Origin of the sequence: Paenibacillus polymyxa (assembly GCF_018614975.1) — a bacterium.
Lineage (GTDB): Bacteria > Bacillota > Bacilli > Paenibacillales > Paenibacillaceae > Paenibacillus > Paenibacillus polymyxa_E.
The window spans coordinates 1-52929 of sequence record NZ_JAGGNR010000048.1; the positions used below are offsets into that span (position 1 = coordinate 1).

56 protein-coding genes and 2 tRNA genes are annotated in these 52929 nt (G+C 45.5%); 47 read left to right on the forward strand and 11 right to left on the reverse strand.

Features of this window, described 5'->3' with window-relative positions:
- The first annotated feature begins 224 nt into the window (after nucleotides 1-224).
- From J7E78_RS26465 to J7E78_RS26490, 6 genes are all read left to right on the forward strand, one after another.
- Nucleotides 225-647 (forward strand): hypothetical protein, encoded by a 423-nt coding sequence (locus J7E78_RS26465; protein ID WP_215079478.1) that lies wholly within the window; start codon nucleotides 225-227, stop codon nucleotides 645-647.
- Nucleotides 648-943: 296 nt separating this feature from the next.
- A complete protein-coding gene (locus J7E78_RS26470; RefSeq protein ID WP_215079480.1) occupies nucleotides 944-2500 on the forward strand; it encodes a tetratricopeptide repeat protein in 1557 nt (518 codons plus the stop codon).
- A gap of 140 nt (nucleotides 2501-2640) precedes the next feature.
- Nucleotides 2641-2808: a hypothetical protein gene (locus tag J7E78_RS26475; RefSeq protein ID WP_155985131.1), complete on the forward strand. Its 168-nt coding sequence runs from the start codon at nucleotides 2641-2643 to the stop codon at nucleotides 2806-2808.
- 171 nt (nucleotides 2809-2979) lie between these two features.
- Nucleotides 2980-3654 carry a hypothetical protein gene (locus J7E78_RS26480; protein ID WP_215079482.1) on the forward strand — a complete coding sequence of 225 codons (675 nt, stop codon included), beginning with the start codon at nucleotides 2980-2982 and terminating at the stop codon, nucleotides 3652-3654.
- Between the two features lie 116 nt (nucleotides 3655-3770).
- Complete coding sequence (locus tag J7E78_RS26485) at nucleotides 3771-3884, forward strand: YjcZ family sporulation protein (protein WP_082219140.1); 114 nt, start codon at nucleotides 3771-3773, stop codon at nucleotides 3882-3884.
- 159 nt (nucleotides 3885-4043) lie between these two features.
- Entirely contained in the window at nucleotides 4044-4373 is a 330-nt protein-coding gene (locus tag J7E78_RS26490) for a DUF1904 family protein (RefSeq protein ID WP_215079484.1), read from the forward strand.
- Nucleotides 4374-4414: 41 nt separating this feature from the next.
- Here the strand turns inward: J7E78_RS26490 and J7E78_RS26495 are convergent, their stop codons facing one another.
- On the reverse strand, nucleotides 4415-5638 hold the full coding sequence (locus J7E78_RS26495; RefSeq protein WP_215079486.1) for an MFS transporter: 1224 nt from the start codon (nucleotides 5636-5638) through the stop codon (nucleotides 4415-4417).
- A 140-nt stretch (nucleotides 5639-5778) separates the two neighbouring features.
- Entirely contained in the window at nucleotides 5779-5967 is a 189-nt protein-coding gene (locus J7E78_RS26500) for a DUF6199 family natural product biosynthesis protein (protein WP_215079489.1), read from the reverse strand.
- Between the two features lie 313 nt (nucleotides 5968-6280).
- Here J7E78_RS26500 and J7E78_RS26505 point away from each other — a divergent pair, with 313 nt between their 5' ends.
- A complete protein-coding gene (locus J7E78_RS26505; RefSeq protein WP_215079491.1) occupies nucleotides 6281-7429 on the forward strand; it encodes a sensor histidine kinase in 1149 nt (382 codons plus the stop codon).
- A gap of 109 nt (nucleotides 7430-7538) precedes the next feature.
- A complete protein-coding gene (locus J7E78_RS26510; protein WP_215079494.1) occupies nucleotides 7539-8021 on the forward strand; it encodes a NucA/NucB deoxyribonuclease domain-containing protein in 483 nt (160 codons plus the stop codon).
- Nucleotides 8022-8209: 188 nt separating this feature from the next.
- Here the strand turns inward: J7E78_RS26510 and J7E78_RS26515 are convergent, their stop codons facing one another.
- Nucleotides 8210-8434 carry a hypothetical protein gene (locus tag J7E78_RS26515; RefSeq protein ID WP_215079496.1) on the reverse strand — a complete coding sequence of 75 codons (225 nt, stop codon included), beginning with the start codon at nucleotides 8432-8434 and terminating at the stop codon, nucleotides 8210-8212.
- Nucleotides 8435-8641: 207 nt separating this feature from the next.
- Between J7E78_RS26515 and J7E78_RS26520 the strand changes: the two genes are divergently transcribed.
- The 3 genes from J7E78_RS26520 to J7E78_RS26530 all read left to right on the forward strand — a co-directional run bounded on the left by J7E78_RS26520 (nucleotide 8642) and on the right by J7E78_RS26530 (nucleotide 12897).
- Nucleotides 8642-9091: a general stress protein gene (locus tag J7E78_RS26520; RefSeq protein WP_215079498.1), complete on the forward strand. Its 450-nt coding sequence runs from the start codon at nucleotides 8642-8644 to the stop codon at nucleotides 9089-9091.
- 427 nt (nucleotides 9092-9518) lie between these two features.
- A tRNA-Leu gene (locus tag J7E78_RS26525) sits at nucleotides 9519-9604 on the forward strand.
- A gap of 371 nt (nucleotides 9605-9975) precedes the next feature.
- Nucleotides 9976-12897, forward strand: a complete 2922-nt coding sequence (locus J7E78_RS26530; protein WP_215079500.1) for an insulinase family protein — start codon at nucleotides 9976-9978, stop codon at nucleotides 12895-12897.
- Between the two features lie 146 nt (nucleotides 12898-13043).
- On the opposite strand, the gene J7E78_RS26535 is transcribed toward J7E78_RS26530, so the two are convergent.
- Nucleotides 13044-13751 carry a helix-turn-helix domain-containing protein gene (locus tag J7E78_RS26535; protein ID WP_145322969.1) on the reverse strand — a complete coding sequence of 236 codons (708 nt, stop codon included), beginning with the start codon at nucleotides 13749-13751 and terminating at the stop codon, nucleotides 13044-13046.
- A gap of 251 nt (nucleotides 13752-14002) precedes the next feature.
- Between J7E78_RS26535 and J7E78_RS26540 the strand changes: the two genes are divergently transcribed.
- The 5 genes from J7E78_RS26540 (at nucleotide 14003) to J7E78_RS29765 (ending at nucleotide 17830) form a co-directional block, all read left to right on the forward strand.
- Entirely contained in the window at nucleotides 14003-15217 is a 1215-nt protein-coding gene (locus tag J7E78_RS26540) for a MalY/PatB family protein (RefSeq protein WP_215079502.1), read from the forward strand.
- Nucleotides 15218-15463: 246 nt separating this feature from the next.
- A complete protein-coding gene (gene ung / locus J7E78_RS26545; RefSeq protein ID WP_215079504.1) occupies nucleotides 15464-16132 on the forward strand; it encodes a uracil-DNA glycosylase in 669 nt (222 codons plus the stop codon).
- A 19-nt stretch (nucleotides 16133-16151) separates the two neighbouring features.
- Nucleotides 16152-16571 carry a hypothetical protein gene (locus tag J7E78_RS26550; protein WP_017687369.1) on the forward strand — a complete coding sequence of 140 codons (420 nt, stop codon included), beginning with the start codon at nucleotides 16152-16154 and terminating at the stop codon, nucleotides 16569-16571.
- Nucleotides 16572-17033: 462 nt separating this feature from the next.
- The gene (locus J7E78_RS26555; protein ID WP_017687370.1) at nucleotides 17034-17618 is read left to right on the forward strand and encodes an LOG family protein; all 585 of its coding nucleotides are present in this window, start codon (nucleotides 17034-17036) and stop codon (nucleotides 17616-17618) included.
- 83 nt (nucleotides 17619-17701) lie between these two features.
- Nucleotides 17702-17830, forward strand: coding sequence for a hypothetical protein (locus tag J7E78_RS29765; RefSeq protein WP_255319930.1), 129 nt, complete (start codon nucleotides 17702-17704; stop codon nucleotides 17828-17830).
- A 219-nt stretch (nucleotides 17831-18049) separates the two neighbouring features.
- Here J7E78_RS29765 and J7E78_RS26560 read toward each other — a convergent pair whose 3' ends face one another.
- The gene (locus J7E78_RS26560) at nucleotides 18050-18316 is read right to left on the reverse strand and encodes a hypothetical protein (RefSeq protein ID WP_215079506.1); all 267 of its coding nucleotides are present in this window, start codon (nucleotides 18314-18316) and stop codon (nucleotides 18050-18052) included.
- Between the two features lie 230 nt (nucleotides 18317-18546).
- Here J7E78_RS26560 and J7E78_RS26565 point away from each other — a divergent pair, with 230 nt between their 5' ends.
- The 9 genes from J7E78_RS26565 (at nucleotide 18547) to J7E78_RS26605 (ending at nucleotide 26786) form a co-directional block, all read left to right on the forward strand.
- Nucleotides 18547-19284 carry a glycerophosphodiester phosphodiesterase gene (locus J7E78_RS26565; RefSeq protein WP_215079508.1) on the forward strand — a complete coding sequence of 246 codons (738 nt, stop codon included), beginning with the start codon at nucleotides 18547-18549 and terminating at the stop codon, nucleotides 19282-19284.
- 278 nt (nucleotides 19285-19562) lie between these two features.
- Nucleotides 19563-20618 (forward strand): FecCD family ABC transporter permease, encoded by a 1056-nt coding sequence (locus J7E78_RS26570; RefSeq protein WP_036614761.1) that lies wholly within the window; start codon nucleotides 19563-19565, stop codon nucleotides 20616-20618.
- A gap of 2 nt (nucleotides 20619-20620) precedes the next feature.
- Nucleotides 20621-21652, forward strand: a complete 1032-nt coding sequence (locus J7E78_RS26575; protein WP_215079510.1) for a FecCD family ABC transporter permease — start codon at nucleotides 20621-20623, stop codon at nucleotides 21650-21652.
- Nucleotides 21653-21696: 44 nt separating this feature from the next.
- Nucleotides 21697-23412: an ABC transporter ATP-binding protein gene (locus J7E78_RS26580; protein ID WP_215079512.1), complete on the forward strand. Its 1716-nt coding sequence runs from the start codon at nucleotides 21697-21699 to the stop codon at nucleotides 23410-23412.
- 234 nt (nucleotides 23413-23646) lie between these two features.
- Complete coding sequence (locus J7E78_RS26585) at nucleotides 23647-23976, forward strand: hypothetical protein (RefSeq protein WP_215079514.1); 330 nt, start codon at nucleotides 23647-23649, stop codon at nucleotides 23974-23976.
- Nucleotides 23977-24100: 124 nt separating this feature from the next.
- The gene (locus J7E78_RS26590; RefSeq protein WP_215079516.1) at nucleotides 24101-24670 is read left to right on the forward strand and encodes a DUF3221 domain-containing protein; all 570 of its coding nucleotides are present in this window, start codon (nucleotides 24101-24103) and stop codon (nucleotides 24668-24670) included.
- A 181-nt stretch (nucleotides 24671-24851) separates the two neighbouring features.
- Entirely contained in the window at nucleotides 24852-25964 is a 1113-nt protein-coding gene (locus tag J7E78_RS26595) for a DUF3626 domain-containing protein (protein WP_215079517.1), read from the forward strand.
- A gap of 270 nt (nucleotides 25965-26234) precedes the next feature.
- Nucleotides 26235-26414 carry a ribbon-helix-helix protein, CopG family gene (locus J7E78_RS26600; RefSeq protein ID WP_076328061.1) on the forward strand — a complete coding sequence of 60 codons (180 nt, stop codon included), beginning with the start codon at nucleotides 26235-26237 and terminating at the stop codon, nucleotides 26412-26414.
- A 141-nt stretch (nucleotides 26415-26555) separates the two neighbouring features.
- Nucleotides 26556-26786: a DUF6809 family protein gene (locus tag J7E78_RS26605; RefSeq protein ID WP_215079519.1), complete on the forward strand. Its 231-nt coding sequence runs from the start codon at nucleotides 26556-26558 to the stop codon at nucleotides 26784-26786.
- A 214-nt stretch (nucleotides 26787-27000) separates the two neighbouring features.
- Here J7E78_RS26605 and J7E78_RS26610 read toward each other — a convergent pair whose 3' ends face one another.
- Entirely contained in the window at nucleotides 27001-27903 is a 903-nt protein-coding gene (locus J7E78_RS26610; protein WP_036614750.1) for a manganese catalase family protein, read from the reverse strand.
- Nucleotides 27904-28147: 244 nt separating this feature from the next.
- On the opposite strand from J7E78_RS26610, the gene J7E78_RS26615 reads away from it, so the two are divergent.
- The 4 genes from J7E78_RS26615 (at nucleotide 28148) to J7E78_RS26630 (ending at nucleotide 29516) form a co-directional block, all read left to right on the forward strand.
- Nucleotides 28148-28456: a hypothetical protein gene (locus J7E78_RS26615; RefSeq protein ID WP_215079521.1), complete on the forward strand. Its 309-nt coding sequence runs from the start codon at nucleotides 28148-28150 to the stop codon at nucleotides 28454-28456.
- 56 nt (nucleotides 28457-28512) lie between these two features.
- On the forward strand, nucleotides 28513-28833 hold the full coding sequence (locus tag J7E78_RS26620) for a DUF3889 domain-containing protein (RefSeq protein WP_036614744.1): 321 nt from the start codon (nucleotides 28513-28515) through the stop codon (nucleotides 28831-28833).
- Nucleotides 28834-29029: 196 nt separating this feature from the next.
- A complete protein-coding gene (locus J7E78_RS26625) occupies nucleotides 29030-29251 on the forward strand; it encodes a hypothetical protein (RefSeq protein WP_017687387.1) in 222 nt (73 codons plus the stop codon).
- Nucleotides 29235-29516 carry a hypothetical protein gene (locus J7E78_RS26630; protein WP_215079523.1) on the forward strand — a complete coding sequence of 94 codons (282 nt, stop codon included), beginning with the start codon at nucleotides 29235-29237 and terminating at the stop codon, nucleotides 29514-29516. Before J7E78_RS26625 ends, J7E78_RS26630 begins: the two co-directional genes overlap by 17 nt.
- A gap of 257 nt (nucleotides 29517-29773) precedes the next feature.
- Here J7E78_RS26630 and J7E78_RS26635 read toward each other — a convergent pair whose 3' ends face one another.
- Both J7E78_RS26635 and J7E78_RS26640 read right to left on the reverse strand, forming a co-directional pair.
- Nucleotides 29774-30010 carry a DUF3892 domain-containing protein gene (locus tag J7E78_RS26635; protein ID WP_215079525.1) on the reverse strand — a complete coding sequence of 79 codons (237 nt, stop codon included), beginning with the start codon at nucleotides 30008-30010 and terminating at the stop codon, nucleotides 29774-29776.
- A 112-nt stretch (nucleotides 30011-30122) separates the two neighbouring features.
- On the reverse strand, nucleotides 30123-30566 hold the full coding sequence (locus tag J7E78_RS26640) for a GNAT family N-acetyltransferase (RefSeq protein ID WP_215079554.1): 444 nt from the start codon (nucleotides 30564-30566) through the stop codon (nucleotides 30123-30125).
- Between the two features lie 699 nt (nucleotides 30567-31265).
- On the opposite strand from J7E78_RS26640, the gene J7E78_RS26645 reads away from it, so the two are divergent.
- From J7E78_RS26645 to J7E78_RS26665, 5 genes are all read left to right on the forward strand, one after another.
- A tRNA-Val gene (locus tag J7E78_RS26645) sits at nucleotides 31266-31337 on the forward strand.
- A 238-nt stretch (nucleotides 31338-31575) separates the two neighbouring features.
- Complete coding sequence (locus J7E78_RS26650) at nucleotides 31576-33792, forward strand: M1 family metallopeptidase (RefSeq protein ID WP_215079527.1); 2217 nt, start codon at nucleotides 31576-31578, stop codon at nucleotides 33790-33792.
- Nucleotides 33793-33970: 178 nt separating this feature from the next.
- Nucleotides 33971-34243, forward strand: coding sequence for a hypothetical protein (locus J7E78_RS26655; RefSeq protein WP_215079529.1), 273 nt, complete (start codon nucleotides 33971-33973; stop codon nucleotides 34241-34243).
- Entirely contained in the window at nucleotides 34230-35228 is a 999-nt protein-coding gene (locus tag J7E78_RS26660) for a glycoside hydrolase family protein (RefSeq protein ID WP_215079531.1), read from the forward strand. Before J7E78_RS26655 ends, J7E78_RS26660 begins: the two co-directional genes overlap by 14 nt.
- 2 nt (nucleotides 35229-35230) lie before the next feature.
- Nucleotides 35231-35917: a hypothetical protein gene (locus J7E78_RS26665; RefSeq protein ID WP_215079533.1), complete on the forward strand. Its 687-nt coding sequence runs from the start codon at nucleotides 35231-35233 to the stop codon at nucleotides 35915-35917.
- A 171-nt stretch (nucleotides 35918-36088) separates the two neighbouring features.
- Here the strand turns inward: J7E78_RS26665 and J7E78_RS26670 are convergent, their stop codons facing one another.
- Complete coding sequence (locus tag J7E78_RS26670) at nucleotides 36089-37300, reverse strand: chromate transporter (protein WP_251035281.1); 1212 nt, start codon at nucleotides 37298-37300, stop codon at nucleotides 36089-36091.
- 204 nt (nucleotides 37301-37504) lie between these two features.
- Here J7E78_RS26670 and J7E78_RS26675 point away from each other — a divergent pair, with 204 nt between their 5' ends.
- From J7E78_RS26675 to J7E78_RS26695, 5 genes are all read left to right on the forward strand, one after another.
- Nucleotides 37505-37924 carry an organic hydroperoxide resistance protein gene (locus tag J7E78_RS26675; RefSeq protein ID WP_215079538.1) on the forward strand — a complete coding sequence of 140 codons (420 nt, stop codon included), beginning with the start codon at nucleotides 37505-37507 and terminating at the stop codon, nucleotides 37922-37924.
- A 171-nt stretch (nucleotides 37925-38095) separates the two neighbouring features.
- Nucleotides 38096-38659, forward strand: a complete 564-nt coding sequence (locus tag J7E78_RS26680; protein WP_215079540.1) for a YdhK family protein — start codon at nucleotides 38096-38098, stop codon at nucleotides 38657-38659.
- A gap of 367 nt (nucleotides 38660-39026) precedes the next feature.
- On the forward strand, nucleotides 39027-39227 hold the full coding sequence (locus tag J7E78_RS26685; RefSeq protein WP_133385501.1) for a hypothetical protein: 201 nt from the start codon (nucleotides 39027-39029) through the stop codon (nucleotides 39225-39227).
- Between the two features lie 199 nt (nucleotides 39228-39426).
- Nucleotides 39427-39981: a copper amine oxidase gene (locus tag J7E78_RS26690; protein ID WP_036614723.1), complete on the forward strand. Its 555-nt coding sequence runs from the start codon at nucleotides 39427-39429 to the stop codon at nucleotides 39979-39981.
- 97 nt (nucleotides 39982-40078) lie between these two features.
- A complete protein-coding gene (locus J7E78_RS26695; RefSeq protein WP_215079542.1) occupies nucleotides 40079-40396 on the forward strand; it encodes a DUF1292 domain-containing protein in 318 nt (105 codons plus the stop codon).
- Between the two features lie 206 nt (nucleotides 40397-40602).
- On the opposite strand, the gene J7E78_RS26700 is transcribed toward J7E78_RS26695, so the two are convergent.
- Nucleotides 40603-42078: an aminotransferase class I/II-fold pyridoxal phosphate-dependent enzyme gene (locus J7E78_RS26700; protein ID WP_215079557.1), complete on the reverse strand. Its 1476-nt coding sequence runs from the start codon at nucleotides 42076-42078 to the stop codon at nucleotides 40603-40605.
- Between the two features lie 176 nt (nucleotides 42079-42254).
- Between J7E78_RS26700 and J7E78_RS26705 the strand changes: the two genes are divergently transcribed.
- From J7E78_RS26705 to J7E78_RS26720, 4 genes are all read left to right on the forward strand, one after another.
- Complete coding sequence (locus J7E78_RS26705; RefSeq protein WP_076328051.1) at nucleotides 42255-43547, forward strand: MFS transporter; 1293 nt, start codon at nucleotides 42255-42257, stop codon at nucleotides 43545-43547.
- A 213-nt stretch (nucleotides 43548-43760) separates the two neighbouring features.
- Nucleotides 43761-44360, forward strand: coding sequence for a hypothetical protein (locus J7E78_RS26710; protein WP_076211433.1), 600 nt, complete (start codon nucleotides 43761-43763; stop codon nucleotides 44358-44360).
- A 172-nt stretch (nucleotides 44361-44532) separates the two neighbouring features.
- Nucleotides 44533-45942 (forward strand): NADP-dependent phosphogluconate dehydrogenase, encoded by a 1410-nt coding sequence (gndA, locus tag J7E78_RS26715; protein WP_215079544.1) that lies wholly within the window; start codon nucleotides 44533-44535, stop codon nucleotides 45940-45942.
- A 201-nt stretch (nucleotides 45943-46143) separates the two neighbouring features.
- Complete coding sequence (locus J7E78_RS26720; RefSeq protein ID WP_251035282.1) at nucleotides 46144-46653, forward strand: shikimate kinase; 510 nt, start codon at nucleotides 46144-46146, stop codon at nucleotides 46651-46653.
- Between the two features lie 123 nt (nucleotides 46654-46776).
- Here J7E78_RS26720 and J7E78_RS26725 read toward each other — a convergent pair whose 3' ends face one another.
- Entirely contained in the window at nucleotides 46777-47082 is a 306-nt protein-coding gene (locus J7E78_RS26725) for a rhodanese-like domain-containing protein (RefSeq protein WP_215079546.1), read from the reverse strand.
- Between the two features lie 105 nt (nucleotides 47083-47187).
- Here J7E78_RS26725 and aroA point away from each other — a divergent pair, with 105 nt between their 5' ends.
- From aroA to ptsP, 4 genes are all read left to right on the forward strand, one after another.
- On the forward strand, nucleotides 47188-48483 hold the full coding sequence (gene aroA / locus J7E78_RS26730; protein WP_215079548.1) for a 3-phosphoshikimate 1-carboxyvinyltransferase: 1296 nt from the start codon (nucleotides 47188-47190) through the stop codon (nucleotides 48481-48483).
- Nucleotides 48484-48542: 59 nt separating this feature from the next.
- Entirely contained in the window at nucleotides 48543-48977 is a 435-nt protein-coding gene (locus tag J7E78_RS26735; RefSeq protein WP_091014241.1) for a CoA-binding protein, read from the forward strand.
- 196 nt (nucleotides 48978-49173) lie between these two features.
- Nucleotides 49174-51054, forward strand: coding sequence for a glucose PTS transporter subunit IIA (locus J7E78_RS26740; RefSeq protein WP_215079550.1), 1881 nt, complete (start codon nucleotides 49174-49176; stop codon nucleotides 51052-51054).
- Nucleotides 51051-52811 (forward strand): phosphoenolpyruvate--protein phosphotransferase, encoded by a 1761-nt coding sequence (ptsP, locus tag J7E78_RS26745; RefSeq protein WP_215079552.1) that lies wholly within the window; start codon nucleotides 51051-51053, stop codon nucleotides 52809-52811. The genes J7E78_RS26740 and ptsP overlap by 4 nt, the downstream gene beginning before the upstream one ends.
- Nucleotides 52812-52929: the final 118 nt, after the last annotated feature.

Below are 52929 nucleotides of genomic sequence, written 5' to 3' on the forward strand. Positions count from 1 at the left end.
CCAGCCTCTTACTCTACTTTTTGAAATCATGCAATTCTGAAAAATGAATATGAAAGTGACCAGTGTATCTTCTTCAAGTGTTATGTCGATCATAAGGAGCAATCTATCAGCTTTCTGCAGATCGTAGTTTAGAAGCCTTTTTCTTAACGATTAGTGTGTATGTCCATGCCATATTTTATATCTCGCATATAGTATCTTATTCCAAATCATAGGAGGTAGATTTCATGAGTCAATTTCTTGATGCAAGAACCTCGCAGAATGCGAGTTATGCCAACTCTATCGCTGTACCGATCCTTGTTATTAATACGCCACAATTATTTGGTCAGATTGGTCTGCTAACAGAAGGAGCAGGGGCAAACCCACGGGTACAACTCAAAGGAACGGTGTCTGTACAACTTCCTTTAGCACTCGTAGGTATAACCATTACGATTGTCAGAGGAACCTTGCCAACAGACCCTCTTATCTATTCGGCAACTTCTACGTTCGACTTGAGTGTTCTGGCCCCTCAAGTTATTACGTTCTCCGCGAATGACTTCAATCCACCGATCACGCCCCAATTGACGTATACTGCATTTGTTAGCTCTAACTTGCTCGGTACGATCCGTGTAGGCCCTGAGAACTTTGATGGAGCCGTATACTCCGACTAATGTACAGATTCATGCCTAGAGCAGAGGGAAATACACAATGACTGCTGGGCGAAAGACATTAACGCTAAAGTCTGCTTTCAAAAGCGGGCTTTTTTTCTTGTAGAAGTGGAAGGTGAGAATTCGGACAGCCATCAGGTGGGCATGCTTTATGGTATAATACGTTACATACATAACAAGGTGTTTGAGATCATATATCCGTGCTTTGCATATTTTCTGGGTCAGAAAGGGTGCACATTCGTACGTGAATGACAACAATCAGATGATGAAATTAGTGATAGAAAGCAGGTTTCCGTTTAATGACGCTAAATGAAAGTCAACGTTTTCGGTACAGTGAAGCTCCGGTCTGGGATTGGCAACGAGCTTATTATGAACAGAAAGGGCTAGAGGCATGGACTGAGAATCAGGTGCCTCAATATATTACCAGTAATCCCATGATTGCAACGGCGTATGCAGAGATGATTTTTGGTTTTCTCCAGGACCTCGCGAACAAGGGGCAGTTCACTGAGACCGTCACCATTCTGGAACTTGGGGCGGGAGTGGGGCGTTTGGCACATCAAATCCTCGTTAAACTGATCGAGTTAAAGGATTTTGCCGGTATAGCGTTACCTCCATTCAGATATGTAATGACTGATCTGGTAGCGGAGAATGTGCTCGGTTGGAAAGAGCATCCATCGATGCAATCCTTTATTCAACAAGGCATATTGGATTTTGCGCGTTTTGACGCTGTAGAAGATACGGAGTTAAAACTGGTTGTCGCAGGCACGGTTATTGGGCCCGGTGATCTGAAACAACCGTTGTTGTTGATTGCCAATTACTTTTTTGACAGCATTCCGCAGGAATTAATCTACATTGGGGATGGCGGGATATACGAGTGTGATCTGCTTGTTCAGTCTCCGGATCGTCGTCTTGATCTTGAGCCCGCTGAGATGCTGAAGAACATGACGCTGAGTTATGAGTATCGCCGAGCGCCAGAATACAGTGCGGATAACTATCCGTATCAGGATCTTATCACATTGTACAAAGAGGAACTGGAGGATTCTCACATTCTGTTTCCGGCAATTGGCTTGTCCTGTCTCGAACGGTTGAACAAATTGTCACAGTCAGGTTATGTGTTGATTACCGCTGATAAAGGGGATCATCGCCTGGATAACTGGAAGTTCGCAGAGCCACCTGAATTCGTTCTGCACGGAAGTTTTTCTTTAACAGCCAACTACCATGCCATTCAGTATGTCTTGGAACAACAGGGTGCCCACACACGATTCACAACACATCATTATAAAGATCTGAATGTTGGGTGTATGCTGATGGTGGACGAACCCATCAGTTATGTGAATACACGTCTGGCCTACCATCGATTTGTTGAACGTTTTGGACCGGATGACTTTTTCAGTATGAAACAATGGGTAGACTCTCGAATAGAGAGTATGGAGTTAAAGCATATTTTACCGTTTTGGCGTCTGGGTGGATATGATGCGGAGTTCTTGATTCACAGTGCGACGCACATCTCCAGTCTTCTTCCTGATGCAAGTGATGAGGAAATGCTCGATATTCAGTCTGGGATTCATACGATGTGGTCGTCCTACTATGTGATGGAGCAGCAAGGGGGGCTTGCATTTCTGGCAGGGCAGCTGTTATATGAGATGTATATGTATGAGGATGCCAAACGGTTTCTGGAGATATCGTTGGTTGCAGATCCGAGTAACCATAATCCAGCCGTCTTATACGATTTGGCTGTGTGCTGTTATGAACTTGAACTGGAAGAAGAAACCCTGGCTTATACCCGTAAGGTACTAGCTCTGGAACCTGATCATGAAGAGGCAGCAGCGTTGCTCCAGAGTTTTGAGTTGATCTAACGGAACAATTTTAGTTTGTCTCCTGTATATAGGATGTAATTGGTAATGTTTATATAGAAATTGAAACCTTTAATTGAACTTCATCGTATTACTGGGATATTCAACCAATCATTTCTATAGTACATAAAGGAGACAGAGCTATGAAGAAAATGTTATCCGTTGCATTATATCCACTTGCTTGGGTGCTGGGGGCACTGAGTATCTTATCTGGAAATGAAAACAGTGTCCTTTTGGTGAAAGATATCGCTACAGATCGAAGCTATGATGGGCAGGCCATCTATGATAGTATTGAACGTAGAAATGCCTAACTACATATTATTCAACTGTAAAGGTAATTGTTTCACCAAGCAGTAACATGAGAACCAATTACTCTTGAAGCGAAGTACGGTGAGCAGGAGTTCTGTTCGTACAACCTTTAAGCCGGTTTCGTACCTTATTCAGGTATGAACCGGCTTTTATTTATGAATGGGGGATGCCAGATGCAGATTATCATTGGACAACCGAGGCTCGAACAGGATTTGTTGCAGCTTGAAGCCGAACTCAAGCAACATCCTGATGCGGATATATTGTTTTTTCCTGAAGGTTATCAGAACCAGAATGTCGAAGACGCTTGCCGCCTGGCGGCTGAATATGGAACCATGATTGTATCAGGTCATCGCAGGTTGGACGAACGTCCGAAGGACCGATCGATCATCATTAGTAAGGCTGGAGAGATTGTATTGGAGAAAGCTAAATATACACCTGCTGAGACGGTTGAGGAACAGGGTTGGGTAATCAGTACGTTGTTGTGTGATGAACTGGTCCTGCAAGGATTTCGCAATGAGAATATAGGGAATGTGGACATTGTGATGCATTCCATTGGTGTGGGTATGTTCAGTGAAGAGCAGTACAGTGAGTGGGTCGAAGAGGCTCGGCAGATCGCCTTGAAGCATCAATGTATTGTCATGGGGATTAGCCATGCGGATGGTTCGTATCGTGATAGCGAGATCTCCATTCCAATCGCCTATTGTATAACACCTGATGGAGAAGTTGTTCTGGCATCCCGAAGTGATACACGTACTCGTACAATCCTTCTGGACAGAGGAAATACAGACCCTTCATCTCAAGAGTCACAAGAAAAACAACTGAAAATCTCCATCGACCCATCTGGTTAAGTTACCTGGCATGAATCCCGGATGAATGGGCTGTTGAACTTGCCGATTCGCCCGGTCACTTGCACGGAATACGCATATGTTATGGCATACCTTGAAATTCAAAGGAGGCCAATCAAATGAGTCAAGTTGGATACGGTTGTTGTAATGCTGGTGGCGGATGGACTTCCACAAGTGCAATTCTCGTGCTTTTTATCCTGCTCGTGATCATCACAAAATCTTTCTGGCTGTAAGTCACGTATAGAAACGTGCAAACAGTGGCTCCGCTGAGACTTCAGCGGGGTTTTTCCTGTTTATAAGAAGCAACATATACCATCCATGACATTTGACAACTGAAAACAATGTGCTTAAAATCACATAAGAGACTATTAACAGAGATTGAAGGGATAGCAATGCCGTTTATTCGCTTTAAAGGATTCACAGGTCCTCAGCTAGAGGAAGTTGTACCCCAAATTACAGAGCAGATGGCCCTAATTACTCATATTCCAAGGGAGAGAATGAAGGCAGAGCGTCATGAGGTACAAGCGCTAACGCCTTCTCCGGCTTCTATAGAGATTCTGATGTTTCAACGTGACCAGGAGATTCATAATCGGATTGCATCGTCGGTGCAAGCTATTTTGGAAGAAGCATACATGCCGGATGTGCATATTTTCTTCAATATATTGTCACCTACTTTGTATTATAAACAAGGCAAGCCGCTGACAGATTATCGATTGGATTGAGATTGTGAGGGACGAGCAGGAGGTTGCTCGTCTCTTTTGATTTACATATTTTTCGTATGTTTAGCAATGGGATGGTTCCTGTGAACCCTGCTCAACGATAATGAGCATATCGCAGATACAATAAACAAGGCTCCACCGATAAGATATACCCACTTAACGCCCAGTTGATCTGCGACTAGACCAAAGATGACTATGGATACACTCATAACCGTGGATGTCAGGACACCATGTGCGGCGTATACCTTGGTTAGGAATTCGACAGGTACACTGCTCTGGAGCGCTGTCTGCTGAGCCACATCACGAATCTGATGAACTGGACCCATGATTATGCATAACACCAGAGCGAGCCATGACAGGTTGTTTAAACCATAAACGACGGTCAGCAGGCTGAAGAGAAGAGAACCCATGGTCATACTAGCGATTAGATGCTTCTGAATACGTTTGGCCAGTGCAAGAGCCAGAATACCTCCAAGCATGGTTCCAGCAGCGTAACTCGAGTTCATGAGTCCCCACCAACCTTCTCCTCGTCCCAGAGCTTCTTTTGCAAAGGCCAGCGTAACAGCTCCGATCCAGATGGAACCCGCAAGAGTCTGGGCAATGTCCATAAGCGTGAGCAGTCGTAATGATGGATTGTTCCAAAGCATACTCCAGCCTTCCCTCAAGATATTCCACGATACAGCAGATTTCTGAGGTTGTTCTACATTCCGTGTGAGCGAGCCCATGGCAATCATGAAGATCAGAACGGCCCAGGACAGGCTTGTGGCTGCCCAGAATGTCTGTGACGCCCCCCAGTTCATCACGGCGAATCCCGTCATGGCATAACCGACAATGGTTACAGTCTGATTGGAGAAAGATAGTAGGCTATTGGCTTTCACAAGGTCTTCTCCCTGAACCAATCGTGGCGTTAAAGTTTTCAGTAACGGAGATTCCCATCCGTCCAAAAAGGATAGTATGATCACTCCGAGCAATAGAAGCGGCAGTTGTGAAATCAAGTGATTCAACGAAATGGCTATACAGGTCATGATGAATGTTTTGGCTATAGAAATGCTGATCAATAGTCTGGAGAATGGGAAACGGTTCACAAGTAATGGCAAAGTGAAACCTGCTACTATGCGTGCAACGATCTGAATAAGTGGAAACATTGCAGCAGAGAGTACCGATCCAGTGTGACCGTATATAAACGTAGTAATGACCATGATATATATGACATTAATAAGCGAGAGCAGCGTTTTGGCGGCCCAGTACGGATAAAATGCGATGTTCATGCCAATGATGTCCTTTCCGAAACGATATATCTATATTACGGGCATTGTCATCATTGCACCACAAATAAAGTTATCATTTTCCCGTCATTTCACCACAAAAAAACTGCCCAACAGGGCAGTCATCTTCTAATGCCTATAGTTCATGCCATAGCAAGTGTGAAGGCGATCAGCAACATCAGCAGGCTGGTCGTTCTGATCAGAGTCATATAAGGCCTGCTGGGTTCGGCTTCACCCCGGGAAATCCAGCCATAGCGCAGATACCAGCCGAATTTTGGGAAACAGAGATTGATGATACAGAGTACCATGAATATAAAAAAGAGGGTTCTCATACCCATCTTCCTTTCTCACTCACATAACAAATCTTATCTTAACGTTTGCGTCTGGTAAAAAAGACTACAATCAAAATGATAATGATGATAATTAACAGAAATTTCATGTATGTTCCTCCTGATGAGTAGTAAGGTTATTGTGGAATGTTCGTAATCAACTATTACCCAAGAACCACATGACTTGAATAACTATGTTACAATTAAAATATATTGATTTAATATCAACACATTCCGTCTGGTTAGTTTTCTCTCCTTATAATGTACGATTGCAGAATATATAAACATTAGCGTGTGTGTGATGAAGGAGGAAGGCATGAGCCAACATAATCAACTCCCAATACAATGGGAATTTATCATCTCGAAAGTGAAATCCTCCGTGACGGTGGTCGATGCTACCTTACCTGAGCTTCCGCTCATGTATGTAAACGAACACTTTACCCAACTGACAGGATACACGTATGAAGAGTCTATCGGACACAATTGCCGATTTTTGCAAGGGCAGGATACAGACCCCGAAACGGTAATGCAGATTCGTGATGCAATAAAGAAACAACAGTCCATTAAGATTGATATCTTAAATTATACAAAAAGTGGTCAGAAGTTCTGGAACGAACTGAATATTGATCCGATCTTTAATGAATCTGGAGAGTGTTTATATTTTGTAGGCATTCAATACGATATTTCAGAAAGGAAGTATGCCGAACAGCAGTTGAAGTTCGCAAATTCCATGGCTGAGATGAACAGCAGAGGGCAATTGGAATTCATCGGCAAGCTGAATCACGAGCTTCGTACCCCGCTTAACGGCATTATGGGCATGATCGAACTTGCCAGTATGGGTGAAACTACGGATGAGCAGAAGGAATATCTGGAGCTTGCACGTCAATCAGGTGAGGCGCTGCTTAACATCATTAACAATAGCCTGGATATGGCGAAGCTGGGCCGAGGTAAAATGGATGTCGAAAACATTGAGTTTCAGCCGTTGAAGCTGATCCAACAGATTGTAAAGACACATGAGCCTGCGGCGCAGAATAAACAAATACGTCTGCTCTGTCATGCTGATCTGAAAGTTCCTGATGTGCTTATCGGTGATCCGCTAAGACTTCGACAGGTACTGGATAATTTGCTGAGTAATGCGATCAAGTTCACAGAACAAGGTGAAGTGCAGTTACAGGTGGATGTGAGGCAACAACTGATGGATACCGTTGTATTGGTATTCTCTGTGCGTGATACGGGAATTGGCATTCCTCAGCATCAGATCGAACAATTGTTTGATGCCTTTACCCAGACCGACATCTCCCATGCGCGCCGATATGGTGGAAGTGGTCTTGGTCTGACCATCTGCAAAGAACTGCTGGAACTGATGAATGGTCAGATTTCTGTGGAGAGTACCGAGGGGAAAGGTACTCAGTTTGAGGTGACACTGCCCTTGCTGCGCCAACAGGCCATTCCCAATGTAGGATAATTATACAAGCAGGACAGTCGGGTGGTCTCGGCTGTTTTTTTATTGGATTGGATTGTTTTGCGAACGGGCGTTCTGTTATAATGCAAGTGTTGAATGGGGGAGACACAGCATGAGTAAGAGACGCACAAGACGAAAACGCAAAGGTAAGCAAGGTTTCAAAAAGCAGGTGCTGACGCTGGTAGCGATGCTGCTGGTAGCCCTCTACGCCTGGGCTGGGGGAGAATGGCCCGAGGAGATACCTAATCCATTCGGTGGGACTAATAAGAGTGTAGACCATACCATTACGTTCCCTTCAGAGCGTTATCCCGAAACGGCCAACCATATTAAAGCTGCTATCAAGGCAGGGCATTCGGATGTATGCACCATTGATCGTAGTGGAGCGGAAGGCAATCGGGATTTATCACTTAAGGGTGTTCCCGTCAAAAAAGGTAAGGATCGTGACGAGTGGCCCATGGCAATGTGCGCTGAGGGAGGAACAGGTGCAGATATCCAGTACATTACCCCGAAGGATAATCGCGGTGCAGGTTCATGGGTAGGGAATCAGTTAAGTACATATCCGGATGGAACACGAGTGAAGTTTGTAGTGAAGTAACACAGGATATGGTTGGGCAGCAAAAAGAATAGTAAGATCTGTTGTGAGGCCAGTGGCAGTGTGGTACAAAATAAGTAGAATAGACAAACCAGACGTGCAAGCGTCTGGTTTGTCTGGTATGATGTGCTGGCATAAATAGATGTTGTTGTATCTATACGGGAACTGAGTTTCTAAGATTACAGATCCGACTAAACGAGTTGCATTCCGCTTAAATGATGAGAACGGATGCTTAACAGACGCGTAACATGCTCAACCTCATCAAACGGTATCCACAGACTGCCGTGAACAGTTCGTAAGGAGAGAATGGATGTATCAGCAGTGCGCTCGGGAAAACCGGTTACCGTCTGACCGCTTGTATTACGAACTATGATCTGTTGTTTGCGCCGGATGGCAATTTCTACCTCTTTTTTCATAAGTCATTGCTCCTGATTATGAGATGTTAAATCCATATGTCAATGTTTTCAATGGTTAATTTGTCTTCTTTATCTAGTCTATCAGAACTAGGTATAGATTTCCAGAAGAGAAATCAACAATCGTCTAGGTGATTTGACTTAGCTGGCGATTATCCGTTTTTGAATGGGCAATACGGGGTTATATCAGGGTAAAAGGAGGGGAACGGAATGACACAATTGATTATTGGGCTGGCCCGTACCGAGAACGAGGCTATATTGATGCTGAATCAGGTGAAAGAGGAAGGAATTAAGGATAAATATTTGGGAGCGGTGGCGAAGGAACAGCTTAATCTGGAGCTGGTGAGCGAGAAGACAGGGCTGCCCAAACCTTTGAAGGGTGCCGGAACAGATGGTGCCTTTGGCGCGCTAAAAGGTATACTGGCTGGTCTGGGGAAACGGATGGATCAGACGATGTCGATCGGAAAAGCAGTGCGCAGACTCGCTGGCAATGAGATTGGGAGTGAGACCGATGATTTGGTGCTTACACTGACTGAAGCGGGGATCTCGGAGGAGGATGCGCGGTATTACGAAGATTGGCTGTTAAAGAACCATATCTTGGTTATCGTGGAGTGCAGTGAGGAAGAAGCGGCTCGTGTTCGACCTATTTTACTTTTTTAGTTTAATTTAAGGCTGATTTTAGGTTTCTTTAATGTTGGGGAGGTATTCTTATCTCACACCTCCCTTAATATAGATTGGTTTACCGGAAGTCCGGGACCGCAACTCGGACTTTCTAGGCACTGTGAGCTGACGCTTGCAGTGCCTGTTTCATTTATATAAGTTGTACTAAAGATTATTCACACTGACACTCCGATGACAGAATAACCTTCTAATCGCTGTTATCCCCAGATTTTTTCGATTCCCTTTTCTCAAGGGGGAAATCCGGTGATAAAGGCGAACGCTTCGCTTTTTCAGTTTTTTCTGTCCTCTCTGTTGTCGTGTAAATCAATAGTTAAACTTATATAGTTGGATTTTTTATATAAAAGGTGTTGCAAAGTTAATTAGTTCATGGTAAGATATTTCTTGTCGCCAAGAAATACATAATCCTGCCGGGGTGGCGGAATTGGCAGACGCACAGGACTTAAAATCCTGCGGTAGGTGACTACCGTACCGGTTCGATCCCGGTCCTCGGCATCTTAAAGAAAAGATCGTATGACGCTTGTTAACCAAGCTGCATGCGATCTTTTTTTATGTTCTTTACTATGAATAACATCATGTAGCTGATCACTTCACCATGCAGTTCATAAACATAAACACTGCATAATACATATCAGAAGGTACATTTATCTGACTTTTATGAAGAGACGGAACAATGGTGTATACTATCCGTAGGCATATATTACCTTTACCTTGCTGAACGATATAAGTTCAACTACACATTTACACGATAACGTACAGGACGGATGTTATTCTGTCATCGGAGTGCTCGTGTAAATAACCATATTTGAACTTATGTAGAGTCACAAAACCAATAAAACAATCTTATGGACGGAGGACTCAAGTTTATGTTGAAACAGCTTAAGCCATACAAGGTGTTACAGAAGCGCAGAATCGAAGAACTGAAATCGGATGCGTATCTGCTGGAACACCAGAAATCCGGAGCCAAAATTGTACTTTTGTCCAATCAGGACGACAACAAAGTATTCAGTATTGGTTTCCGCACACCTCCGGAAGATGATACAGGGGTAGCCCACATCCTCGAACACTCTGTGCTCTGTGGGTCCAAGAAATTTCCGGCCAAGGATTCTTTTGTTGAGTTGCTGAAAGGTTCATTGAATACATTCCTTAACGCCATGACGTATCCCGATAAGACGATCTATCCGATCGCGAGTCGTAATGATCACGACTTCCATAACCTGATGGATATATATCTGGATGCGGTATTAAATACAAATATTTATGAGAATGAAAAGATATTTCTACAAGAGGGATGGAACTACAACCTGACCTTTGCCGACGATGAGTTAACCTACAACGGAGTTGTATATAACGAGATGAAAGGTGCCTTTTCCTCACCGGAACGAATGGTGCGCAGAGAAGTGCTGAACTCCCTTTTCCCGGATACCACATACTCCTCCGAGTCTGGCGGGTTCCCGGAAGCTATACTGGATCTGACTTATCAGGGGCTGCTGGATTTCCACACGAGATACTACCATCCTTCCAACAGTTACATCTATCTCTACGGGGATATGGATATGGAAGAGAAGCTGCAATGGCTGGATGAAAACTACCTGAGTGCATATGATCGCATCGAGATTGATTCGGCCATTCAACTTCAACCTGCCTTTGCAGAACGGGTAGACACAGTTAAGACTTACTCTGCGGGAAGTACGGAATCGGAAGTAGATAACAGCTTCTTGACCTATAACGCGGTGATCGGCACAAGTCTGGATAAGGAACTGAACATATCGTTCCAAATTTTGTTATACGCACTGCTGAACGCTCCGGGAGCGGTATTGAAACAGGCTTTGCTGGATAAAGGAATTGCGAAGGACGTCTACGGTTCGTATGATGACAGCCTGTATCAGCCTGTGTTCACGGTGGGACTGAAGAAGAGCAACCTGGCGAGCAAAGAGGATTTCCTGGGAACGGTAAAAGAAGTGCTGGAGCGTGTAGTGAAAGAAGGCTTCGATCCAAAAGCGTTGCTTGCTGGAATTAACTCGTATGAGTTCAATCACAGAGAAGCGGACTATGGCAGAATGCCGAAGGGCCTGATCTACGGATTCTCCTCCCTGCAAAGCTGGCTGTACGATGAGGAGGCACCTTTCACCCATCTGGAGGCCAATGACGTATTTGCTGAGCTGCGTACAAAAATGAACGAAGGTTACTTTGAGCAGCTGATTGAGAAATATATTTTGCAGAACACCCATACTTCTTTTGTGGCGCTTACCCCGGATAAGGGGCTGAACTCACGCAAGGAGGAAGCATTGAAAGCACGTCTGAAAACCATCCAAGCCGGACTTAGTGAGGAAGAAGTTCAGACGCTGATTCAGAAAACGGAAGCACTCGCCGAGTATCAGAATACACCTTCAACCAAAGAGCAACAGCAGGTCATTCCGACGTTATCAATTGAAGATATTGAACCAAAAGCCTCTATGTTGCATCAAACGGTGAACCAGGTCGATGGCACAACCATTCTGCATCATAATCTTTATACTAACGGAATTGGTTATCTGAGACTGCTGTTTGATATCAACGAAGTGCCACGTCATCTCCTGCCGTATGCAGGGTTGCTGAAGAATGTACTGGGTTACGTGGATACTCAAAATTACTCCTTCAATGAACTGTCCAATGAAATCCATATCCATTCGGGTGGTATTCATAGCGGGATTGGATCTTATGCCAATTCGCATAAGCACAATGAATTCAAGGCTACCTATGAGTTCAATGCAAAAGTGTTATATGACAAGCTTGGATTTGCCTTTGATATGATCCAAGAAATTGTGTTCACATCCCGATTCGATAATTCGAAGCGGTTGTATGAGATCATCTCTCAGATGAAAGGTAATCTGCAACGTAATCTGATCAACAGCGGACACTCTGCGGGAATTGGCCGGTCTTCGTCCAAACATTCAGCGGTTGCCGATTTCAGGGAAGCTGTAAGTGGTATCGCCTTTTACCAGTGGTTGGAGGATCTTCAGGCGAATTTTGAGGCTAGAAAAGAAGAGTTATCTTCCAGTCTGCAAGAGTTGACGGGGTATATTTTCAGACCGGAGAATTTGCTTGTTAGTTACACTGCCGATGAGCAGGGATATGAAGGACTGGAGCAACAGGTGTCCGATCTGAAAGCAAAGCTGTTCACACATGAGGTTGCCAAGGAAGCATTCTCCTTCTCACCTGCAACTCATAAGGAAGGATTCCGTTCCCCGTCAGAGGTGCAGTACGTGGTGCAAACGGGCAATTATATCGACAAAGGATATCAATACACCGGTTCACTACGGGTCTTGCAGGGAATCCTGTCTCTGGATTACTTGTGGACCAATATCCGCGCCAAAGGTGGAGCTTATGGCTGCATGTCAGGCTTCAGACGGAACGGAGACAGCTACGTTGCATCGTATCGTGATCCGAACCTCGATAAAACGTACAAAGTATATGAAGAGATACCGCAATATTTGACCGATTTCCGTGCAGACGAGCGGGAGATGACGCGTTATATCATTGGTGCAATCCAGGATCTCGATACGCCGAGAACGCCTTATGGAGAAGGAGCTTTCTCCCTGGAGTGTTATCTGTCGAATGTGACTGAAGCGGATCTGCAACAGGAACGTGACGAAGTGTTAAGCACAAAGGAAAGCGATATTATCGGTTTTGCTGAGCTCTTATCGGCCATACTTGAACAGCAACAGCGCTGCGTGATCGGTAATGAGAACAAGATTGAGGAACAGAAGCAAATGTTTGACGAGACGCTGGATTTAATTAAAAACTAAGCGTTAGTCTCGCGTATTCCCCGATCCATTAGGCGTCAAAGCGAAAGGCACTTTTATGAGCTGGTTCAACAGCTTATAGAAGTGCCTTTTCTAGTGGGGAGGAGCTGTCTCCATCCCATATGAGAATGTGTGACACGCCGCGTTGTTCAAGTGACAGCAAGCATATTGTATATTTTCAGGGTCCGCAGATCTTCCTTTGAGATTTTCAATTCATGATATAACTCCTGATTCTCGGGCAGCGGTGTTCTGGAGAATAACATTTTGAGCGCGATCGGCATGAAAGGTCTGAATGAGACACCAGCCATCAGTCCCCACTTTTTCTCCGATTCCTGAAAAGACGCCAGAATATTAATATACAGGTTCTCCAGCGGCGTAGCCTGATTTTTCAAAATCAGCGTGGTGAGTGTATCATAGTGCTCGGTGTGGCCCCAATACATATTCTCGCACTCCTGGTAGTTCTCAAAATCCTTCACATTCATATACATCACGGTGCGATAACGGTTGGCATCCGACTGAGCCATCATGTCGATGACACAACGAATGAGACTGTTGTTACGCCCATCATAGAAGTAGGAATAGAAACGTGTGGAGTTCTTGAAAAAGCTGGACGGGACCGCATTCATCAGGGGAGATGCATGTCTTGGCTCTTGGTACAGGAGTTGCTCCACCTGAATGTTGAGCGCATCTGCAATATGATGTAACGTGACCAGATCAAGTGTAATATCTCCACTCTCATATTTGGATAGGGTGCCTTTGCTCTTGAAAATCTGATCCGCCAGCTGTTGAATGGTCAGCCCTCGCCACTTCCGAAAGTTTCGTATTTTCTTGCCAACTTCCTGATTGATATTGTTCATAACGAGTTCTCCTTATGCAATGTTTCTTGAGAGTACGTGAAAATGATGAAAGTCATTCATAAAAATGATGTTATATGAGAAATATATCACTTTTTCACCGAAATACCTATTCTGGAGAAACAATGATCTTCATTTGTTTCGTCAGGATAGATTTTATTGCATTTGATGCAATTTCTACGTCATGAAATAATAGATGTAATACGACATGAACCGACAATGGACAAAGTAGAGCAGACAGAGGAGCAGAAGCTATGAAATATAACTTTGATGAGATTATAGACCGCACAGGTACAAATGCCATGAATACCGATGGTTTCCGTCAATATATTTTTAACGCAACAGAAGATATGACATTTCCATTTAAGGACGAAGAATTTATTCGCATGTGGATTGCAGATATGGAGTTCGCCACACCTCCCGAGATTCTGGATGCAGTTAAGGAGCGTCTGGACCGTAGAATCATGGGTTACTCTCAGGTATTTGATCCGGCATACTATGAAGCTGTCTCGAATTGGATGAAAAGGTACTATAATTGGTCCTTCCCGAAGGAGCATTTGGAGACCTCAAACGGGATCATCCCCGCTTTGTATGAACTGGTGGAATATATCTGTCAATCCGATGAGAAAGTACTGATCGTGACCCCATCCTATGGTTTCTTCAAGTCAGCTGCGGAGCATAATGATCTTGAACTGGTGTGTTCGGATATGATCAACGAGCAGGGGCGTTATTCGATTGATTTTGAGGATTTTGAAGCCAAGGCCAAAGATGAGCAAGTTCGGGTATGTATTTTCTGCAACCCCCATAATCCATCTGGACGCGTCTGGACAACGGAAGAGTTACAACGTGTGGGTGAGATCTGTCTGAGGAACAATGTATGGATTATTTCGGATGAAATTCACTGTGATCTGCTGCGGACTGGCAAAAGACATACGCCACTTGCAAAGCTGTTCCCGGATACGGATCGAATCATTACATGCATGTCTCCGAGCAAAACATTCAACATGGCTGGTCTGATGTTCTCCAATGTCATCATTCCGAACAAGGCACTTCGAGACATCTGGCAGGCACGCCATTATGGTTTCAAAAACCCACTGAGCATCGCTGCCACTCAGGCGGCTTACGAAACGGGTGAAGAGTGGCTGAAACAATTAAAAGGATATCTCGACGCCAATTTCGCCTGCGTAGAACAATATGTGAAGCAGCATCTGCCACTGGCCGTCTTTCACATTCCGGAAGCAACGTATCTGGCCTGGATTGATATCTCGGCATATGCTCCCCAAAATGTTAGTTTACCGTTATTCTTCGCTGAGCAAGCGGGTGTGTTGCTCGAAGATGGACATATGTTTGTAGCCAATGGTGAGGGTTGTATTCGGTTGAATCTGGCTTGTCCCCGCTCTGTCCTTCAGGAAGGATTACGGAGAATCAGCAGTGTGCTTGTGAAAGAAGTCGAAGAGGTGCCCGTTTAAGTATAAAGTCATCAAGTCATCACGCAACAGCGTGGTGACTTTTTGGGATGAGATACGGATTGCAGAAAGAACAAGGTTTATTTTGAGGTGAACTTATACTCTGATGCGCAATTCTGGTCTGCTGTCCCCGGTTATGTTAAAATGGTGGATAGTCTATGAGTTGCATGACATGCGGCTCTCAGAAGGAAGAGCCCAGTAGTTGGGCTGCACGAAACTGCATTCATCAGGGGAAAGGAGCCTATACATATGTTTGGGAACGATTGGGACAAGGTGCTTCAGGAAGAGACGGAAGCCGAATATTTTAACAAGATTCGTTACACCCTCGCCGCCGAGTACAAAACGCAGACGGTCTTTCCACCCAAAGAAGACCTGTTCTCCGCACTGAAGCTGACTCCGTATCATCAGGTTAAGGTCGTTATTATTGGTCAGGACCCTTATCATGGAGCTGGTCAAGCTCACGGATTAAGTTTTTCCGTTAGACCGGGGGTACGTGTACCGCCTTCTCTGAAAAATATATATAAGGAACTTCAGGCCGATCTGGGCCTGCCGATTCCGAATCATGGATCTCTGGTCCACTGGGCGCAGCAGGGAGTCCTGCTATTAAATGCCGTTCTGACGGTCCGTGAAGGTCAGCCGAACTCTCATCAGGCATTGGGCTGGCAGACGTTTACGGATGCTGTCATTCGCGCACTGAATGAACGTTCAGAGCCGATGGTATATATGCTGTGGGGCAGTCATGCGCAGAAGAAAGGTGCATTTATTAACAGGGACAAGCACCTGGTACTGGAGTCTACACATCCGAGTCCGCTGGCTGCGCATCGTGGATTCCTCGGCAGTCGTCCCTTTTCCAAAGCGAATGACTTCTTGACCTCCAAAGGTATTGAACCGATCGATTGGAAGATACCTGAAAACTAGACAGATGGAGGTGAGAACATTGCGACATTGGATAGGACGAAAAGTAGCGGTATATCGTGCAACAGGCATACGGGAGCCATTGAAGGGAACGCTGGTTGAGTGGGATGAAGAAGCGGAATGTGTACGGATCGGACCGAAACGGATCAAGGTATCGTTTGACAATATCGCAATGATCAGACCTCTTCCCGAAGAGAGTCTTCCCTTAAAGAAAGCACGTTCTGAGGTGCACAAGGTTGGATATGTGATGAAAAAGGCGATTCAGTTCGAAAATGCGATCTATTTCAAGTCACAGGTTATGATCTGGCGCCGGGCCAAAATTGTAGCGTTATCCACGACGATTCTGCGTCATGACGAGGATCAGGTTGAACTTGCAGATGGTCGGGTTCTTCGTAAAGACAAGCATATGTTTGTCGTACGTTCACGCCGTGGGATACGTTAGTACCACGAAGATTTAATATTCATTTCATGCAAAGATCATATGGATTTAATGTTTGGTCTGTATATTAGGTAGTAACAACCCCTTCTAAATTGATGTGTATTAAAACGGGAGCCCGGCCGGCTGCAAACGGTCGGGTATTTTTTTGCCCAGTGGTTCTGTTAACTGGTTGTACAGAGCCATAACATTCATGTTATATATTATTAAAATAGATATATTGAACTAAACATTTTACACGAGAACGTAGAGGGCAGAAATAACCTGAAGAAGCGGAGCGTTCGCCTAAAAGCTTTCTGAAAGAAAGCTACATCGGAAGCATACGCTATCAACAGATTTTCACCTTTGTAAAATTGAATTAAAAAATCTGGGGATAACAGCGATCGGAAGGTTGTTCTGTCATCGAAGTGGTAAGTGTAAATATTCTTTAGTTCAATCTAAAAAGATCATGAGAAGGAGTGAAACCCAATGAAACGTATAGCTGTTTTTGCAGGCTCCAATCCGGGAAATCACCCCGATTATACAGAGAAGGCTGTTCAACTGGGCAAACAGATTGCCGATAGTGGTTATGCACTGGTCTATGGTGGTTCTTGCATGGGCTTGATGGGTGCAGTAGCTGATGCTGCTCTTGAGCAAGGGGGAGAGGTAATCGGGGTAATGCCTACCGGATTGTTCCGGGGCGAGGTTGTTCATGGAGGGCTCACACAACTGATTGAAGTGGGAACCATGCATGAACGGAAGGCTACGATGGCTGAATTATCCGATGGGTTCATTGCACTTCCAGGAGGTATGGGTACATTTGAAGAACTATTCGAGGTACTGTGCTGGGCACAGATCGGTATTCATCGTAAGCCTGTTGGCTTATTAAATGTCAACGGATATTATGGACCGCTGATGAAGATGGTAGAACATAGCGTACAGGAAGGATTCTCCAACACCTCGCATCTCAGCCTGTGGAGTCTGGAAGCTGATCCGGCTGAACTGATCAAACAAATGTCATCCTATATTCCTGCAGAGCTGACTCAGAAGTGGTCACAACTCAACGGGAAATGAGGGAGAATTTTCGATCTGCCCAAGCAAGTTGCGCTATCGGACATAGTCTATAGTGTACTTCGATGAAGAGGGGAGTGTCACTGATGAGCGAACTCAAAGGTACAGGTTACGGATATTGCGGAGGTTTCGGTGGTGGAGCATGGACATCAACAGGTGCAATTCTGGTATTGTTCATTCTGTTGGTTATCATCTCTCGCACATTCATTCTGTAATTCGGTCAGTATCCCGGGACGGGGATGACGTTGCAGAGGCAGCGCCCGAATAAAAAAAATGACCTTTCCAAAGAGACGCCGGTATAAGCCGGCGTTTCAGGGGAACGGTTTTTTGACGTTTCCAGCATACGTAAATAATTGAAAAAGCAAAAACCTGCCCCTGAATAAGGTCAGAAGCAGGAGAGAGCCTCCTGAGCCATTAGCTGCGCAACAAGCAGTCTACACCACAACAGCAGTTTGATCCGGATTACTTAACGATTTCCAGGCGATATATAGCCCGATGGCGGCTGCAATTAAGGAGAGTATTGCTGCAACAATAGCCAGCTGATCCAGTGTGTTGGGTGAACTGGAGTTAAAAGAACGCTGATTAGCCGTCTTGCCGGATTTGTTTTTGATATGAACAGATGATCTGGAAAGCCTGGAAGCCGACTGTAACTGGGATGTGTGAGGACGCGTAGGTGTCGATTTTTTCTTTGAGGGATTCAATAGTCAACCTCCTTATAACGGAGTTCAGTGCTTCCATCGTTCATACTATGTTATGTCGATTTTCAGATTGAGTTCGCAAAAATGAGTGAATCCCCAGCCCGTTAGATGTTGGGCCCGGTCGCTAGTATAAACGAAGCAGGCAACCCATTATACGCTCTGTTAATACAGGTCTAACAAACCGTGTTTATAGTAAGGATCATAGAGTGAAGCTTGAACACAGGAGGCGCAGAATGAGGAACATGGAGATTATTGCCCACCGTGGTGCATCTGCCGTATGCCCGGAGAATACGATGAGCGCTTTTGAACGAAGTCTGGAGCTTGGAGCAACAGGCATTGAAACCGACGTGCAGATGACAAGTGATGGCAGACTGGTACTGATTCATGATGAGACGTTAAGCCGAACTGGCGGTGCAGAAGGCTGGGTTAAAGATACGACTTACGATCAATTGCGCACAAGGGATGCCGGGTCTTGGTTCCATGCTGATTTTACCGGGGAACGTATTCCTTCTCTGGAGGAGTTATTCAAGCTGGTACAGGGGAAAGGCACCCTGCTTAATCTGGAATTGAAAAATGGTATTGTGAGTTATAAGGGGATGGAAGAGAAGGTTATACAAGCGATCCGGGACTGGAATCTGGAGCAACAGGTCGTGCTGTCCAGCTTCAATCATGCTTCGCTCGTGAGATGTAAACGTCTTGCCCCGGAGATTCGTACAGCACTTCTATATATGGAAAAGTTGTACCGCCCCTATGATTATGCCGCCAAACTCGAAGCTTCCGGCCTTCATCCCTACAAGCTGGCAGTCACACAAGAAGATGTTACTGCTGCACTGGCACATGGCATTGTTACCTATCCATTTACGGTGAATGATCCTGCCGAGATGCAGGCCATGATTGATAGGGGTGTTCAAGGAATGATTACCGATGTTCCGGATGTCCTGGCATCCTTAATTGCGGTACCTGCCCGTTAAACGAGTCTGTATTTTACTTGTTCTACATATGCAATGACAAGGCTGTGTTCGAGCTTTTTGGCTCCTGCGCAGCCTTTTTGCGTGTAAAATTGTGTGCAAATCTTCATATATGCAATAAACATGTCCTATTTGTCCATTGCCAGAGCCCGTGGATTCACTTACAATGGTCTATGGGAATGAGAATCAATATCATTATCATTAAAGTTTGGTATTTATAGAGAGGTGATTGTTATGTACATAGGTTTGAGCAACTCCACTCATAACGAGGGTGGGCGCTTATGAGTTCACAAGCTTCACCAGAAAAACATAATCCGGATTCACCCACAGCGAAGATACACACTCGTCCGTGGGCAGCCACACTTATTCTTACAGGAGGAGTTTTGCTACTCGCTCTGGGTATGGCGTTGTCCATTTCTTTTGGCGCTGCTGATATTAAGCTTAGTGTAGTCTGGAAGGCCATCTTTGATTTCAATCCGGAGCTGACTCCACATCAGATTATATGGGAGATTCGGTTACCACGTATTCTTGGAGGAGCAATGGTGGGGGCATGTTTCGCTGTAGCTGGTGCAATCATGCAGGGCATGACTCGTAACCCGCTGGCCGATTCAGGTCTGCTTGGGTTAAATGCGGGAGCTGGATTTGCGCTTGCAGTTTGTTTTGCCTTCTTCCCTGGATTGCCATTTATGTATATCATCATGTATTCCTTCCTTGGAGCAGGGCTTGGTGTCCTGTTGGTGTATGGTTTTGGTGCAGCTTCCAAATCGGGTCTGACACCACTACGCCTTGTGCTTGCAGGTGCGGCTGTATCAGCGATGTTGTCGGCACTCAGTGAAGGGATTGCATTGTATTTCAGAATTGGACAAGATCTGGCTTTCTGGACAGCGGGTGGTGTAGCCGGAACGAAGTGGTCTCAACTTGAGGTCATGTTCCCATGGGTACTCGCGGCATTGATCGCAGGTCTTCTCATCTCCCGTTCCATTACTCTGCTCAGTCTCGGAGAAGATATTGCCGTGGGCTTGGGGCAACGTACGGGGCTGATCAAGCTTATAGGCCTGATTGTTGTACTGATTCTTGCGGGTACGGCTGTGTCCGTGGTGGGTGCGGTCGGTTTTGTTGGACTCATTATTCCCCATCTCACGCGGAAGCTGGTTGGGGTCGATTATCGCTGGATTATTCCATGTTCCGCTGTGATGGGCAGTCTGTTGCTTGTATTTGCGGATCTGGCTGCACGTATGATTAACCCGCCGTACGAGACGCCAATTGGCGCATTGGTTGCCCTCATCGGGGTACCATTCTTCCTGTATCTGGCGCGTAAAGAAAGGAGGACTCTGTAACGATGGAATCCTCAACAATAGTTGGAGCAGAGCGCAAGAAGAGAACCAAGAGTACGATTGTCCTCATTGTGCTTGCCCTATTAATTATTACGGCTTTTGTGGTGAGCATGAACACAGGTTTTACCAAGCTTTCGCCGCTTGAGGTGATGCGAACCCTGTTTGGTGGAGGCACGGCGAAACAGGAATTGATCCTGTTTGAATTCCGTCTGCCACGTATTGTGATTTCGGTTCTGGTCGGGGCCGGACTTGCGTTATCTGGTTGTATTTTGCAGGGCGTATCTCGGAATGCGCTGGCAGATCCGGGGATCCTCGGGATTAATGCAGGTGCTGGTCTGGTCGTCATGTTATTTGTCTCCTTTTTCCCGACAACGACAGCAGCGCCGGTATTTCTTTTGCCAATTCTGGCCCTGATCGGTTCCGGTTTTGCTGCATTTCTGATCTACGTTCTCTCTTACAAAAAAGGAGAGGGCATTATGCCTACTCGTATGTTACTTACGGGGATCGGGGTAGCAGCAGGGATCAGCTCGGTCATGATCGTGCTTACCTTGCGACTTAGTCCGGAAAAGTATCAATTCGTAGCGACCTGGATGGCAGGCAGCATCTGGGGTTCGAACTGGAAATTTGTAACGGCATTGCTACCGTTTCTTGTTATTCTTGTCCCACTTGTTCTATATAAGGCACGTGTATTAAACGTACTGAATCTGGGGGACCAGACTGCAAGTGGACTCGGGACTCCGGTTGAGCGTGAGCGACTGATTTTGCTTGCGGCTGCTGTAGGTCTTGCCGGCTCATGTGTATCTGTGAGTGGGGGGATCGGTTTTGTTGGTCTGATCGGACCGCATTTGGCGCGTCGTCTGGTGGGTCCAAAACATCAATTCCTTTTACCTGCATCTGCACTGATCGGTTCATTGCTCGTACTGGTTGCAGATACGCTGGGCCGTGTCATCCTGCAGCCTTCGGAGATTCCTGCGGGGATCCTGGTTGCCATTATTGGTGCGCCATACTTCCTGTATCTCTTAAGCAAGACGAAATAGAACGTAATCATTATTGTGTGATTGCATAAGGAGGACTTCAGTCCATGCTTCGCCGTTTCTTTGCCTATTACAGGCCTTACAAAAAGCTCTTTATTCTTGACTTCAGCTGTGCGATTCTGGTCGCGCTGCTGGAACTGGCTTTTCCACTGGCGGTCAACCGGGTAGTCGATGATCTGCTGCCAGGCGGCCGCTGGGACTGGATTCTATGGGCGTGTCTGGCATTGCTTGGCATCTACTTATTGAATTCATTCCTGAACTTCGTGGTTACCTATTGGGGACACAAGCTGGGGATTAACATCGAGACGGATATGCGTAAAAGTCTGTTTAATCATGTGCAGAAGTTATCGTTCCGTTTCTTCGATAATACAAAAACAGGACACCTGGTGTCCCGCATGACTAACGACCTGATGGATATCGGTGAGATTGCCCATCATGGTCCAGAGGATGTATTTATCGCGGTCATGACGCTAATTGGTGCATTCAGCATCATGATGAGCATTAACGGCAATCTGGCGGTGTTAACCTTTATCATCGTACCACTGATTATTTATCTGTCGCTCTACTTTGGTAGCAAAATGTCCAAGGCGTTCAGCCGAATGTTCGGAGATATTGCGGACTTCAACGCTCGTGTAGAGAACAATATCACAGGTATCCGTGTTGTTCAGGCTTTTGCTAATGAAGAGCATGAAAAAGCACAATTCGCTGTGAACAACGGTCGTTTCCGTCAGACCAAGCTGATCGCATACAAAATCATGGCCTGGAACTCCTCTGTCAGTTATATGCTGATGAAGCTCGTATCCCTCTTTGTCCTGGTATGCGGAACATGGTTTGTTATTCAAGGCAGTATGACCTACGGTCAGTTCATTGCATTTATTATGCTGTCCAATGTGTTCCTGACACCGATCCAGAAGATCAACTCGGTTATTGAGACGTATCCAAAAGGGATTGCAGGCTTCAAACGTTATACGGAGTTGCTTGATATGGAACCGGATGTGGAAGATCGTCCAGGAGCCGTATCGGTATCCCATTTGCGTGGAGATATCCGTTATGAGCAAGTGACCTTTGGTTATTCCGATCAGGAGCCTGTGCTCAAAGGTATCGATCTAAACGTACGTGCAGGTGAAACTGTAGCGCTTGTCGGTCCATCAGGGGCAGGTAAAACAACGCTATGCAGTCTGCTGCCGCGGTTCTATGATGTGTTGGAAGGTCGCATCACGATTGATGGGCAGGAGATACAAGATATGACACTAGACTCGTTGCGTAGTCAGATCGGAATTGTACAACAGGACGTGTTCCTCTTCGATGGATCCATTCGCGAGAATATTGCCTACGGCAAGCTGGATGCATCCGAAGAAGAAATCTGGATGGCTGCCAGACGTGCACAGATGGAACCTTTGATTCAGTACATGCCGGAAGGGCTGGATACGTTAATAGGTGAACGCGGTGTGAAGCTGTCCGGTGGACAGAAACAGCGATTGTCTATTGCCCGTATGTTCCTGAAAAACCCACCGATTCTGATCCTGGATGAAGCCACATCCGCTCTGGATACAGAAACGGAAGCTGCCATTCAGCAATCGCTTGCTGAGCTGTCTGAGGGTCGGACCACGCTGGTCATCGCTCACAGGCTGGCAACGATCAAAAATGCAGACCGTATTATTGTCGTTGCTGAACAAGGGATTACGGAGCAGGGACGTCATGAAGAATTACTTGCAGCAGGTGGGGTGTACAGCCGCCTTCACTATGCGCAGTTTGGTGCGTAACCTGTTCTATGTGGATTTAACAATGTGAATACGAGAAGTAACGCCATCGTTCTTGACTTGGAAGGAGTCAGGACGGTGGCGTCTTTTTCTTTTTCATGATCAGGGTGTGAGTCAGGTGTACTGCGCTCTGATCTGCCTGTGATCATGGATATGGAAACGGGTAATATAGTAAAGAGAACGCTTAACGTGTAAGATATGTTCATCATCTTGCAAGATGTAGAGGAGGTACACGATATGCAGTTGAACGATATGCTGAAGATTCTTATAACCTGTCTATTATTTATTTTGATTTGGTGGTTTTTGATCCAAGGAATTCGCAAACTTTCCAGTACTCGTGCGGGGTCCGGTTTCCGACGCGGGGGTGGATGGTCCATTGGACTTTTCGTTGTTGGCGCCGTGCCACTCAGTTTTTCGCTATACACCGAGATCTTTGATAAGCGCCTGGATGCTAATATCGGGTTGGGGCTTGCGATGTTTTTTGTATGGGCTTATTGTGTGATCTTGTTGTGTGCGGCGTTGGTGGTATGGGGAAGGTACATGTACAAAAGGGATATAAAGAAGTGAATATTTCGTTAATCATGCTGGGCCCGTCAGGAAGTTAAGGGTGAGCTAAAGGCTATTTACGCAACAACAACCTGACATGGAACGTTAAATTTAGAAAGAGGTGTTATTAAAGGGGGATTTATATATGTCCAATCTTCGTCGAGTCCTTATATTGCTCTCAATCCTGATCGTATGCCTTACGGGATGTTCGGGACATATCGAGTGCAACTCCGTGCAGACTCAAGCCAATGCACCAAGTGAAGATGGATTCACTGGTTATGTGGTTGATCGCAAAGACAATTCCATTCTTGTCGTTGATCCTGCCTACCGAGATAACAGTTCCAATGGAGGAGCCGATCGATATTATCCGGCAAAATGGTTCTCCAATGCACCTGATCCGCAGATCGGCTCCTATGTTGAAGTTTGGACGGATGGAGGCCCAGAAAATCAACCCTATCCTGGGCAGGCCAGAGCAGAAAAGATAGCGGAATCTTGTCCAAATACTCCAGATGGTGCTCATCTAAGTGAGGCGGACGCAATTCGGGGTGGACTATATTCACCAGATGGAGAAAAAGTACGTGTTCCTGTGATTGAAGATGTACGATTTTATCAGGATGCAGGAACGTGGACGATTCGCATAAGAGACGCGATGTCAACGACGAAGAATCAAGATGAGATTGAGATCAGAGTAGAGGATGTAGAGCCAGTAGAGTAACAGAGGGAGTATACGATTTTGCATATAGAGATGAGGAAGTTTAAATGGATATCAGGGAGTGTTATTCCCGCGATAAGCATGATTATGAAACATCACATTTAAGTATATGCTACGGACGTAAGTTCCCTTACTGTCCATTATGTATTATGATTTTAGAAAAAGGGAAAGGACTCTTCTGCCCATGGAATTATCAAGGTCTCAGCAATTAGCTCAAGAGCATGTAACCAATTATGCAAGAAGCCGCAAAAATGAGGCGGAGCAAACCATTAGAGAAATTCTTCGTATGTCCAACATCGAGCTTAATACATTTGAAGATGCTATCACTAAACTAAAATCTCATGCAAGTATCGCGCTACACTTTCACCCAGATCGATTAGATCCGAATATGAAAAGCGTTGCTGAAGCACTACTTGAGCAGGGGGGTTATAAAAGTCAGTTTGAGACTTTCTTATCGAATGGAAGTGTCTCCGCATTTTCAGGCGGTGAACGTGACGTGTGGGAGAATAAAATGTTTGGCGGAGCGTACCAAATAAATGGCTCAACCAATAGCGAACGGCCCAAGTATGGGGCACTCAATGTTATGTTACATCCCGATGGACCTGCTCCACGTTTTGGATCATGTTATTTCCTTTTATCGACTGAGGTCTCTCATCGTTGCACGTATACATATTTGGATTCTCACCAAGAACCTGAGGAAAAGGGGACGTATGAGGAATTTGACCTCGTTTTGGCTGCTCTTATGAGGGATGTATTTTATAGTGATTTTGCCATTGGTGAAAGAAATCTAACAGTTCAAAAGTTAATCGATCATATGCTCATCAATCTTGAGAAACCATTCCAAAATCCATCAAACCAAGAGCCAAACCGAAATCTGGACCATTATATCGAAGCTCAGGTTCATGGTGACATTTCCCTTAAAGAAGACGTAAATATGCTTGTTGCCGACCCATCATTTAAAGGCACCCATACAGGAAGAATCTTAGAGCAGATATGTTTAAAGTATTCCATTGATCTGCACTGGCACATGGGCTTTACACTATTGGTTGATGACGTTCCTATGGATTTTCGAGGTCCTTCCATGCCTTCACTGGCCAAAAGAATTGCAAAAAGTGATTTGATTGATGCAAATATCATTGGTTCTGCAGCTATGGACTTGAAACGAAACCCAAGCCATTGGAGCGATAGAGGAACATACACAGAAGTTCTACAAGAGTTAAAATTACTGTGGCATGTCTTAGTGAGATATGGAACCCAATGGAAAAGTGAAAACATTTTTCGAGATAAATATATTTAATACGTAGTGATAAAAATGCTAAAACACCAAATTCTTCTTCGTAATTGTTTGCAAGTTTGAATCTTAAATTGTTACTCAATAATAGTACTCTAACGACCTTGAGGGCCTAGCCGTTCAAGGTTGTTTTTTATCATACAAACGGATTACTGACTATAAATTTATCTATGGATCTGTTGTGACAAAAACGAACGTATGTTTTACAAGTGAATTGACTTTTTGTGCCAACAACAACTATACTATTATTGTTGGCACAAAAAGTGAGGTGAAGCAATGTCCGCCAAGAAGATGGGACGTCCGCTGTCTGACAATCCCAAAAGCGAAACGATTAAAATCCGTGTTGATCAGGAAATTATGAACAAGCTCGATATTTCGGCTGAGAAGCTGAATACGAATCGATCAGACATCGTTCGCAAAGGGATTGAGAAGATTTACGACGAACTCCAAAAATAAAAAAGGAAGCAGCGCTAGTCCCGAGAAGAACACGCTGCTTCCTATCACGCAATCACTTGAATGAGCTGACTGCATAAATATCCTACCATGTGTAGAACGTTCATTCAAGTGAGGTGCGAATTGATATACAGGAGGATGCACATGAATTTGATATTAGAAGCATTATATAATGGACGACTTCGACCGGATGAGACGATGATGCCGACACATCCTGAATACCAAACGTTAGGGCGGCAGATTGCAGCTCTGACAGAGCAATGGAAGAATCGATTGAGCGAGGAAGAATTCCGTGAGCTTGAACAGTTATTTGACTTGTGTGGCAGATGTGAGGGCATGCATACGGAAGCGGCGTTGGAGTTTAACGAAGTTTAACGATGTGAGTAGAGATCCGGCTTACTTTTACAGCTAAATTCTCAGGAAATGACGTGCATACAACATACTCATTTTGCATCATAAAATGGTATCATAAATTGATTATAACAAAGCCCTCAAATCCTCTCTGCATTCAGCAGCAGGGTTCGAGGGCTTCACTTAAACATAGAGTTAACAATATATATAGGGAAAGAATCTGTTAAACAATTGTTCCTTAATCCGCAATATTCCCTGCCATCTTCAGACGACGTGCAATTTCCTTGAAGTCTTCTTGCGATATACCTGGTGCGAATTCTTCCTCGACCGCAGGAGCTTCCGGAATCGGGAATCCTTCAGGAATCCCTTGGATGACTTCAAGAGGTTGTCCATCTTCGGGGTGAGTTCCTTTCCAGATCTGGCCAATCGTGTTGAAATCTTTATCACTATAGGTATACAGCTTGGTGTGTACCCCTTTTTCTTCATATTTACGAGCCTCGTTGAAGGCTTTGTTGTTCAGTGAAGGGATAGGAACCAGCTTGGTCACATTTACGCCAGTTGCAATCTCAAGTGCTTTCGCATATGCGACAACATGTACCCCGCCACGTACCAGCAGGAAACCAACCACTTCCCGGGCTGCCGGGTGATCCGTCATCTCATATACTTTCATTTTATGGGTACGAGCGCCACATTCTAGGAAGAAGTTATGCAGCAGATCCTCGACCAGGTTGCCGCTGTTGAAGACGTTTGCTCCCGTCCATGGATTACCCATGGAGTCGAAAGGCATTGCGCCTTGTGCACCGGCCAGATAGTGATACGACAGACGAGCATCTTTCACGGAACCTAGCGGTGTATCGTCGGGTTCTTTGTACTCGGTTGAACCTCTGAGGCATTTGTTAATGCCATGAGACACGAGCTCAACATGACCCAATTCTTCGGCGGTAATACTCATGACGAGGTCATAGAAGGGCTTCAGCTTTTCTTTGGATCGAAAATTAAACGATTGATAGAGGTAGTTGTTCAACGTTGACATTTCTCCGAATTTGCCGCCGAGCAATTCTTGTATGGCTGCCGCAGCATTCGGATCTGGCTTCTCGACATTGGGAATCTCAATCAGGATTTCATCCAAGCGTTTGAACATTCGGGTGTAACCTCCTCGAATTGGTATTGCAGATCGTGAAATCACTCTGTCATGGCCTATTACACGTCTATTGGGTTTTTTAAACAAAAAATCAACCAAATGGGACTTAAGCATCGCATAACGTATGTCTCAACTCTTCTCCCATTTGTTATTTCCAATACGGTCAAATTTATGTATAATCAAACATTCAAACGAGTCTTCACGTACAAGAGAAGAGAGTCATAAATTCATAAAGGAGTAAGAGATGAACAAGCGTTGGATACAAATAGTTGGGATTGTAATGTTTCTAATGATTGTGATGTACATAAGCAGCGAGCCTGCCACAGCATATGTCGATACGAACGAGGTTCAGGTCGATGAAGCAACGAGGCAGTTACTTGAAAAGAAATACGAGTTGGAACGTCCTGAGGAACCACAGACACAACAATACGTTTTCTCGGGTGATTGGGGAATGAGTTTCCGGACGGAGCCTGCTGATTCGTTTGACCGACTTATTCATGTGGTTCCTTTTTCCCTGCGGCAACTGGCCTGGATCTTTCGTTTATTCGTGTAAAATGAAACCCGGACGGGCAATATAACAGAAACATATTGTCCCAAGGAGTGAGTGAAATGAGAATGCTCATCGTTACCGTCATGTCGGTAGTTCTGAGTTTAGCCGGAATTACATCAGGCACAGGCGCAGCCATCCCTGATTATGCGAAGTGGGGGATTATTGCGGTCAAGGAAACACAGACCAAGTATAATGTGGATATTTTGGACTATAAGCATATCGGTCGTACTTCTCTAACAGCGGATCAATCACGGGAACAGTTCAAGCTATGGGTTCGAGCGAAAGACGGCAAGCAATTCGCAGTCTATGTAAATGTTGATTTTAATCCATCTACACAGCAGTTAAAGAAAGTGCAATTTTCGGAATCGGATCGACACTGATCCGTTACTGAACTTGGTCATGACAAGCCATGTTTTCATATTAGCTATACTATGGGTTGAACCAGACTGCCTTAATCATTAAGGTGAAAGTTTGGTTTTTTTTATTTTACAAAATCCTTTTTTTACTATTGAATAAAGAACTTATGTTCGCATATAATATGAAATACAAACAAACGTTCTTATCGGAGGGATGATTATGCTAGGGAAATATATTGGCCAGATGGTGGAGCTTGTCTACATGGATCGTGCAGGGCAGATTACGCAGCGACAGATTCGAATTAACAGTGTACGTGGCGGGATGATTAGAGCATCAGCGGGAAAAGAAGGCTCACCCCGAACATTTCTGGAGCAAGGTATTCTGGCATGGCGTCCTGTTACCGATCTGAATGGGGAGGTAAAGTATGCTGAACGACTTTGAACGCAAGATTTTGCGTATTATGGTGAACTATGCAGGACAACGGCGCAGGCTGCCGCGTATGGATGAACTGGAGAACAAGACGGGACGAAGCAGAGCTTACATTCATGAGTCTTTGCTGGAGCTTGAACGCACCGGGCACATCGCGTGGGAGAACCGTTCTACTCTTGAAGGGATACAGATTTTGCAGGCATGGGAACAGGCACAACAGCTGGTTCGCAAAAGCCAGCCTTCCGGGGACTCCGTAAAATATTTTACGGACTACTAGAGGTTGTTCAAAAAGTCCACTTTTGATTACGAATCATGCCTGACGGCATCATCAGCATCGAAGTTGAAATTCAGCCGAAATGTCCGTTGCTCACGTAGTTTTCCTACGCTCTGCTACTCCATTTCTAGCTTCATTCCATCTTCTCGGCACTGAAAATCAGACTTTTTGAACACGCAATACAGTCATAATAAGAAAACGCCAACCCGGGTAACCGGATCGGCGCTTATTGTGTCACATGTACGACATGTGTATCTATTTTAGAGATGGGGAAGTTGGTCCAGGTTGTTGGTTGGGTCACCGTCGGCATCTCCGCGAATGTACATTTCGCCATCCTTGCCTTTAAATACATTCACACCGGCAATAGCGCCAGCTTTTACTTCTGCAAGTGCCTGCTGATAATCCAGTACACGTCCTGCTGAAGTCTGAAATGCTGTCAGGTCACCGTCACCATTTTTCTGTACGGCTGTGAAACTCTCGCGTGTCGTTTGATCCATGATGTCACACTCTCCTTATATGACGAGATAGGAATCTGCTTACCTGATTAGCCTATCCGAATTCATCGGAAGTATGCACCATATGCTGATAAGACCTGCCAACGTCGAGGTTTTACAGGCTCTTTCTCATACGAACATGCAGAATATCTGCATCATAAAAAGGTTCTTCCGAAATCACTTCATAACCCAGTTTTTCATAGAATTTCTGTGCCTGACACTGCGCATCCAGTACAGAATAGGATAAGCCGAGTTCACGTGCCAGCTCCTCCATCGCCAGCAGAAGCACACGTCCATAACCGAATGAACGATGAGATTCAAGCACTGCGATCCGCTGCATTTTGGCCGTATCCTTACTGTAATAGATCAGGCGTCCCGTTGCCACAGCCTGTCCATCTGTACTCAACAATACATGATGCACATCCGGACTGATGACATCGTATTGATCAATCTCAATCTCGGCAGGCACCTGTTGCTCGATCACAAAAACGTGATGGCGAATTTCCAGGGCTTGCTCCAGTTGTTCTTCTGTTGATACATAACTAATCTCAGCTGCCAATTCCATTCCTTCTTTCTGCTCTTGCGCGACATATCAGACTGAATTATACAAAAAAATGTTTTTCCTGTATAGTGAAGTCTGGAACATATTGGGAGAGGAGGGGTAGTGATGGGCATGACAGGCATCATGGTAATTACATTGCTAATGTCGGCGGCAATGATTACTCTGTTGTATTACGTTACGAAGAAAGCATACTCACGCAAGTGGGATGAAGATGAGTAATTCACCTGTTAACCTTCACGGCAAGACTTCACTGCTTCCTCGCGGAGAATACACATCTTGAATTACAGATTTGGAGTATACGTCCAGCCAGACGGGCAGAGATTCACCATTTTCATTGGGCTGTTGTAATTGTTGGAATTGAACTGTATGTTCATCCCTCTCTAAGCTGCAACCAGTAACGGTTGTACTGAGAATCACAAGCCCAGCAAAGAGAAAGAAGCATTTGGTAAATGTATATTTATTGGATTTTGACCGTTTTGTTAAGTTTCTCATAGGGAATTCACCTCGTTGTAGAAATGGTAATCTTTCCTTTATTGTGCACCATTTCGGGTGAATTATAACCAAATAAATCATTGACAATGAACACGGTTACTTGATATGATACTGTTACTTGATTGGGAAACAATTATATATTATGATCTGTTAGCTCAGCTAAAGATAGTGGTATGACCGTTATTGTAGCATCTTAATTATTACAGGGCGATAGCTCAGCGGGAGAGCATTATCTTGACAGGGTAAGGGTCGTGGGTTCGATCCCCACTCGTCCTATATGAAAAAATTAAAGGCAACTTCTTTTGAGAATTATATCTCAAGAGGAGTTGTTTTTTTATATAACATTATGGCTACCTCCAATATTATGTGTAGGTGGTTTTTGTTGATAATAAATTCAATGGTACAGTTTCTTTCTCTTTTTAAACAAAACTTAAATAAAACATAAATTCAGCGTAAGGTTCGTCTTCTATACTTGGTTCTGAGGTCAATATAGAACAGGAGAAGGAGAGAACTTATGAATTATTCAAACCCATTTACATCAAAGTTAGCCAGAGTAGGGATCGCGGGTACACTGGCTTTAATATTGGCAACAAGCCCACTTGCCAACATGGGGGTTGTTGCCGCGGAAGCAGACCCAGCGCCTGTATCTACGAAGATATATAATACACAGAAAGACTCTTTAGAGCAGGTGCCTATTCAATACCATATTCAGGCTCGGCTGAATGAGAAGGACATGACTCTCCGGGGTAACGAAAAGATTACGTACCGTAACACAAGCAAGGATACTCTGAAGCAATTAGTCCTCCATACGTATGCTGATGCGAACCTGTCGAAGTCTACACAGGCGACGATGTTTAAACAAGCTAATGAAAATATCAGCAAAAATAATCCGGATAAAAAACCGGAAGATTTTCTTGGCGGATTGGATATTCAGGGAGTGACCACAGCAGGGGGGCAATCTCTCGATTTCAAAAACGAGAACCAAGCGTTGACGGTACAATTGAATGAACCTGTACAACCAGGCAAATCCGTCTCATTTCAAGTGAGTTTTCAACTGAACATTCCATATGGATCGCAGCGTATATCGTATTACCAGGATATTATCAATGGAGCACATTGGTTCCCTGTGATGTCTGTGTATGACGAGGGCAAGCATCAGTGGGATACAGCACCCTATAGTCAAACATTCGAAAGTGACTATTATATCTCAGCGGATTATGAAGTTGATTTAAACGTTCCTGATGATTATCAGGTAGCGATGCCTGGTGTTATCACAACACGAGAGGATATCGAACATGGACGTAAAATTGTATCCGCTCTGGCTGAGAATACAAGGGAGTTTGTTTTCTTTGCCAGCCCGAAATTTCAAGTAGAAAGCGTTACCCGTAACGGTCTCACGGTTGAGTACTATTATTTTGACAACCAGCCTGGAAAAAAAGAGATTGTTGAGCAATATATTGATCAGGCTTTCCAAGCTATTGATTTTTTCAGTGAGAAATATGGGAAGTATCCTTATCCAGAGTTTCGGATTGTTGAGACGTATGTACAAGGTGTAGCCGTGGAGTATGCGAGGCTCATTCAGATGGGACAGATTCAAAGCGGTGCTGTTCCAGAGAAAGATACGACATTTGTGCATGAGATTGCGCATCAGTGGTTCCATGCATTAATTGGGAATAATTCAGAGACAGAGTCCTTCCTGGATGAAGGCTTTGCTGATTTCTCCATGGTGTATTTTGCCGAGAAACAGGGAGACAAGCTAAGTGGGTTCAGATCCATACAGTTTGATGATTCACCAGTAGATGTGGCGATTGCGTCGACGAATGATGAAGTAGGGGACTTGGCTAGTCTGGTCTACTATCAAAAAGGGCGACAAGCGATATACCAGCTTTACCGCTCCGTTGGTGAAGAGAAGTTTGATCACTTTATGAAAGAATATTTCAAACGCTACGTGTACCAGAATGCAACTTTAGAGGGGCTGCTTCGCACCATTGAAGATGTGCTTGGTAAGGAAGTACGTTCAGAAATGCAGATGGCCCTATATCAGCCTAACTTTGTCTTAAAGCCGGAATACCAATTATCACAGGAAGAGACCGCCGCCTATGTACATGACATGTTACAACAACAGTATCAGGCTGTCATGGGCATGATCCCTAATCTGCCTTATGAAGTGATGAATCGATTGATGGACAAAGTCCTTCAAGGCGAGGAATTAACCATTGTGCTCAGCGATCAGGTGAGTAAACTTGCAACTAAACAGCAGGAAGATATGGTTAATCAGTTGACCGGATTCCTTGATATGACCGGTATGAGATACGACATTATAAGGGATCGCAAGGAACTGAAGCAAAAGATGAAAAAAGAGATCGGCAACAGCAACCTTATTGTCATTGGCAATGCCAAGTCAAACGGATTGGTGCAGGCTTTAAAATTCAACATTATTGATCGGACGAAACAGACGGGTTTTCCTTGGAAAAATACCATGAATCAACCTCTCGCCGCGGGTGCATATGTTATCAAACATCCCTATAACCAGAATCGATTGATGCTTCATTATTTCTGGAATGAGGACCATCTGAGTGATGCGGCATTTGAAGCTTTTAAGCTGAAAATACAGGAGTCTATCGGATTCACTAATGATTTTTACCAGTACTATGTGTTGGATAATCAAGGCAAGGAGAAATCCAATAAAAAAGTTACGAATCCCATATCTTCACTTTTTGCAGAAGAATAAGCAATGGGTTTTGCAGTTTCTTCCTTCAAACAGGTTAGCCAATTTTATTGGTTAGCCTGTTTAGTCTTGTTATGAAAACCAGTCTTAGAATAATAGGCTGCAAGATGGGCATAATGCTTTAACACAAAGGCAACTTCATGAATATACTTATCGGGAGAAAACAATAGGAGGGATTAATATGAAGGATCAACATTATCCGGGCGTACCAATGAAAGGGACAGTTGCTGATAACAACTGTAAAGGAAATAAAGGAATAAACAAAATGAAAGCGTATTCATATAATGCTAGAATTTGTTCTATCATTTGTATTACTCAGGAGCCGGCTGCGAATGAGGGTAATGTTGTTGATTTTTCAATCCTATTAAAGGACACTTCGGATGTTTTATATTCGCGACCGGTAAAGAGTAATACCCTGCTCACAAAGGAGTTGAGTTACCATGTCTATGACTGAAAATATTGCTCAGGCAGCACTGGGCGCCGCGATGAAGGCAAACAGGGCCATTGCGCCTTATGATTATTGCGATGCAGAAACCAGACGGATGTACACGCCTCAATTTGATAAAAAAATGGACAATCCTATGTATACCGCTGCAATGGCGGGTCTTCAATCGATCTATTGGTTTCGGGCGATCAAGGTAAAGGGGCTTATCCCTGATGCAAAAGCAGATTATTATGCTACGTATTCTACCAACCATAATCACATCGGAGGAATTGGACTTGCGTATTCCAACAGTCCAACAGGACCATGGACCAAACACGGACAGGTTTATCTGGATACCGTAGTTGGGAATTCGACCGAAACGCCATTCGTGATCTGGAACGATGAGGAACAATTGTTCTTTATGTATTATCAACAAAACGGGTTGGGAATCAATCAATCAACGGCACTTGCGACCTCTGTAGACATGATTAACTGGACAAGAGTGGGGTTGATTTTGGACAAACCTCCCGGGTTCCCAGGTGATGGTCATACCGGATACTTCTCGTGTTTCAGAAATGGAGGCAAATGGATTGGTTTCTCGGTGATGGGCGGCGGTGACTTTGGCCGTAAATGTATCTGGTATTCTCATGACGGACGTAACTGGTTAGCTGATCCAAGACCATTAATGGGTGGTAACGATGCGACTTTATCAGCGGAAGAAAACATTTCGAGACCCAATGCTGGTGTATTTATGTACAAAGGGAGCATGTGGTGGTTGGGCATGTTATCGGCTTATGCTTCCGGTGGGGGCACGACTGTAGCTCGGCCTGCCATTGCCAAGATCAGCGCAGACTTTCGTCAACTGCTGGACAAACCTTCAAATATATATTTTCCGGCATTGAATTGGGAAACGACGAATATGCAATCCTTGATGGTATCCGTTATGGACGGCGTAGTGTACGTGTATTACAATACCGATCATAATATCGGTGTAGCTTATTCGGTGGGGGTGTAGAGATGGTTATACGTGATGCAGCGGGACAGATCGTGCCCTTTGGTAAGGTTCACAAACAGCTTGTAGCCGATTTTCTTTACGGAACGTTACCGGATTGGGTGGAGGTGGTGGGCACCCCTACGTTTGAGCCTTTGCCCGACAGAGGAACCATAACCGTTACAACACCGACAATGGCAGGAGCCACGGCAGAATTGAAAATGAAACATCTGATTGACAGCTCGAAAGTAACCGCAATTGCAATTACTTTGGAAGCGTTACAATTAAACGGGAACATTGGAATCTCAGTTCAGGTTGGCATTAAATCGAAGGATAGTAAGGCCGGAATTACATTTTATCAAAACGTAAATCAGAAGTATGGGATGGTTCGGGCCTACAAAGCAGATGGAACGTACACCGATTTCAAGCAAAACATGGTATTCTTCACCACACATGGCGTAGCAGGAGACGAGGCGCAGAACCGTAAGAATCTCACTGTGCTGCTCTGCACCGGATTACAGTTCTCAGCCGGGTTTGAGAGACCGTCCATATGGCTTGGTGCGGATGATCAATATGGCGGTGTTGCTGCTGACCTCAGTGGTGGGTTGTTCCAACATGGAGAACTGCAATGTCTGTTGAAACTGACTACAAGCAAAGCCGAGGCCAAGTATTTCAAATGTGCACAGATGAAAGTAGATATCTGGAGTAACTGATTAAACCTAGGGAGAAGTCTGAAGATGAACAAGGTGCATGATTCGAATTGGAATGATGATGAGAACAGATAGATACCTGCATGGATAGGTGAAAAGATATACTTGAATTAATTTGGTACCTAAACACAGACGCTTTGAAAAAGAAGTGTAGTGTTTGGGTACCTTTTTTATTTAGAGAAGGTTCATGATTGTACCACCTGCTGCACCAGCAACGACAACGATCCACGGTGGTACTTTCCAAAAAACGAGCATTAGAAACAACATGCATACCAGTGCAAAATCAACAGGAGTTAGGATCGCAGTTGTCCAAAGCGGATCGTACAACGCAGCCAACAAAATACCTACTACGGCTGCATTAATTCCGATTAATGCTCCTTGAATTTTCGAGCTTTTACATAAAGAATTCCAGAAGGGCAATGCGCCTACGATCAGAAGGAACGCTGGCAAAAAGATAGCAATCGTTGCAACCAAAGCACCCGGAACTCCACGCATCATTGCTCCTAAATAACTGGCAAAGGTGAACAAGGGTCCTGGTACAGCTTGTGCTGCTCCATATCCCGCCAAAAAGTCGGACTTGTTGATCAGACCTGCAGGGACGAATTCACGTTCCAGTAACGGAAGTACAACATGCCCTCCACCAAATACAAGTGAGCCTGAACGGTAGAAGCTATCAAAGAATAACAGCCATCCCGAACGATCCAATGGTGTGAGTACCGGGAGAAGAATCAGGATTCCAAAGAACGTAGCCAAACAGACTATTGCCAAGTTACGACTCACCGGGATAAACAAGTCTACTGTCTTAATACCTGTCATTTCTCTGAAATGGATCATGCCTATTATGCCTGCAATAACAATAAAAAGGATTGGAGTGAACGTAGTCTGCCAAACAAGAGTCGCCGCGGCAGTAAAGATAGCGATGGTTGCTCTGTAACGGTCAGGAGTTAGTTTTTGCCCCATGCCTAATATCGCTTGAGCGACAATAGCTACAGCAACAATTTTCAGACCGTGAATCCAGCCAGTACTGCTGATATCAAGTCCTTGCATAAGGAAAGCGAACAAAACTAACGCAATGACTGAAGGAAGTGTGAAACCAAGCCACGCCATCAGTCCCCCCAGCAAACCGCCGCGGATGATGCCAATTCCAATCCCGACTTGACTGCTGGCAGGTCCGGGCAAAAATTGACATAGCGCAACTAAATCTGCATAGCTTCGTTCATCCATCCATTTTCTACGGCGAACATATTCTTCATGGAAATAACCAAGATGAGCGATGGGTCCTCCAAATGAAGTCAGGCCAAGTTTGGTGGATACAGCCAACACCTCAGAAAGTGTTCTGACTTTATGTTTGGGCTTGTCCGGGGTTAGAAATGAATTATTCTCCAAACGTGTTATTCCTCCTTCCTCTACTGATAATACAGTATACTCCTCCTCATCGCTATTCATTTAAACGCAGCATTAAACTATATTATTTTTTAACATTAACTATTTACATACGCAATTTAATTGTGTACAATATAATTGTTAGCTAAGAAAAAGAGATCGAAATTTAGTCAAAATAAATCTAATCAACTAAAGGAGTTTTCACAAATGAAAACATTATATGAAACAACAGTCATCAATACAGGTGGACGTCAAGGAATCGTACAATCGCCAGATAACGTGTTTATGCTCGATGTCGCTGCACCGCCTGAACTGGGAGGCAAGGTAACTACAGCTACAAATCCAGAGCAGTTGTTTGCAGCAGGGTATAGTGCTTGTTTTAACTCCGCACTGGAGTTTCAATTGAAGAAACACAAGGTTGAAATTGAAAGAAGTACCGTAGCTGCAACCGTAATGTTGGTAACGGACTCTGAGGATAACGGCGTGAAACTTCAAGTCGATTTGGAAGTTAAAATCCTTGGTCTGGATGAGGAGACAGCACAGAAGTTTGTGAAACTTGCCCATGACTACTGCCCATATTCTAAAGGAATCAAAGGAAACGTAAATGTTAACGTGGAACTGGCGTAATTAATGATACTATTTGTTGTTGATAAGAAGCCTCCGAGAAATCGGAGGTTTTTTGTATTATTTTGCTCCATTGTAAGATGCGCCTGCCCGGAAAAAAGCAATAATAATGATTGTAACATACCTGTAGGGGGTATAATGAATGATACAAATAGAATTAAAGGAGTGCAAAACATGAAAAAGTACTTACTGACCATATCGACTATATTGATCACAAGTAGTTTGATTTTGAGTGGATGTGGCAAGGAGACTCGGCAGACTATTAAAAGTAACGATGACAGTCATACAGCCGCCGCAGGTGAGATGCACCATTCTGAATCGGGAGAGCTACCGGAAGGACTGCGGGAAAAAAACAATCCCACCTTCCCGATAGGAAGCCAGGCGCTGATGAGTGCCGACCACATGTCGGGCATGAAGGGCGCGAATGCAAAGATCGTTGGAGCATATGAGACTACGGTATATGCAGTTACGTATACGCCAACCACAGGCGGAGATCCCGTGCAAAATCATAAATGGGTTATCCATGAGGAAATACAGGACCATACGGATCAATCGTATGCGGCAGGTTCTGAGGTGCTGTTGAGCGCTAATCACATGAAAGGAATGAAGGGCGCCAAGGCCACAATTGATTCTGCTGAACAGACAACGGTATATATGGTTGATTATACCCCGACAACAGGGGGAGATTTGATTAAGAATCACAAATGGGTCACAGAAGAAGAATTATCTGCTATCTAATAGAACCATTTGTATGAAACAGCCCTTTTTATGCAGAAAAATCAATTTATAACTCAATTATGGGTTATAATGGTATTAAGTTTACACAAAACTGCTGAAAGGGGAATGTACTTATGATGGATTTTAGCAAACCACCCCATGGCTCTGAGACCGATACCCACCGTCAGCGTCATCAGGAGAATGAACAGAAATACTTGTCCGGAGGCAAGAGCATTTGGTATGAAATCAGCAACTGGCTCATTCTCGGAGGGATCCTCCTTGTCATATTTTTATTATTTAAATACGTTTTTTAAATAGACACACAACCGGGCGAATCCCCATATGATGCATTACATCAGTAAGCACTTGGGGAAATGGGGAATCCGGGATGGCAAAAGCAAAGGGAAAGAAAGCTCCCGCATTAAAGAGTGACAAAATTCGTGTATCCATGAAGTTGGTTACTTCAGATGTATGCGAGAGATGCAAGACACCATGTACACGAGGAATGGATTACGCTGCACGGATGCGCATCGAAGGGGCTATAGGCAAGGGCGTTCCCTGTATCCTGACCCGCCATACTTCTTCATAACTCTTCGTATAATGCCGTATATATAACAATTATAGATCAGGGGCATCCTTTAATGAGGATCGCCTCTTTTTGTGCATTCCAAGGGGTGGAAAAAATTCTGGATAAAAAATGAAAAATGATGAAAAACAGCGCAACTTTGTGGATGAATCTACAGTATAAATGTACAACAGCTAGCAGCAGGGGAGGGAATATTGACGGAATGAAATGGAAACGAATATTGCTTTGTGTCACGGTATTCTCCTTGCTCGGCGGGTCTTTATTGTTTGCTGATTCGGTGAACGAGAAGATTCGTGTTCTCATTAACGGCAAGGAAGCAGCTGATGGAGGTTATCTCATTGATGGAACGACCTATGTACCTGTAAGGGAAGCCGGAGGCGTCGTCAAATGGGACAGCAGTAACAAGAGAGTAACGGTGATCAAACCGAATGTACATATTTTTCTCTTCAAGGGAGACACTGTATTTGGCAACGTTAACGTAGGTAAGCTGAAATTCAATGTATTTTCTCAAGTGGACAGTCTGACAGCAGATGTAGCTGCCGTGAAAGTAACAATCACTAACCCGAGCGGTCAGGTGAAGGATATCCAGTCCCAGGAGCTTACGACTCAGAAGGATAACTTCTGGTTCCGCACATATGATTTTACGTACGATTTCAGTCGTGCCGGCAAGTATCAGGTGGGCTTTCATATTAAAGAAAATGCAAACAGCAGCTACGTCCTGGTGGCGGAGAAAATCATTACAGCGCTGAACGATTGAAGCAAAAATTACCCTGTGAGTTAAATTGACCTGGGTCATTGAACATGTTACGATATGCAAGGTTACACAATTTCTATTTATAAAGCGAGGTATATCAATGAGCGATCACACACATGAACACGGCGATGGCTGCGGATGCGGGCAAGACCACGACCACGACCACGAGCATGAAGAAGTCCTTCTCACATTAACAGACGAGAACGGCCAAGACGTGGAGATGGTTTTGGTGGAGACGTTTGACGTGGAGAAGCATGTTTATGCGCTCCTGCTGGAACGTAACAATCCTGAAGCTGACGGCATCATCCTGCGTATGGAAGAAGAAGACGAGGAAATGGTGCTCTACAATATTGAAGACGAAGAAGAGTGGAACCGCGTTGAAGTGGCTTACAACGAACTCGTTGCATCACAAGAATAGTCATTCTTTGGAACATAACATGTAGGCTCCTTGATTTTAGGGGGCCTTTTGTTTGTTTTTTAAGAGATATATAAGCAGTCACACCACCGGTTTTAACGACGAAATAGACGGGAAAATGCAAACTTGCTTGTCCCCTAAAATAAAAAGGACCAAGCGAAGGGCTTGGTCCTTTAAAGACATCCCCTGCACAGCGCAAGGGGGGTGTTTTAGAAAATGGCATCGGCTTCCACGATGACTTTAACGTTGGTTACGCTGCGATCTTCGGGTCCTTTGACAGGTAATCCAACTTCGACATGATCGATGATGTAGTCGATGTTTTCCTGGGTGATAACCTCACCCGGTAACAGGATCGGAATTCCTGGCGGATAGACATAGATGAATTCCGAGATAATACGTCCTGCGGATTCCTTAAACGGAATCACTTCGGTATCACCGTAGAATGCATCACGTGGAGTCAGCATCAACTGTGGAATATCCGGAACTTTTACTACCAGTTCATGGGCCGGGTTCACTTGATAATAGGTACGGGAGAGATCCTGCAAAGCGTTCAGCAAGATATCCACACTGTCATCCGTATCTCCTGGCGTGATGAGACACAGAATATTGTACATATCACTAAGTTCGACCTCGATGTTGTAATGTTCACGTAGCCAGTTCTCTGTTTCATACCCTGTAATACCCAGATGCCGAACATGGATCGTTACTTTGGTTGGATCGTAATTGAAGGTCGCTTCTGTACCCAACAGCTCTTCACCGAAGCAATACAGTCCATCCATATCGTTAATCGAACGTCTGGCAAACTCAGCTAGTTCAATCGCCTTTTGTGCAATCTCACGACCGTGGAGTGCCAGGTTACGTCTTGATGTATCGAGTGAAGCAAGCAAAATGTATGAAGTTGATGTTGAGGTGAGCAGACTCAGGATCGTCTGTACACGTTGTGGATTCACGAACCCATTTTTCGTGTTCAGGTTGAGTACGGAACTCTGTGTCATGGAGCCACCAAGCTTGTGGACACTGGTTGCAGCCATATCGGCACCTGCTGCCATCGCAGACAATGGTAGATCCTCATGGAAATGAATGAGTACGCCATGTGCTTCATCAACAAGCACAGGGACTTGATAGCTGTGTGCCAGCTCAACAATCTCCTTCAGATCGGTAACCACGCCGTAATAGGTCGGGTTAATTACAAGCAATGCCTTGGCATCCGGATGACGCTCAAGTGCGCGACGGATAGACTGTGTGGTCACTCCATGGTCAATACCCAGATTGGCATCTTGTGAAGGAGAAACAAAAACGGGTTTGGCGCCTGAAAAAATAATGGCGGACAGAACCGATTTATGCACATTACGGGGCACAATAATTTTGTCACCCGGTGAGCATACAGACAGAATCATGGTCATAATGGCACTGCTTGTGCCTTGTACACTAAAATAGGTATAATCGGCTCCGAAGGCATCTGCTGCCAAAATCTGTGCTTCCTGAATGACACCGGTTGGCTGATGCAGATCATCCAGCGGTGCGATGTTAATCAAATCTATGGAGAAGGCATTATCGCCAATAAATTCACGGAATTCGGTATCCGCTCCCAATCCTTTTTTATGGCCCGGAATATGAAACTGTACCGGATTGAGTGCCGCATGATTTTTTAAAGCGGTAAACAGCGGCGTACGGTGGTGATTCATCAGTGCTGTCACAACCCTTCCTAATAAAATTGGTAAACAAAGATGAGTATAGCAAATTAAGAACCGAATGCAACAGTATAATCGACAATTTTTTAAATTGCGGAGATTTGGGCACATTCCCCACGGTTACACTAAGGATAGGGAATAGGCAAATGAACACCGAAAGGGGAAAAAGAATGCAAACCGATACAAAACCAGCCAAAATTCTGAGATCACCATTTTTTATCGCGATGTGGCTGACACTTTTTCTAGTTGAAATTATCAAAGGAGCCCTGTTGGTAGCTGTTTTGCCCGTTTATATGGACAATATTCTGGGTCTGTCCGCAGGCGTTATTGGTGTGGCATTTGCTCTTCAATATCTGGGAGATAATCTGTTCCGTGCACCTTCCGGCTGGGCAGCAGAACGGATCGGGTTCCGGGCAACGATGGTTACAGCACTAATCTGTACATTAATCGCTGTTATTATGATCCTTTTTCTCAAAAGTGCCGTTGGACTGGCCATGGCCTGTTTGATTCTTGGCATAGGTACCTCACCGCTCTGGCCTTGCGCCATGACAGGGGTGACGGCGATGTCAGGCCCACAGAACAAGAATGGTACAGCAATGGGGGCGCTGGAGATGGCTGCTCTCGGCGGAACGGGGCTTGGACCTATAGGCATGAACTGGCTGCTGGAGCGCACGCATCATGATTATCGAACTATATTCCTCGTGCTGATGGGTTGTGCCATTCTCGTTATTCTGGTGGCCATGATTCTTCCTGGACGTGTCATTGTTGAAGGAGAGCATGCCGAGCAAGCAGCGAAGAATAGTGATGTGAAATATCCAGCCAAACCGAATTTGCTCACGCCGTTCATCCGGCTGCAAAAGAGTGTAAAGGGCACACTACAACGGGTACGCAGCACGCTTAATGTTAATCCACTGGTGTATCCTGCCTTGTTCATGCAGTCGTTTGTCATCGGGCTGCTCAGTCCAGTAATCACGCTATATACACGCACAGACCTGCACATCTCACCAAATCTATACAGCTTGTTGCTGATTGCAGGTGGTGGAATAACTGTTATTGCCTTACTGCCTGTAGGTAAAATGGTAGACAGGTTCGGCACCAAGCCGTTCCTGAACGTTGGTTTTTTGATGGCGGCGGCGAGTCTTTTTGCATTCTCCTCCATAACATCCATTCCGGTGGTGTTTGGTGTTGTCATGCTGGTGGGCATCAGTTATGCCATGATTCTGCCCGCCTGGAATGCTTTTGTAGCCACTCTGATTCCCAAAGGAGAGCGAGGAGCGATCTGGGGATTTTTCCTCACACTGCAGGGATCAGGCATGGTTGTAGGGCCTATTGTATCCGGACTGCTGTGGGACCACGTGAGTCATCCGGCTCCATTCATCGGCAGTGCCATCGTCATGGCAGGACTTGCCGTTGTGCATTTTGTGTTATCCCGCAATCCGTTTCGCACCGCTCCGGCCAAATAAGCAAAAGAAAAGGGAGTTCGTTATATCATGATAATCGGGGGCTTGCCCCTGTGCGTCTGCGGAAAGCTGCAATCCGGCGGTCCTTTCGGTGAAAAATAGTCAAATAACCAAGTACCCTTACATAAATTGAAGTATAAAATAGGGTAAGCCGATTGAGTAGAAGCGATTGAAGACGAGGGCCGGAGTTGATCCGGTACAGATGGAGGGAGTGCCGTGAATAAGAGTTATGAAGTTGAATATTGCAATCTGGAGCTGCGGTTCAACCGTCGGCATATCCAAAATTTGATCAGAGACCTTATTCGTGAGGGGTATTCACTATATTGGAGCGAGGACGAATCCTTTTTTATCCTGTCAGTCCGGACCGGCCGCAAGCTGGTAAAGCTCCGCTTTCAACAGACACGCACGGGGAACTACAAGATGACTGGGGATTATATCATTAAGGATGCCAAGCTTGCAGAGTGGCTGGAGAAGCTGATTGGAGATACACGTGGGCATGCGGTTGTGAAGCGGTTCAAGGATCAGCAGATGACCGTGGAGAACATTTTATTCGGTGAAGTCATTCGGCTCGTGGAAGTTTCCGGATTCAAACAACGTGTCATTTTTCAAAAGGAACCTGCGCCGACGGCGGAAGAGATGGAAGAAATGTTCCTCTCGCGCGAAGGCGAGGAAAGGCTCATGTTGTTGCGTATGGAAGTGGACGATGAACTGGAGCGCCTCTACACGGCCATGCAGATGGATAATATCGAAAAAGCAAATGCTTGCCGTGAAGTCTTAAAACAGTTGTCCGGACATCTGTTAATGTTGGAAGGATGAGAAGATAAGGCCGTATTTATGAAAATACGATGAACACCTCAGCAGATTGGGGTGTTTTCTCGTTGCGTAGCTGTGCCGCGGGGTTCACTTCTATACATAAAACCGTTAAAATGGGAGTATTGTTGAGAATTTATTTCAATAAAATTAATTGGAGCAAAGGATGGAGGACCAGATGACAAAACAACAAATTGGCGTAATTGGCCTGGCTGTCATGGGCAAAAATTTGGCCCTTAACATTGAAAGCAAAGGTTTCTCAGTATCGGTATATAACCGTTCCCCGGAGAAAACCAATGATCTTCTGAAAGAAGCTGAAGGTAAAAACCTGACAGGCTCATTCTCCATTGAAGAGTTCGTAGCATCCCTGGAATCCCCGCGCAAAATTTTGATCATGGTACAAGCAGGCAAAGCGACCGACGCTACCATTGAGCAACTGCTTCCTCACCTGGATGAGGGTGACATCATCATTGATGGAGGGAACGCATACTTCCCTGACACGCAACGTCGCAGCAAAGAGTTGGAAGACAAAGGCATTCGCTTCATTGGTACAGGTGTATCCGGTGGTGAAGAAGGCGCATTGAAAGGCCCTTCGATTATGCCTGGAGGACAGGAAAGTGCTTATAAACTGGTTGAACCGATCCTGACGGCGATCTCAGCCAAAGTCGGTGACGATCCATGTTGTACATATATTGGACCAGACGGTGCCGGACACTATGTGAAAATGGTGCATAACGGTATCGAGTACGGAGATATGCAGTTGATTGGTGAAGCGTACCACTTGCTCAAATCCGTATTAAACGTTTCCGTTGAAGAGCTTCATGCGATCTTTAAGGAATGGAACCAGGGAGAGCTGGATAGTTACCTGATCGAAATCACAGCAGATATCTTCTCCAAATACGATCCGGAAACGGGCAAACCAATGGTTGATGTCATTCTGGATGCTGCTGGACAAAAAGGAACAGGTAAATGGACAAGCCAAAGTGCGCTGGATCTCGGCGTTCCATTGTCCATGATCACGGAATCCGTATTCTCCCGTTTCCTGTCTGCGATGAAGGACGAGCGTGTAGCAGCTAGCAAAATCCTGAGTGGGCCAGCGACTGAAGCGTTCTCAGGCGACAAAAAAGCGTTCATTGAGAGCGTGCGTAAAGCCCTCTTCGCAAGTAAAATCGTATCCTACGCACAAGGATTTGCACAAATGCGTGCAGCTTCCGACGAGTATGGCTGGGATCTGAAATACGGCAATATTGCCATGATCTTCCGTGGTGGCTGCATCATCCGTTCGCAGTTCCTGCAAAACATCAAGGAAGCTTATGATAAAGACGCAGCTCTGAAAAACCTGCTCCTGGATCCTTACTTCCAAAACATCGTTGAGTCTTATCAAGACGCATGGCGTGAAGTTGTAGCGGCGGCTGTACAACAAGGTGTTCCAGTACCTGGTTTCTCCAGCGCACTGTCTTACTACGACAGCTACCGCACAGAGCGTTTGCCAGCAAACTTGCTGCAAGCACAACGTGACTACTTCGGTGCTCACACATTCAAACGTGTGGACAAAGAAGGCAGCTTCCACCACAACTGGATGGAGTAGTACCACATATATGAATCGATGAGGCTTGGCTAAAGTGGTCTTAAGCAGGAGCTTGGCCTGCTAAGAGGCTCAAAAGAGGTTTGGCGTTCCGGTGATTGCCGGTTAAAGCCAGGCCTCTTTTTGGTCTTTCCCAGTCCGCAGGGCTGTGTTATGATAGGACAAAAGTGCTCACGAATTGCTTGAATTAAAGGAGTGTACACCTTGAGCAAGTCTAACAATATTATTCTCATTGGTATGATGGGGACCGGCAAATCAACCGTCGCTGACATGCTTTCACGCGAGCTTGGTTATCGATTGATTGATGTAGACGCCGCGGTGGAAAAAGAGGAAGGCTGTACAATTCCAGAATTGTTCACTGGCAAGGGAGAGACGTATTTCCGTGATGCCGAGAGCCGCATGTTATGCTCGGTGCTGGAGAAGAAGTCACAGGTCATAGCGACCGGAGGTGGCGTGGTGCTGCGTTCGGATAATTGTGACGTGATGTCGAAGAATGGTTGGGTTGTTGCCCTGACTGCTGACCCGGCAGTGATTGTAGAACGTGTTAGCGGCTGCGAAAATCGTCCGCTTCTTGCAGGCAATACAGAGGAACGCATCAAGTCGATTATGGAAGAACGGAAAGACGCATATCGGTTCGCACATTATACGGTGGATACAACCGAGTTATCCGCTGCTGAAGTGACTCGTTTAATTTTAGCGCATTACCGCGTCTAAGCTTGTTATTGTGGAAGTTTAATGGTTGATCGGTGGGGGCAGAGATAACAAAACGGGCCATACAGGCCCGTTTCTGGGAGTAGAGTTTAAAGGTTACAAATGACTTCGCTCGCTCCGGTTTCTCTAGTCTTCCTGTTGCCACTGAAGCATACCGCCGACCATGTTTGTACAGCCTTCATATCCCAGTTGCTGCAGATAATCACATGCACGCTCACTGCGGTACCCGCTACGACAGATGATCACGATCTCACCTGATTTCTCAATCTCAGACAGTCGGTCCGGAATCTGTCCAAGCGGAATATGCTTGGCTCCTTCGATCATGCCTTGCGCGACTTCATCGTCCTCGCGGACGTCTATCATCTGCAGCTTCTCTCCCGCCTGTAAACGGCGGCGCAGCTCAGACGTTTCAATTTCAGCTATTTGTGTCATATTCAGGTCCTCTTTTCTGTATGGACTTAACGCTATAATGATACCCAAGCGATGCACGGAATGTCAATTTGGCCACAATATAATCAATGAAGGAGAATTTCATCCATGGACGTTATTGTTAAACCAACCCCTACCCTGAATGGGGAAATCGGGGCTCTGTCCTCCAAAAACTACACTACTCGTTATTTGCTGGCTGCTGCGCTGGCAGAAGGCACAAGTACCATCCATTTCCCGGCACACAGTGAAGACAGTGATGCCATGCGCAGATGTATTCGTGATCTGGGGGCAGTACTTGAAGAAGACGACAGCAAGATTGTGATCCAGGGCTTTGGCAGTCATCCCCGTGATGTGCGTGAGTTGAATGTGGGGAATGCAGGTGCTGTACTTCGTTTCCTGATGGGAGTTACAGCGCTCTGCCCTGACGTTACATTTGTGAATACGTACCCGGATTCGCTGGGCAAACGCCCGCATGATGACCTGATCGATGCGCTTGGTCAATTGGGTGTAGATGTACAGCACGAACAAGGACGTTTGCCGATTACAATCAAGGGTGGCAATGCCATGGGTGGACACATTCGTGTATCCGGCTCCGTCAGCTCCCAATATCTGAGTGCATTGTTGTTTGTTACGCCGTTGCTTGCAGAAGACAGCACCATCGAAGTGTTGAATGACCTGAAGTCCAAGGTGGTTATCGGACAGACGCTGGAAGTGCTGGAGCAGGCAGGCATCGTTATCCAAGCAAGTGATGATTACATGTCCTTCCGTGTACCAGGTGGACAGGCTTACCAGCCGACGACTTACACGGTTCAAGGGGACTACCCGGGCTCGGCAGCCGTTCTTGCCGCAGCAGCGGTTACACAGTCTGATGTGAAAATTCTGCGCCTGATGGAGCAGAGCAAACAGGGTGAACGTGCCATCGTTGACGTGCTGCGCATGATGGAAGTGCCATTGACACATGAGAACGATGTTGTTCACGTTCAAGGTAATGGCAGATTGAAAGCGATCGAATTCGACGGGGATGCCGCGACGGACGCCGTTTTGGCTATGGTAGCCGCAGCAGTGTTTGCGGAAGGCACATCACGGTTCTATAATGTAGAGAACCTGCGTTACAAGGAATGTGACCGAATCACCGATTACTTGAACGAACTGCGGAAGGCAGGAGCGAACGTTGAAGAGCGTCAGGCCGAGATTATCGTACACGGACGTCCGGAAGGCGTTGAAGGCGGCGTTGAGATTAACGCTCACTACGATCATCGCGTAATTATGGCGCTTACAGTCGTTGGTTTGCGTTCCAAGGAGCCGCTTCGTATTCGGGATGCACACCATGTAGCCAAGTCTTATCCGCAATATTTCGATCATTTGCAGGCGCTTGGCGCCTCGGTTCAATGGGTAAAAGAGTAAACAACTGAAATTCAGTCTTTTGAACACGCACTTTAATCAGAAAAGGATGGTGCTTGAACATGGAATTTAACAACCCTACTCGTGAAGAAATTGGACAACTTTTGCGCAAGGCAGGCAACATCGCAGTCGTCGGCTTATCAGACAAATCGGATCGAACTTCCTATATGGTGGCCGAAGCCATGCAGAGCAGAGGTTATCGCATCATCCCGGTTAATCCACAGGTGCAAGGTGAAATTCTTGGCGAGACGGTATATGCCACACTCGCGGATATTCCAGAGCCAGTAGACATCGTCAATGTGTTTCGTCGCGATGAGTTTTGCGCGGATGTCGCTCGTGACGCCGCTGCCATCAAAGCAAATGTGCTGTGGCTGCAGCTTGGCATCCATAGTGATGAAGCGGTCCAGATTGCTGCAGAGAACGGCATGACAGCGGTAACGAATCGTTGTATCAAGGTAGAGGATTCCATCGTTCTGCGCGGCGCTGGACGCGGCTGAGAAGTCCGTTCACCTGTGACTGGATGATCTCCTGATTGCACCCAATTGAATGTATCTAGGATGATTCCCGTTAACTTGAAGTTGACGGGAATTTTTCTGTGCTATTTTTGCCGTATTAATTACCAATTGGTTACTAATTTTCTTTGACAAAACGTTGCGTAAAGCTTACCATCTAGGATAGAAAGGAGAGGTCGCCATGAATTGGCTCGGATCCTTGCAGCAGCTCGGACGAGCGGTAATGCTGCCTACAATGGTCCTGCCCGCCGCCGCAATTTTGCTCAGTGTTGGCAGTCTACCTTGGGACGCCTGGGGATTGGATATTGTCGGTGAAGTGTCGACCGTGGCCGGACACGGTATTTTTTATTTCTTACCGTATTTGTTCGCTGTCGGTGTAGCACTGGGACTCTCCAACCAGGCCGGACAAGCGGGACTCGCTGCGCTGGCTGGTATCGTGATATATGATCAGGTGACTCGCAATTTCAGCGACGGCACCGTTCAGCCCGCTTCCTTAATCGGAATCATACTCGGCGCGCTTGCCGGTGGGATGCATAATCGGTTTAAAAGCATTAAACTGCCTGAAATTTTACAATTTTTTGGAGGTTCAAGGTTTGTTTTGCTCATTGTCGGACTCTGTTCGGCATTGTTCTCCTGTTTTATGTTATGGATCGCTCCGATCCTACAGCATGGATTGAACGGCATTGCTACCTGGGAATACAGTCTCGGGGGGTTTGGACTGTTCATCTACGGAGTGTTATACAGGGTGCTGGTCGCTTTCGGGCTTCATCACCTGCTTAACAATGTGTTTTGGTTCCAGTTAGGGACGTTTGAAACGCCTGATGGTAACATTGTGCAAGGGGATTTGCCCCGATTTTTTGCAGGTGATCCAACAGCAGGATTCTTTATGGCGGGTTTGTTTCCCGTCATGATGTTTGCCATTCCGGCAATAGCCTTTGCTATTATTCAGGAAGCCAGGGAAGATCTGAAACCGAAAATCAAGAAAACTTTTCTCACATCGGCACTCGTTTGTTTTTTAACCGGGGTATCGGAACAGATTGAGTTTGCTTTTTTGTTCGCAGCACCTTATCTGTTCATCGTGCATGCAGTGATGTCCGGCGTTGCCATGTGGATTAGTTACTGGCTTGATATCCGACATGGATTTTCTTACTCCGCAGGTATTATTGATTACATACTCAATTTCCATCTATCGGAAAATGCTTGGAAGCTCATTCCGATTGGCATACTATATGGGCTGGTTTACTACTTCCTGTTCCGATGGGCGATTCGTACGTTCAAGATTCCAACACCAGGACGTGAAGAGGGCTCCATGCTGGAAGATTGGGTAGGTAACATCCCTTATCAGGCACCTTTAATCCTCGAAGCATTGGGTGGGAAGAGTAACATTGTACAGGTTGAAGCATGTATTACACGTCTTCGCCTGACTGTGCATGATGACCGCCTGATCGACACGGGTGCCATGAAGAGTATGGGGTCTGCTGGACTGATCAAGCTGGGTGGCGGTAACGTACAGGTGGTATTCGGGACCTACTCGGAATTGATTCGGGAAGAAATCGCGAAGCTGCTGGAAAGAGATCTGCAACAGGTGCTGTTCTGTGCCCCCGTTCAGGGCAAAATGCTCCCGATTGAAGAGGTGCCGGATCAGATCTTTGCAGCCAAGCTTGTTGGGGATGGGGTAGCCTTTGTTCCGGAAAAGGGAGAGCTGGTCTCACCCGTGTACGGAACGATTATGCACTTGTACCCGACCATGCATGCCTTGGGTATTTCCACCCGTGAGGGTCTTGAGGTGTTACTGCATATCGGCATCGATACCTCTCAGTTGAAAGGCCATTTTGAAGCTTTTGTTCAGGAGGGCGATACGGTGGAGCCAGGGCAGTTGTTGATCAAGTTTGATCTGGCAGTACTCCGCGAGCAAGCGGCGTCACTAACAACACCAATGGTAATTACGAATCCGGATCGTGTAAAATCATGGAGTTTTGCTCCATTTAAGCAAGTTAAGAAAGGTCAGGCATCCGTTATGTCCGTGGTGCTCTATGACAGGAACGTTGGAGGGGTAGAATGAAGATACAAGGCATCAACGGAGCTGCAGGCATAGCCATCGGCAAAGCATTTGTCCTGCCCAGTTGGGAATGGGATCTGCCGGATCAGAAGATGGATTCGGTGGATCTCGCCCAAGAGTTCGAACGGCTGTATGAGGGCATACGGACATCAAAGGATGAGATCGAATATATCAAAAATGAGTTCAAGGAAGTTGTTGGTCCAGAGGAGTCCAGTATCTTTGATGCACATCTGGCAATCCTGGAAGATCCGGTATTCATGAACGAAATCCGCGGCATTATCGAGCGTCAATATAAGGCAGCAGAAGTGGCGGTCAAAGAAGCCATTGATCACTTTGTCACGATGTTTGACTTGCTGGAAGACGAGTATATGAAGGAGCGGGCCATTGACATCAAGGATGTGGGTAACCGTCTGCTCAAGCATTTGCTCGGTGCACCGGAGATTACACTTCCTTCGGATACCCAGCCGTATGTACTCGTTGCCAAAGAACTGTCGCCATCTCAACTGGCGCATCTGAATCCCACCCATGTACTAGGCATTGTGACCTTGATTGGCGGGAAAACATCACATTCTGCGATTATGGCTCGTGCCCTTGGCATTCCTCTCGTTTCCGGTCTGGAAGCGAGTCTTGGCATGCCGGTAGAGACAGGGGATATGCTTGTGGTGGATGGTGACAATGGCTTGGTATTTACGGACCCGGATCGCAAGACGATTGAACGATATACCATGCTTCGCAGCAAACAACTGAAGAAAAAGGAACAACTTCAAGTCCTGGCTACAGTGGATGCCGTAACCAAAGATGGGGCCGTTTTGCACTTGGCTTCCAATATCAGTTCGGTGAAGGAATTGGACCTTGCTTTGAAACAAGGAGCCAAAGGGGTAGGCTTGTTCCGAACAGAGTTTTTGTATATGGACAGGGCTACGTTCCCGGGTGAGCAGGAGCAGTATGAGGTGTACCGCCTTGTGGCAGAGAAAACAGCAGGCCAATCCGTTGTCATTCGTACACTGGATATCGGTGGTGACAAGCAACTCGATTATTTTGAATTGCCTGAGGAAGACAATCCGTTTCTGGGGTACCGTGCCATTCGGATTAGTCTGGACCGCAAGGATCTCTTCAAAACACAGCTTACAGCCATTCTGCGTGCCAGCGCTGCCGGAAATGTCAAAATCATGTATCCAATGATCTCTTCGGTGGAAGAGCTTCAGCAGGCCAATGAGATTCTTCGTGAGGCGATGTCCGATCTGGACGAGCGGGGATTATCATACGACCCTCACATTCAGGTGGGAATCATGATTGAAGTTCCAGCAGCGGTGATGATTGCTGATCTGCTCGCAGAGGAAGCTGATTTCTTCAGTATTGGTACGAACGATCTGGTTCAATATGTTCTGGCAGTAGATCGAATGAATGAGCAGATCGCTCATATGTATCACCCCTATCATCCGGCTGTTCTGCGGATGCTTCGTGCGACAGCAGATGCGGCTCATACGGCTGGAATTGATGTGAGTGTGTGCGGAGAGATGGCAGGGGACGAACGTGCCATTCCGCTTTGGTTGGAGCTTGGCATTCGCCACTTGAGTATGTCTCCACAATCCCTGTTACGTGTGAAGCACAGAGTGCTGAACACAACCGCATCGGCTGCCAAAGAAGAAGCACGAAAGTGCTTCGCCCTACGCACCAGCGGAGATATTGAGGAGCGACTGCGAGTTTTTAATGACTCCACGGGAAGTTCGGATGAACAAAGTGGTTCGAACGCATCGTAATTGGGGTAAATGGATATAAATACCTTTAAGTTAATATATTTACATTTGTGATAATTATTCATTGAACACCTTGTATGTAAAATAACCCCACTGTGCATTAAAGTGTACCCTTTGTAAA

Bases quoted from the DNA above. Each gene is read 5' to 3' on its own strand.
- J7E78_RS26465 (WP_215079478.1), top strand. From the start codon at position 225: ATGAGTCAATTTCTTGATGCAAGAACCTCGCAGAATGCGAGTTATGCC.
- J7E78_RS26470 (WP_215079480.1), top strand. From the start codon at position 944: ATGACGCTAAATGAAAGTCAACGTTTTCGGTACAGTGAAGCTCCGGTC.
- J7E78_RS26475 (WP_155985131.1), top strand. From the start codon at position 2,641: ATGAAGAAAATGTTATCCGTTGCATTATATCCACTTGCTTGGGTGCTG.
- J7E78_RS26480 (WP_215079482.1), top strand. From the start codon at position 2,980: ATGCAGATTATCATTGGACAACCGAGGCTCGAACAGGATTTGTTGCAG.
- J7E78_RS26485 (WP_082219140.1), top strand. From the start codon at position 3,771: ATGAGTCAAGTTGGATACGGTTGTTGTAATGCTGGTGGCGGATGGACT.
- J7E78_RS26490 (WP_215079484.1), top strand. From the start codon at position 4,044: ATGCCGTTTATTCGCTTTAAAGGATTCACAGGTCCTCAGCTAGAGGAA.
- J7E78_RS26495 (WP_215079486.1), bottom strand. From the start codon at position 5,638: ATGAACATCGCATTTTATCCGTACTGGGCCGCCAAAACGCTGCTCTCG.
- J7E78_RS26500 (WP_215079489.1), bottom strand. From the start codon at position 5,967: ATGAGAACCCTCTTTTTTATATTCATGGTACTCTGTATCATCAATCTC.
- J7E78_RS26505 (WP_215079491.1), top strand. From the start codon at position 6,281: ATGAGCCAACATAATCAACTCCCAATACAATGGGAATTTATCATCTCG.
- J7E78_RS26510 (WP_215079494.1), top strand. From the start codon at position 7,539: ATGAGTAAGAGACGCACAAGACGAAAACGCAAAGGTAAGCAAGGTTTC.
- J7E78_RS26515 (WP_215079496.1), bottom strand. From the start codon at position 8,434: ATGAAAAAAGAGGTAGAAATTGCCATCCGGCGCAAACAACAGATCATA.
- J7E78_RS26520 (WP_215079498.1), top strand. From the start codon at position 8,642: ATGACACAATTGATTATTGGGCTGGCCCGTACCGAGAACGAGGCTATA.
- J7E78_RS26530 (WP_215079500.1), top strand. From the start codon at position 9,976: ATGTTGAAACAGCTTAAGCCATACAAGGTGTTACAGAAGCGCAGAATC.
- J7E78_RS26535 (WP_145322969.1), bottom strand. From the start codon at position 13,751: ATGAACAATATCAATCAGGAAGTTGGCAAGAAAATACGAAACTTTCGG.
- J7E78_RS26540 (WP_215079502.1), top strand. From the start codon at position 14,003: ATGAAATATAACTTTGATGAGATTATAGACCGCACAGGTACAAATGCC.
- ung (WP_215079504.1), top strand. From the start codon at position 15,464: ATGTTTGGGAACGATTGGGACAAGGTGCTTCAGGAAGAGACGGAAGCC.
- J7E78_RS26555 (WP_017687370.1), top strand. From the start codon at position 17,034: ATGAAACGTATAGCTGTTTTTGCAGGCTCCAATCCGGGAAATCACCCC.
- J7E78_RS29765 (WP_255319930.1), top strand. From the start codon at position 17,702: ATGAGCGAACTCAAAGGTACAGGTTACGGATATTGCGGAGGTTTCGGT.
- J7E78_RS26565 (WP_215079508.1), top strand. From the start codon at position 18,547: ATGAGGAACATGGAGATTATTGCCCACCGTGGTGCATCTGCCGTATGC.
- J7E78_RS26570 (WP_036614761.1), top strand. From the start codon at position 19,563: ATGAGTTCACAAGCTTCACCAGAAAAACATAATCCGGATTCACCCACA.
- J7E78_RS26575 (WP_215079510.1), top strand. From the start codon at position 20,621: ATGGAATCCTCAACAATAGTTGGAGCAGAGCGCAAGAAGAGAACCAAG.
- J7E78_RS26580 (WP_215079512.1), top strand. From the start codon at position 21,697: ATGCTTCGCCGTTTCTTTGCCTATTACAGGCCTTACAAAAAGCTCTTT.
- J7E78_RS26585 (WP_215079514.1), top strand. From the start codon at position 23,647: ATGCAGTTGAACGATATGCTGAAGATTCTTATAACCTGTCTATTATTT.
- J7E78_RS26590 (WP_215079516.1), top strand. From the start codon at position 24,101: ATGTCCAATCTTCGTCGAGTCCTTATATTGCTCTCAATCCTGATCGTA.
- J7E78_RS26595 (WP_215079517.1), top strand. From the start codon at position 24,852: ATGGAATTATCAAGGTCTCAGCAATTAGCTCAAGAGCATGTAACCAAT.
- J7E78_RS26600 (WP_076328061.1), top strand. From the start codon at position 26,235: ATGTCCGCCAAGAAGATGGGACGTCCGCTGTCTGACAATCCCAAAAGC.
- J7E78_RS26605 (WP_215079519.1), top strand. From the start codon at position 26,556: ATGAATTTGATATTAGAAGCATTATATAATGGACGACTTCGACCGGAT.
- J7E78_RS26610 (WP_036614750.1), bottom strand. From the start codon at position 27,903: ATGTTCAAACGCTTGGATGAAATCCTGATTGAGATTCCCAATGTCGAG.
- J7E78_RS26615 (WP_215079521.1), top strand. From the start codon at position 28,148: ATGAACAAGCGTTGGATACAAATAGTTGGGATTGTAATGTTTCTAATG.
- J7E78_RS26620 (WP_036614744.1), top strand. From the start codon at position 28,513: ATGAGAATGCTCATCGTTACCGTCATGTCGGTAGTTCTGAGTTTAGCC.
- J7E78_RS26625 (WP_017687387.1), top strand. From the start codon at position 29,030: ATGCTAGGGAAATATATTGGCCAGATGGTGGAGCTTGTCTACATGGAT.
- J7E78_RS26630 (WP_215079523.1), top strand. From the start codon at position 29,235: ATGCTGAACGACTTTGAACGCAAGATTTTGCGTATTATGGTGAACTAT.
- J7E78_RS26635 (WP_215079525.1), bottom strand. From the start codon at position 30,010: ATGGATCAAACGACACGCGAGAGTTTCACAGCCGTACAGAAAAATGGT.
- J7E78_RS26650 (WP_215079527.1), top strand. From the start codon at position 31,576: ATGAATTATTCAAACCCATTTACATCAAAGTTAGCCAGAGTAGGGATC.
- J7E78_RS26655 (WP_215079529.1), top strand. From the start codon at position 33,971: ATGAAGGATCAACATTATCCGGGCGTACCAATGAAAGGGACAGTTGCT.
- J7E78_RS26660 (WP_215079531.1), top strand. From the start codon at position 34,230: ATGTCTATGACTGAAAATATTGCTCAGGCAGCACTGGGCGCCGCGATG.
- J7E78_RS26665 (WP_215079533.1), top strand. From the start codon at position 35,231: ATGGTTATACGTGATGCAGCGGGACAGATCGTGCCCTTTGGTAAGGTT.
- J7E78_RS26675 (WP_215079538.1), top strand. From the start codon at position 37,505: ATGAAAACATTATATGAAACAACAGTCATCAATACAGGTGGACGTCAA.
- J7E78_RS26680 (WP_215079540.1), top strand. From the start codon at position 38,096: ATGAAAAAGTACTTACTGACCATATCGACTATATTGATCACAAGTAGT.
- J7E78_RS26685 (WP_133385501.1), top strand. From the start codon at position 39,027: ATGGCAAAAGCAAAGGGAAAGAAAGCTCCCGCATTAAAGAGTGACAAA.
- J7E78_RS26690 (WP_036614723.1), top strand. From the start codon at position 39,427: ATGAAATGGAAACGAATATTGCTTTGTGTCACGGTATTCTCCTTGCTC.
- J7E78_RS26695 (WP_215079542.1), top strand. From the start codon at position 40,079: ATGAGCGATCACACACATGAACACGGCGATGGCTGCGGATGCGGGCAA.
- J7E78_RS26700 (WP_215079557.1), bottom strand. From the start codon at position 42,078: ATGAATCACCACCGTACGCCGCTGTTTACCGCTTTAAAAAATCATGCG.
- J7E78_RS26705 (WP_076328051.1), top strand. From the start codon at position 42,255: ATGCAAACCGATACAAAACCAGCCAAAATTCTGAGATCACCATTTTTT.
- gndA (WP_215079544.1), top strand. From the start codon at position 44,533: ATGACAAAACAACAAATTGGCGTAATTGGCCTGGCTGTCATGGGCAAA.
- J7E78_RS26725 (WP_215079546.1), bottom strand. From the start codon at position 47,082: ATGACACAAATAGCTGAAATTGAAACGTCTGAGCTGCGCCGCCGTTTA.
- aroA (WP_215079548.1), top strand. From the start codon at position 47,188: ATGGACGTTATTGTTAAACCAACCCCTACCCTGAATGGGGAAATCGGG.
- J7E78_RS26735 (WP_091014241.1), top strand. From the start codon at position 48,543: ATGGAATTTAACAACCCTACTCGTGAAGAAATTGGACAACTTTTGCGC.
- J7E78_RS26740 (WP_215079550.1), top strand. From the start codon at position 49,174: ATGAATTGGCTCGGATCCTTGCAGCAGCTCGGACGAGCGGTAATGCTG.
- ptsP (WP_215079552.1), top strand. From the start codon at position 51,051: ATGAAGATACAAGGCATCAACGGAGCTGCAGGCATAGCCATCGGCAAA.